The sequence below is a fragment of the Clostridium sp. CTA-1 genome, from assembly GCF_054768215.1.
This window is the reverse complement of sequence record NZ_BAAAAP010000020.1, coordinates 1-57,671: the sequence shown is the minus strand read 5'-3', so window position 1 is coordinate 57,671 and position 57,671 is coordinate 1. Positions and strand designations below refer to the sequence as shown.

Genomic DNA, 57,671 nt, shown 5'->3' with positions numbered 1-57,671 from the left:
TTACTATTTCTGCTATGCTATAATTCGGAGACAATTCTATATAATCTAATATATTAGTAGAAACTAAATTATGAGCAACTCTAACTCCCATATCTCGTTCTGGGAATACTACTCTATCTGCTCCTATTTTATATAATACTTTAGCATGTATCTCAGTATTTGCCTTAGCTATTATATATTTTACTCCCATTTCTTTTACTAGTAAGGTAGCCATAGTACTAGCCTGTATATCTGATCCTATAGTTATAACAGCCACATCAAAATTTCTTATTCCTAAAGCTCTTAAACTATTTTCATCTGTAGCATTCATTTGTACTGAGTGAGTAACACTATCTGATATACTCTGAACTATATCATCACTTGAATCGATAGCCAATACATCATTTCCTAAAGTATATAAAGTTTTCGCAACGGAAGTACCAAATCTTCCAAGACCTATGACAACAAATTGCTTTTTTCCCATAATAACACCTCTAACCTACTAATATTTTTTCTTCTGGATATTTAATAGAACTATTTTTTAGCTTTCTTGCAAAAGCTATAGCTAATGTTAATGGTCCAACTCTACCTGCATACATAGTCAATAGTATAACTACTTTTCCAATAGCGCTTAATTTAGTAGTTAAGCCTAAAGTTATCCCTACTGTACCAAAGGCTGATGTGGCTTCATACAAATAGTATTCAAAAGGAAACTTTACCTCTGTTATTGATAATATCATAGTAACTGTAATAACTAAAGTTAAACTTATAATAGTTATAGCTAAAGCCCTATATACAATTTCTTTGCTTATTCTTCTTTTATTTATTTCTGTATCTTGCTTTCCTTTAACTACACAAACTACTGTCATTATAAGTACCCCCGCAGTTGTAACTTTTATACCTCCTGCTGTGGATCCTGATGCTCCCCCTATAAACATTAAAATTATTGTTAAAAACTTTCCTGCCATAGTCATATCCGATGTAGATATTGAATTAAATCCTGCAGTTCTTGGAGTAACAGCAGCAAAAAAAGATGACAATACCTTGTTTCCAAAAGTCATATTAGCCATAGTTCCTGGATTTCTACTTTCAAATATGAACATTAATACAGTTCCTACACTTAATAATAAAGCTGTAGCAGAAAGTACTAATTTAGAATGAGTGGACAATTTTCTATGACCTTTATAATGATATATTTCATACCATACATAAAATCCTAGTCCACCTATTATTATTAAAAATGCTATAACTAAAATTATAACAGTATTATCATAAACCCCTGTTAAGCTATTAAAATTGCCAAAAAGATCAAAACCTGCATTACAAAAGGCTGATATAGAATGAAAAATACTATAATATAAACCCTTAGCTAATCCATATTTAGGAATAAATTGAGTAGATAATAAAAGTGCTCCTCCTCCTTGTATAGAAAGCGTAAATAATAATATATACCTTGCCATTTTAACTAAACCCTGTATATTAAAAGTATTTAATGCTTCTTGCATAACAAGTCTTTCTTTTAACGTTATCTTTTTTCCTACCAATAAAGCAAGTAAAGTTGCAAAGGACATAAATCCTAGTCCTCCCACCTCTATAAGAAGCATAATAACGGTTTTACCAAAATATGTCCAATGTGTTCCCGTGTCTACTACTATCAGTCCTGTAACACAAACTGCAGATGTAGATGTAAATAGGCAATCTAAAAAAGGAGTTCTTTGCCCGGTTTGTGATGAAATAGGTAAACTAAGTAGTATAGCACCTACAAATATTACTATGGCAAATCCAATAGCTAATATTTGAACTGGGGTAAATCTCCTTCTCATATGCGGTATTTTCATTTACTTTTTCTCCCTCCTACTTAAAAGATAAACTCATTATAGCACTTATGACTATTTTGTCAATTTTACAAAATATTAAAAAATACGGCTATTTAAGCCGTATTAATTCTTATAATTTAAATATTAAGCATTTAATTGTTTTTTAGCTACATCTACTAATTCAGCAAATGCTTTTGGATCATTTATAGCTATTTCTGAAAGCATTTTTCTGTTTATATCAATTCCTGCATTCTTTATTCCATTCATGAATTTTGAATATGAAAGTCCGTTCATTCTTGTAGCAGCGTTTATTCTTGCTATCCATAACTTTCTATAATCTCTTTTCTTTAATTTTCTTCCTACATAAGCATTTCTTAATGCTCTTATAACTGATTCATTTGCTGTTTTAAATAACTTGCTCTTTCCACCATAGTATCCTTTTGCAAGTTTTAATACTTTTTTATGACGTTTACGAGCATTCATTGCTCTTTTTACTCTTGCCATCCCAAACTACCTCCTTTGTGCTCCTATTATTATAGGTATGGTAATACCTTCTTCATTACTTTTTCTTGACTTTCTGAAACGTATCCAGCTTTTCTTAAATTTCTTTTAGTCTTTCTGCTTTTCTTTGTTAATATATGACTTTTAAAAGCTTTAGCTCTCTTTAACTTACCTGTTCCAGTTACTTTAAATCTTTTTGCTGCAGCCCTTTTTGTTTTCATTTTTGGCATTGTGATTTCCTCCCCTCGTTATTACGCTTTTCTTGGCGCTAATATCATTATCATATTTCTTCCTTCTAGTTTAGGTGCTTTTTCCATAACACCAAGTTCTTCTACTTTTTCATAAAAGGATTTTAATATTTTATTTCCTTTAAAGGAATAATCAGCTTCTCTACCTCTGAATCTAACAGTTACTTTAACTTTATTTCCTGCATTTAAAAATTTCCTAGCATTATTAGCTTTAATTTCTATGTCATGTGCTTCTATAGTTGGACTTAGTCTAACTTCTTTTATGTTTATAACCTTTTGATTCTTTTTAGCTTCCTTGTCTTTTTTAGTTTGTTCATATAAGAATTTACCATAATTCATTATTTTACAAACTGGTGGTTTTGCAGTTGGAGCTATAAGTACTAAGTCTAGTTCCTTTTCATCTGCAAGCTTTTGCGCCTCACTTGAAGACACTACTCCTAATTGTTCTCCCTCGCTACCTACAAGTCTTACTTCTTTTTCACGGATTTGTTCATTCATAAGATAGTTTTTGTTAATAATCTTCACCTCCAAAAATATTAGACCGAAAACACTTAACAATTTTCATGTATAATAAATAAAAGACGGCATAAGCCGTCTTTATAAACAATAATACAAATTAAATTTATATACTCCAACCTTACTAGCCATGCTGTAAGGTGAGAAACGGCCTGTTTCTACTTACATAAAATATTATTAAGTTATAGTTAACCTAAAGTTAACTAACAAATAAGATTATACTATGGATATATTAACAAGTCAATATTTTTTTATAAAAATTTAAATTCCTTTATTATTGTAGATTAATTTATTTTTAGTTAGCTTTGTCCTTAATTTCATTCTTTATTTTTTCTATAAATTCTTCTAAGGATATAGCCCCTAGATCTCCATCTTTTCTACTTCTTACAGCAACTTTTCCTGCTTCCACTTCTTTATCTCCAAGTATTAGCATATATGGAACTTTTTGAAGTTGAGCTTCTCTTATCTTGTACCCTATTTTTTCATTTCTTGTATCAATTTCTACCCTTATATTATTTTCTTTAAGAGTTTCTTCAACTTTCTTTAAATAATCATATTGAGTATCAGTTATATTCATTAATTTAACTTGTACTGGAGCTAGCCATGTTGGGAATGCACCTGCATATTGTTCTATTAATATACCTATAAATCTTTCAACACTTCCATATATAGTTCTATGAACCATAACAGGTCTGTGTTTTTCACCATCTGCACCTATATAAGATAAATCAAATCTTTCTGGCATTTGGAAATCAAGTTGAATAGTTCCACATTGCCATGTTCTGCCTATACAATCCTTTAAATGGAAATCTATCTTTGGACCATAGAAAGCACCGTCACCTTCATTTACTCTATATTCTTTTCCTATAGAATCTAAAGCTTCTCTTAAACCATTAGTTGCTATTTCCCAATCTTCGTCGCTTCCCATAGAATCTTCTGGTCTTGTTGAAAGTTCTACAAAATATTCAAATCCAAATAGTTTATAGAATTTATCTATCAATTTAATTATTCCTACTACTTCTTCTTTTATTTGTTCTTTTGTCATATATAAATGAGCATCATCTTGAGTAAAACATCTTACTCTCATAAGTCCATGTAGTGCTCCTGATAGTTCATGTCTATGGACTATTCCTAATTCTGAAAGTCTTAATGGAAGATCTCTATAGGAATGCATAGAATTTTTATAAACTAGTATTCCACCTGGACAATTCATAGGTTTTATTGCATAATCACCATCATCTATATTAGTAAAATACATATTTTCTTTATAGTGATCCCAGTGACCTGATTGATGCCATAAAGCTTCATTTAATATTAATGGTGTTCTTATTTCTTGATATCCTGCTTTTGTATGCTCTTCTCTCCAAAAACTTTCAAGAATATTTCTTACAATCATTCCCTTTGGATGAAAGAATGGGAACCCTGGTCCTTCTTCATGTATGCTAAATAAATCTAATTCTTTACCTAATTTTCTGTGATCTCTTTTTTTAGCTTCTTCAAGCATATTTAAATATTCGTCTAACTCACTTTTTTTAGTAAAGGCTGTACCATATATCCTTTGAAGCATTTTATTATTTTCATCGCCTCTCCAATAAGCTCCAGCTAGAGATAACAATTTTACTGATTTAACCTTTCCTGTAGATGGTACATGAGGTCCTGCACATAAATCTGTAAAATCTCCTTGTTTATAGAAAGATATAACTTCTCCTTCTGGTAGATCTTCTATAAGCTCTACCTTATAATCCTCATTCTTTTCTTTCATAAGCTTTATTGCTTCTTCTCTTGGTAATTCAAATCTTTCTAACTTATGATTTTCCTTTATTATTTTTTTAATTTCTGCTTCTATTTTTTCTAGCATTTCTGGTGTAAAAGTAAAATCTGCTTCAAAATCATAATAAAAACCAGTGTCTATAGCAGGCCCTATAGCTAATTTTACTTCTGGGTATAATCTTTTAACTGCTTGAGCTAACATATGTGAACCAGTATGTCTTAAAGCCCATTTACCCATTTCATCTTCAAATGTTAAAATCTCTAAACTACTATCTTTGTGTAGCTCAGTCATTAAATCCACAGTTTCTCCATCTATTTTAGCTGCTAAAGCTTTTTTATAAAGAGCTGGACTAATTTTCATAGCAATATCAGATATTTTTATTCCTTCTTCAAATTCCATTACTTTGCCATCTTTTAATGTGATTTTTATCATAAAATTGTCCTCCTTCAAATAAAAAATTACAAATAAAAAAAACCCGTCCCAACACATGGGACGAGTGTATTTTCGTGGTTCCACCCAATTTAATAGCAGTGCACTACTATTATCTCTTTATCCTTTAACGCAGGAAACGGTTATACTTACTCAATTCAGTATACAACTCTAAGGTGGTTTTCAATAGAACTTATTCAGAAAATCTTTCAGCCTATGGATTTTCTTCTCTTTGAATAGTAATCTATTTACTCTTCCTTTTCATAGTTTATAAATCTATTTTTAATTTAGATACATTATATTAGCTATAGAGATAAATGTCAATACCCTAATACTCTTTTATAGAATTTATTAAAGTTTATTATAAGTATGCTTTAATTTGATAGGCTTATCATGATTATAGATATTAACTCTCTCTTCAAAAACATTCTTTATAGTATTAATTAATTCCTTATTTGTACAATTTTCAATATTATATATATTAATTTCTTTAGGTACATTAGTTATAAGCCAACTTATAAGCATATCATCTACAGATATATTTTCTACATATTTAACATCGGAAATTTCTATATAAACTTCCTCTGTTAAATCATTTCCCTCAGAATCTTTTAATGTATATTTTCCAGTAGGATCTATTAATATATTTAGTTTGTCTAATTTACTTTCCTCTATCTCTACAAAATATTTTAATAATTTTATAAATTCATTGTATTCCTTATCTACCATATACTTCTCTACTATTTTTTCTACTATACCTTTTATATCTATAAATAATTCTCTGCATCTAAAAGTTAAAAAACCATCTATGTTTATTTCATTATTTTCGTCAATGCACTTCTTTATTTTTTTTATTATTTCATTTTTTTTATTTAAACAATAAATAGAATCTTCTATATATCTTTTATCCTTATCTTTCAAAACATCAGAAGTTTTTTCTAATAATTCTTCTGTTTCTTCCCTCTTTAAAAAGAAATATGCATCTGTTATAAATTTATTAAGTTCTACTTTGATAAATCTATCTATAGTTGTATCATACAATATATCAACTAGGTGATCATTAATCGAATTTATAACTTTTTTATCCAAAAATTTTTCTTCACAGTATATTTTTATGAAGTGAGTTTTATCTTCTATATTTTCTGACAATCCTATTACCACATCTCTTGACTGAAAATATTCCTTTAATTTTACTAATTTATCAATCAAATCTTCTCTTTCATTATTATAGATCATTGTAAATAACAACATAATCTCACTCCTTTCCTTAAAAATAGTATGTGTTTAAAATAAATTCATATACTAAACAATTATAAAAAAATATCGACATATTACTTAATATGTTGAAAATTTTTTCAAATAAAATTAATATAATATTTAGCATATATTTTAAGGAGAATTATTTATGAAAATAGCTTTAGTGGATAACAGAATTTCTAATGAAGAAAAAAACAATTTAGAAAAAAGGAATATAAAAGTGATATTGTGCCCTTCTACCCCACTTTTATATCCAGCTGTATGTGGTCATCCTGACATGTTATTGCACATAATAGATAATAAAAATATTATTTTACATAAAAATATAGATAAAGAATTTGTAGAATCATTAAAAAGTTTAGGAATTAATGTTATATTATCTAATAACTTTTTAGAAGATAAATACCCTAAAGATATAATGCTAAATGCATTAAATATTGGGAATATATTTATGCATAAATTAAATTATACAGATCCTAATCTAATTTCTTTAGTAAAACATAAAAAATTATTAAATGTTAACCAAGGATACTCTAAATGTTCTACTGCTATAGTTTCAGAAAATGCCGTAATAACCAGCGATATGAAAATAGAAAAAATACTTAAAGAGAATAATATAAATGTACTATTATTACCACCAGGAGATATAATTTTACCTGGTTTAGATTATGGATTTATCGGAGGTACCTGTGGACTTTTAGATAATAATACGCTTGCTTTTTATGGAAACTTAAATATGTATAAATATGGTGATAAAGTTCTAAACTTTTTAAAAAAACATAATGTAAAGCCTATATTTTTAAGTAGAGATAAATTAATAGATAGGGGTAGCATTTTTTGTATAGATATTAAGTAAGATTTATTCTTCTGCTTTCTCCAGCTTAATATAAGAAGCCTGCTTAACTTCATGGAAGTATTTAAACTGAATTAAGATTTAATTTTAATATAGTAAATATAAAAATACACATCATAAACATATAAATTTGTTTATAACGTGTATCTTTTGTTATCCTTATTAAAATTAAATATATTTTATTTTGAAATACTCTATTTTGTTTACTTCATTTCTATTTTTTCAAATATACCTTTAGATAATAATATTCCTACAAAACTAATAAGACAATTATATAAAATCATAGCAAAATACATAGAAACTGTTCCAAATAATCCTTTATACTTAAAAGAAAGTACTACAGATATTATTATTCCTGGTAATACTACTATTATTAATAAAATAAATTTTAATGTGGCTTCTACAACTTTACTAATATTACCACCAAAAAATCTTCTTAAAACTAAATCCACATATACAAATATTGCTCCAAAACTTACATAGGTTAATGTAGCTAACAATATAACCATAGGATTAGTTCTAAATATAACACCACAAATTAAAAATAATACAAAACCATCCACAAAATTTTTAATATGGTTAGTAAGGGTAGCATAAAAAACTTTAATTCCTGAATTTTCTGGGATTAAGTATATATAAGGTTTAGACAGTTCTTCAGCCCATTTACCTTGAAACGTAAATATTAAGAGCATATATATTGCAAAATACATTATTGTATTTATATTTCCATTTTTATTATTCATAAAAAATCCGAAAACTAAGGAGCTTAGTCCCATTATTAAGGTCACCTTATCTACAAAGAAAAATCCACTTCTTTTATACTCTAAGACTTGCCTTTCAAATATGCTTTTTGCTCCCTTTGATTTTAATATTCCCATAACATTTTTTCTCTTTATAGGTTTATTTAAATCCACATTTCCTTTACCTTTTTTTGCTCTTTCTATTTTTCTTTCATTAACCTCTGTAACTGACATAGCATCTTCATAATAATCTGTCTTTAAAATATAAACTATATATATTATGAGAGCTATGGATAAAAGTACTCCTAATAGATTTATAAAAAATGTTTTATTTATACCTTCTATAGCAGCATTAAATATATTTATATTCCATCCTATAAAAGGTATTTTAGAAAATATATCTAGCCCTAAAAAAGCTGTAAAAGCTAATTTTATAGATTTAACTTTAAATAACATCCATAAAAAACCTGCTCCAAATAATCCTAATAATAAATTAAGAATATTTTTTATAATATTTCTATATTTTTCTTCCTTAGCAGCTATAGAATATATTAATACAGCTATAGTTGAATAAGAAAACATTAACGTAAATATACCTACTACTACAGGTATAGCACCATTCTGTTTTATAGGAAATAAATTATAAAGATTAGGTATTTGAAATAAAAGCAATACTATCATCATTATACTTTTATATAATTCTTTTAAGAATCCATAAAGCAATACTCTTTGAGATGGTATAGGAGCTGTAAACAAAAAATTTACATCACTTAATCTAAAAAAACTTTTTCCCTTTTTAGTACCTGTATTAATAGCACTAAATACTGCATATAAGGTTGATATAGTAACTATGGCATTAAAAAATTCTTTACCATCTTTTATCCTCTTATTCCCGCTTGATTCTGGGGATACAATTAAAACAAAAACTAAAAGAGCTATAAAAAGAATATATAATATAGCTTTAGCCGGCTTATTCTTTAATTGTTTAAAATAATTTTTTATACTTTTTCTAACTATGTAACTAAGTGATCCCATATTAGCCCTCCGTTACTTCAAAAAATATTTCTTCTAAAGACTCATTTTTATCAATTAATTCTTGCTTAGTTCTAGCAAAAACTATATTTCCTTCTTTCATTATTAATGCCTTATCCCATATTTCTGATATACTGTCTATTATATGAGTGCTAATAATCACTGCTGTTCTCTTTTCTTTTAATTCTAAAAAAACTTTTTTTAATTCTTTTATAGCTTTAGGATCTAATCCTATCATAGGTTCATCAAATAATATAACCTTTGGATTAGTAATTAGAGCTGCACATATACTAACCTTTTGCTGCATACCCTTTGACAGCTCTGAACCTAATTTATCTTTTTTGTCCCACAAATCAAACCTTTTTAACATATGTTCTGCTTTGTCTTTATAATCCTGTATCTTGTAAGCATTAGCCATATACTCCACATGCTCATAAACAGTTAATAAATCATATAAAGCTGGCACCTCTGGTACATAGGCAAATTTAGATTTAGCTTCTAAACTTTTATTGTTTTTACCACAAATACTTATTTCCCCTTGAAATTTTAAAAGGCCTGCAATAGCTTTTATACTTGTACTTTTCCCTGCTCCATTTGGTCCTAAAAGTACTGCTATTTCCCCTTCATTAACATCAAAAGAAACATTGTTTACTGCTTTAAATTTATTATAATTTTTACATAATCCTTTTACAACAAGCATTATTTATCCCCCTCAAAATAAATTTTAACAAAAAAAATATTAATATATGTTAATTATAAAACTTTTATTTAATATGCATATTGCCAGAATACGGTTTAAAATCTATATTTCAAAATATATTATAAAATAATCTAGACTGTCAAGTGATATAACCAAAACAGTGACTAAAGTAATTTTTATTATTAACCATACTACATTCACATTCACTCATACTATATATTAATTTATACATTTAATACTGTTACCTTCAACTAAGAATTTGACTTCTTTTTTATACTTATTATAAGCATAAAAAAAAGAGATAATATTCAAATATTATCTCTCTTTGGAGGCGCCACCCAGATTTGAACTGGGGATAAAGGCTTTGCAGGCCTCTGCCTTACCACTTGGCTATAGCGCCAAAAAATTATGGAGCGGAAGACGAGATTCGAACTCGCGACGTTCACCTTGGCAAGGTGACGCTCTACCACTGAGCCACTCCCGCAATCTGGTGGCTCGACCAGGAATCGAACCAGGGACACGAGGATTTTCAGTCCTCTGCTCTACCGACTGAGCTATCGAGCCATATGGCGACCCAGAAGGGGCTCGAACCCTCGACCTCCGGCGTGACAGGCCGGCACTCTAACCAACTGAGCCACTGGGCCGTATTTGGTGGGCACAACAGGTCTCGAACCTGTGACCCCCTGCTTGTAAGGCAGATGCTCTCCCAGCTGAGCTATGCGCCCTCACCAATTACAATAATCATTATATTATAATTGGGCACTAATGTCAACTAATAATTAATCAATATTATTTTTCATTATAATAATTTTCTAAAACACTTTCAATCTCATCATGACTAAAAACATATGCTTTATTACAAAAATGACATTTTAATTCTTCCTCTTTGCCTTCATTATATATTTCTTTTAAATCCTTTTGTCCTATACTAGCCAACGCTCTTTCTACCTTTTCTCGTGAACAATCACATCTATATTCTGGTACTATGCTTTCTAATATATTTAAATCCATATCTTCAAATATGTATTCTAATATTTCCTCTATCGTCATTCCCTTTGAAATCATTTCTGTAATAGAAGGTATTTCTTCTAATCTATAACTTATTAAATCTGCTAACATTTCATCAGCTCCAGGCATCATTTGTATTATAAATCCACCAGCTGATTTTATAGATAAATCTTTATCTACTAATACTCCTAAACCTACCGCTGAAGGTGTTTGTTCTGATACTGTATAATAATAAGCTAAATCTTCTCCTATTTCTCCAGTATATATAGGAACCTGCCCTATATAAGGCTCTTTCAATCCCATATCTCTTATAACTAACAAGTTCCCATTCTTACCTATAATTCCACTTACATCTAATTTTCCCTTGCTATTTGGCTCTATATCTGCCGTAGGATTACCTATATATCCTTTAACATGCCCATCTGCATAGGATGTAACTACAACTCCTTTAGCAATACCACCACCATGAATTTGTAATGTTAAAGTGTCCTTTTCTGATTTTAATGTAGTTCCCATTAATGCTCCTGCTGTAAGCATTCTTCCTAAAGCAGCTGCTGCTGTTGGAGCACAATTATGTAATTTTACTCCTTCATTGACTAATTCTGTTGTTATTGCGCCTATTATTCTTACCTGTCCATCCTTAGCAATAGCTTTTACTAATCTATCTTTCATTTAAATTCACCTAACCTTCATAATTTTAATTTGAAAACTATTTAGTCAATATATAAACTATTCTTTCTGTTTTTTCTTCAATTTTTTTATCCTCATAATTGTCTAAAGTTCTTAATATTTTAAATCCATTATTTATTATAATTTCTTCTATTTCTTCTTCTTTATAAGCTCTTTCTTTGTGTTCTTCATCAAATCTTATATAATCATTTTCATCTTCTCTTATAAAGAATGTGATATCCATATTGGTAATATTATTTTCTGTAGAGTTTCTCCATATATATGTAATCTCTTCATCATCATAACTAAAGAGATTATTTCCTAAAATATTATTTAATTTATAGTAAGAGTTTATATCAAATATAAATAATCCATCTTCTTTCAAATGATTGTATACATTTTTAAATAGATTATTTAATGATTTTTTTTCTAATATATAATTTATACCGTCCAAACAACAGGTTATTAAATTAAATGTTTTATTTAATTTTAAATCACATATGTTTTGACATACTAATTTACCTTTTATATTATTTTCTCTAAACTTATTCTCAGCTTCAGTTAACATATCATAAGAAAGATCTACTGCCCACACATCTTTAAAATACGGTGATACTTGTAATGTTAAATTTCCAGTACCACAAGCTAAATCCAAATAATCTATTTTACATAAATTAAACTCATCACATATATTTGTTATAGTTTTAGCCCATTTTTCATAGTCTATATCCTCATTTATAAGTTCATCATATATATGAGCAAATTCTCTATAACATTCCATTTCTAAACTCTCCTTAATTTATAAAAATATACTTACCTAATAAATATTATATACTTTTATTAGGTAAGTCAATAGATTAGTGCTTCTATTGCATACTATTTTTAATTTCACTCATCATTAATATTTCTTCATTTTTAGGAAGTTTAAGCTCTTTTTTTCTTTTGGTCATTATGCCCCCTATTCTTCCAGTTTCTTCTGAGGTTAGTCCTCCCCATCCTAATTGATCTACTTTATCTTGTAGACCAAGCTCTATTGCTATTTCGTACTTCATTTTTTCTCTTAATTTTTCTTCTTTAGTAAGCTCCTTGTTAGCTTTAATTTTGGATTTTATTACTTTTTTTAAAGGAGTCTTTGTCATTTAAATCCCTCCATACAAATAATTTATTATTACTATTATTTGCCTTGCAGGGGTATTTTATACTATTATAAAAAGAGACTAAAATACTAGCTTCTTCTTTATTATATATTATTTACTTTCTCTTCTTCATTAATATTATAATTTTATTATAATTAAATTTATTTTATAAAATTATACCTTTTATATTTATACCTTGTACATTCAAACAGTTCAGACATAAATTTAAAGAGAAGTATCTCAAAATACATACAATTTTGAAATACCCCTCTTTTTAAGTTTATTGTTATCATCTATACCATATACATATTTTTTAATCAAATAAATGACAAGCTACAAAATGATCCTTTTCTATTTCTTTAAGTTTTGGTTTTTCTTTTTTACAAATTTCCTTTGCATATTTACATCTTGCTGCAAATTTACATCCCGGTTTAGGATTTATAGGACTTGGAACTTCTCCATGAAGCATAATTCTTTCTCTACCTCTTCCTACTCTAGGATCTGGAACAGGTATAGCAGACAATAAGGCTTGCGTATAGGGATGAAGTGGCTTTTCATATAATTCTTGGCTATTAGACAACTCTACCACATTCCCCAGATACATTACCCCTACTCTGTCAGATATATGCCTTACCATAGAAAGATCATGAGCTATAAACAAATAAGTAAGTCCTAACTTATTTTGAAGGTCTATAAGCAAGTTTACGACCTGTGCTTGTATAGATACATCCAAAGCTGATATAGGTTCATCGCACACTATAAACTTAGGTTCTATAGCTAAAGCTCTTGCTATTCCAATTCGCTGTCTTTGTCCACCTGAAAATTCATGTGGAAATCTAGAGGCATGTTCTTTATTTAATCCAACTAAACTCAACAGTTCATATATTTTATCTAGCCTTTCTCTTCCCGTATAAATTTCATGAATATCTATACCTTCGCCTATTATATCCGCAACTGTCATTCTTGGATTTAATGAAGCATAGGGATCTTGGAAAATTACTTGTGCTTCTTTAGTAAACTCTCTTTTTTCTTTCTTACTTAATTTGTGAATGTTTACGCCTTCAAATCTAACTTCTCCCTCCGTAGCTTCATATAAACCTAATATAGTTCTTCCACAAGTAGTTTTACCACAGCCTGATTCTCCAACAAGCCCTAAGGTTTCTCCCTTTCTTATATCAAAACTTACCCCATCTACAGCTTTTAAAATAGCACCCTTCCCAACTTTAAAATGTTTTTTTAAATTTCTAACCTCTATTAAGTTTTCATTCCCCATTATTTTTCACCTCCAGATAAAAAAGAGCTATAAACTTTAGGTGACATAGGATCCTGTAACCAGCAAGAAACTTCATGAGTTTCTGTTAGATTTGTTACTTCTGGCATCTGTTCTTTACATATTTTCATACAATGTTCACATCTTGATGCAAAAGGACATCCTTTTGGTGGTTTAATTAAATCTGGAGGAGTTCCTTCTAAGGAGTAAAGCTCTCCCTTATGCTTTGTATCCAATCTTGGTACTGATTCAAGTAATGCCCAAGTATAGGGATGCTTTGGCTCATAAAATATTTCATCTGTAATTCCTCTTTCTATAATTTGCCCTGCATACATAACCTGTATCCTATGAGCTGTATCCGCAACCACCCCTAGATCATGAGTTATCATTATAACTGCTGTATTTAATTTTTTTTGCAAATCTCCTATAAGATTCATTATCTGAGCTTGAATAGTTACATCTAATGCTGTAGTGGGCTCATCTGCTATGAGTATTTTAGGATTACAAGCTAGTGCTATAGCTATCATAGCTCTTTGTCTCATTCCACCTGAAAATTCATGGGGATATTGATTAGCCCTTTTTTCAGCATTAGGTATATTAACTAACTTCAATATATTAACGGCTTCTTTGAAAGCTTCTGATTTATTCATACCTCTATGAATAATTAAACTTTCAGCTATTTGTTTTCCAACTTTCATTGTAGGATTAAGAGATGTCATAGGATCTTGAAATATCATACTTACATCAGCCCCCCTTAACTCTCTCAATTCCTGTTCCTTCATATTTAATATATTTTTATCATTAAAAATTATTTCTGATCCTTCTTTAATTTCTCCTGGTGGTTCTTGTATTAATCTCATTATAGCCTTAGCTGTTACAGTTTTCCCACAGCCTGACTCTCCAACTATAGCAAGGGTTTCTCCTTTGTTAAGATGAAAGTTTATATTTCTAACAGATTGTACTTCACCTGCATAGGTATGATAAGAGACTCTTAAATTTCTTACCTCTAATATTCTTTCCATCATATCCCCCTCCTTTATTGACGCATCTTAGGATCAAGAGCATCCCTTAATCCATCACCTAGCAAATTAAATGATAGCATAGTCAAACTTATAAATAAAGCAGGGAAAAACAGTTGATAAGGGTAGAACATTAGGTTTGGTTGCGCCGCTGATGCCAAAGATCCCCAACTAGTATTTGGTGATTGTATACCTAGTCCTATATAGCTTAAAAAAGCTTCTCCAAATATAAATGATGGAACATCTAAAGTAATGTTAACAATTAATATACCCATAGTATTTGGTAGTAAATGTTTCTTTATTATTCTTGAAGGTTTAGCACCTAAAGCTTGAGCTGCTAACACATACTCTTGTTCTCTTATTTGTAGAATTTGTCCTCTTATTATTCTAGCCATACCGCACCAACCAGTTATAGTCATTGCTATTACTAAAGATATAACCCCTTTTCCTAATATAAGAGAAATTATAATAACAACTATTAAATAGGGAACACTTAACAATATCTCTACTATTCTCATCATTATATCATCAACCATTCCACCAAAATAACCGGATATTCCACCATATATAACTCCAATTGTCATTTCTATAATAGTTCCTAAAATTCCTATTATTATAGAAACTCTTCCACCCTTCCATACTCTAGCAAATATATCCCTACCTAACATATCTGTTCCAAACCAATGATCAGAATTAGGTTTCATATTTACAATATTAGAATCTGTAGCCCAATATTTATATGGGGTTAAATAGGGTCCTATTATTGTCATTAAAGCTATTAATATAAGTAATATCAATGACCCTATGGCCACCTTGTTTTGCTTTAGTCTTCTCCAAGCATCCTGCCAGTAAGTTATATTAGGTCTATTTATTTCATTAGATGCATTTTTGTCTATTCCTATTATTTCAAATTTATCTTTACTTATTTCAGCCATTTTTTCTCCCCCCTTATCATTTTGAGTTTGTAATCCTAATTCTTGGATCTATAATTCCATATAATATGTCTACAATTAATAAAGAGAATATATAAAGGGCAGCCATAAATACAGTAAGCCCCATAATCATAGAATAATCCATATTATTTACAGCTCCTACAAAAGAACTGCCTAATCCTGGTATACCATATATACCTTCAATAACAAAGGATCCCGTTAATATACTTGCTATTTGAGGTCCTAATATAGTTATGCTAGGCAAAATAGCATTTCTTATTATATGTTTCCAAACTAAAGAAACCTTTGATACACCCTTTGCTTTTGCTGTCAATATATAATCCTGTCCTAGAACATCTAAACATTCATTCCTCATATATCTTGCATATATAGCTAAAGGACTTAAACTTAAAGCTATAGTTGGCAGTATAGTATACTTTGCACCACCCCAACCAGTAGTTGGCAATATCATAAATTTAACTGTAAATATATATTGAAGTAGTGCTGCAAAAACGAAACTTGGTATAGAAACACCAATTAAAGCTAAAAACATCACTATATAATCTGGCCATTTGTTCCTTTTAAAGGCTGCCACAACCCCTAATATTATTCCTAATGCAAACCCTAAGAATACTGCTTGAATACCTATTCGTGCTGATGCTGGCAATCCATCTTTTATAACTGTATTTACACTTCTTCCTGCAAAAGCTAAAGAATCTCCTAAATCACCTTTTAATAAATTTTTCATATAAACTGCGTATTGCGTTGTTAATGGTTTATCTAATCCATATTTAGCATAATAATTAGCTCTTATTTGTGGTGGTAATCTTTTAGCACTAGATGCTAATGGATCTCCGGGTATAGTATGCATTAATACAAAGGTTATAGTTATTACTATCCATAAAGTAAGCAGCATATATCCTAATCTTTTTAAGATATACTTAAACATCTTTACCCCTCCCCAATATATTTTTATGTAACTTATAACAGCAGAGCCATTAAAAGGCTCTGCTGCATAAAATCATACTATTGCTCCCTACCTTCCGTATAGGCATATTTAACATCATATAAAGAACCGAATTGTGGAACCATTATTCCCTTTACATATTTTCTTTGATAAATATTTCTAGCTCTATAAACTGCTGGTGCTATTACAGCATCTTCATATAATAATATTTGTTCAGCTTCTTTAAATAGTTTCATTCTTTCTTCATTCTTTTCTTCTGGTAGCAATGCAGCTTTTTTAATTAATTCATCATATTTCGTATTTGAGTAATTTGTTGGAAGCGCTTTGGCCCCAGTCATCCACAAATCAAATTCTGTCATAGGATCATCATAATCTCCTGTCCAAGCCATACCAGATATTTCATATTCCGCATTATTTATTCTCTTCATGTATACTGGCCATTGAACATATTCTATATTTACTTTAACCCCTAAAGCTTTTTGATACATCTCTTGGAAAAATTCGCAAATTTCTTTTTGTTGATCACTTGTAGAGCCTGTTAAATAGTTTACTGTTACTTTACTTGGATCCGAATCCATTCCTAATTCTTTTAATCCTTCAATTAAAAGTTTCTTTGGATCTTTATTTTCTTCTTTTAATTTCTTAATTGGTTCTTCTCCTACTTCTTTCCTAAATTCTTTATCTCCTATCTGTAATGAAGGTGGCACAAACCCATAGGCTGGTGTAAAATCATTTTTAAATAAAGTTTTTGAAACCTCTTCTCTATTAACTGCTAAAGAAAAAGCTTTTCTTACTTTAGCATTACTGAACAATTTAACCTTTTGATTAAAGAATTCAATATTCGTTGCTGGTTCAATAACTTTTTTCACTTCAAATTTATCAGCTTTTTTGAACTTTTCTTTCCACTCTGGCTTTTGAACATTACTGAAATCTATTCCTCCATTTAGGAGCTCTTGCATTCTAGCAGATTCATTATTTATAATTTTCATATGAACATTATTTAGTTTGACAGATTTAGCATCCCAATATTTTTCATTTTTAACTAATTCCATTTTGTTTGCATGTACCCATTCCTTTATGGTAAAGGGTCCACAGAATACCATATTAGAAGCTTCTGTGCCAAATTTTTCTCCATATTTTTCAACTATATCCTGTCTTTGTGGCATCATTAATTTAAAATATGTTATCTTTAAGAAATATGCACAAGGTCCAGCTAAATTTATTTCTAAAGTTTTATCATCTAAAGCTTTTACTCCAACTTCTTCAGCTTTTGCTTTCCCTGCATTATATTCGTTCGCATTTTTTATTGGAGCTAATAAGTAAGCATACTCTGATGCAGTTTTAGGATCTAAGTTTCTTTTTATACCATATTCATAATCCTTTGCAGTAACTTTCTTTCCATCAGACCACTCATAATCTCTTAAATGGAAAGTCCATTTTAATCCATCCTCAGATACATCCCATTTTTCTGCTCCTGCTGGCTTAACTACATCTTTACCTTTTTCATCTACTTCCAATCTTGTTAATCCATCATAAACCTCAGAAATAACCTGTGAAGAATACAAGTCTGTTGATTTAGCTGGGTCTAAACTTTTAGGTTCTTCCTGCAAAATCATATTTAGATATTGTTCTTTGTCTGCACCTTTACCTCCCGCTGCATTTTCCTTTCCTCCACAGCCAGCCAGCGCTACTGAAGCCAAAACAATACAAGATACTACAGCTGCTAATAACCTTTTACTTTTCACTAAACTTCCCCCTTTTAGCTTATTTTATAAAAAACAAGTGAAAATTCACTTATTTCCAATATTTTTTTGATGCCACTCTATTTTTGATATATTTTCTTTTATTTTTATACAATATGCAAGTGAACACTTATTGATGACACTTTTTTGTAATTTTTAAAAAATTGAATGTTAATTTACATTCAAATCATACTATCCTAGTTTATTTTTATGTGAACTTATTAAATATTTGTAATAGTTCTTTATTTAAGCCATTTATATCTGTTTAATATTTTTAGAATTTTAAATAAATTGAAAGTTATTTTTCTTTTTTTATTTATTTTGCACTGTTAAATTTAAATATAAAAAATAAATAAACCGATATCTTTTTATTTATTTTTATATAACAAAAAGCCTATATATTTTTTATCTAATCAGTTATATAATATTATTAACTACAATAAATTACATGATTATTTATTATTAATTTGGGAGGTATATGTTATGAATTACAATGTAGCAGTAGTAGGAGCTACTGGAATGGTAGGAAGAAAATTTATAGAGATTTTAGAGAGTAGAAACTTTCCTATAGAAAACATCTACTTTTTTGCTTCTAAAAGGTCTGCAGGTAAAACTTTAGAGTTTAAAGCTTCTGAAATATTGGTAGAGGAATTAAAAGAAGATAATATAAAAAATAAAAAAATAGATTTCGCATTATTTTCTGCTGGTGGAGATATAAGTAAAGAATTTGCACCTGTTTTTGTTAAATATGGTGCTACAGTAATTGACAACAGCAGTGCTTGGAGAATGAACCCGGAAGTTCCTTTAGTTGTTCCTGAAGTGAATGCTGAAGATATAAAATGGAATAACGGTATAATTGCAAATCCAAATTGTTCAACTATACAAGCTTTAGTGGCTTTAAAGCCTCTTCATGATAAATATAAAATCAAAAGAATAGTATATTCAACTTATCAAGCTGTATCCGGTGCTGGTTTAAGTGGTTTTAATGATCTTAAAAATGGTTATACAGGAGAGCCACCAAAAAAATTTACTTATGCTATTGCAGGAAATATATTGCCACATATAGATGTATTCTTAGAAAACGGATATACAAAAGAAGAAATGAAAATGATTGATGAAACTAAAAAAATGCTTCATGATGACAGTCTAAAAATAACAGCAACTACAGCTAGAGTACCTGTATTCCATGGGCATAGTGAAAGTATAAATGTGGAGCTTGAAAAACCTTTTGAATTAGAAGATATATTTGAAATTTACAAGAATGCTGAAGGTATAGTACTTAAAGATGATGTAGATAACTTAGTTTATCCTATGCCTGTTGATGTAGCTGGTCATGATGAAGTTTATGTAGGAAGAATAAGAAGAGACTTTAGTCTAGATAATGGCTTAAATTTATGGGTAGTAGCAGATAATATTAGAAAAGGTGCTGCACTTAACGCAATTCAAATAGCTGAGCATATAATAAAAAGTAAATAAGTAAACTTTAGGAGGTATTTTTATGAGTATTTTTAAAGGTTCTGGAGTAGCTATAATAACTCCTTTTACTAACACAGGAGTAGATTTTGACAAGCTTTCTGAACTAATAGAATGGCATATAAAATCGAAAACTGATGCTATAATAGTTTGCGGAACTACTGGTGAGGCAACTACAATGACAGAAACTGAAAGAAAAGAAACTATAAAGTTTGTAATAGATAAAGTAAATAAAAGAGTTCCTGTTATAGCTGGTACTGGTAGTAATAATACTGCCGCCTCCATCGCTATGAGTAAATGGGCAGAAAGTATAGGAGTAGATGGATTGTTAGTAATAACTCCATATTATAATAAAACAACACAAAAAGGCTTAGTTAAGCATTTTAAAGCCGTTTCTGATGCTGTTAGCACTCCTATAATTATATATAATGTTCCTGGGAGAACAGGACTTAATATAACCCCTGGTACTTTAAAAGAGTTATGCGAAGATAAAAACATAGTAGCTGTAAAAGAAGCTAGTGGAAATATAAGTCAAATAGCTCAAATTAAAGCTTTATGTGGTGACAAATTAGATATATATTCTGGAAACGATGATCAAATAATTCCTATATTAGCTCTTGGAGGAATAGGTGTTATCTCTGTATTAGCTAATGTAATTCCAGAGGATGTTCATAATATGTGTGAATTATATTTAAACGGTAAGGTTAATGAAGCTTTAAAAATTCAATTAGATTCTTTAGCTCTTACTAATGCTTTATTTATAGAAACAAATCCTATACCAGTAAAAACAGCAATGAATCTTATGAACATGAAGGTAGGAGATCTAAGACTTCCTTTATGTGAAATGAATGAAAATAATTTAGAAGTATTAAAAAAAGAATTAAAAGCTTATAATTTAATGTAATATAATATAAAGTGTAGAGTTTATCTCTACACTTTACTGTTAAAATATCTAATAAAAAATTTAGCTTATCCGATGACTAGCCGCTCTAATACTCCCATCGCACTCTGTGAAAGCGATTCGCACCAAATCGAAGATTTGGACTCTCTGCTTTTCTTCAAAGTGGGAGTAAAGAGCGATTACGTCCCTGGATAACGATTTCTAAGCTCCAGTGGGAGTAAAAACTCCCTCTAAAGCTAAGAACTCTGTTTATATAATAATTTTAGAGGAGGACTTTCAATGGTAAGAGTTATATTAAATGGTTCTAATGGGAAAATGGGCAAGGTTATATGTAATTTAGCAGAAAATTATTCTAATTTAGAAATTGTGGCAGGCATAGATAAAGGTGAAGCAACTTCTACTTTCCCCGTTTTTACTGATATAGATAAATGTAATATAGAAGCTGATGTTATACTAGATTTTTCAAGACCTGACGCATTAAATGGTTTGCTAAACTTTGCTACTTCAAAAAATATGCCTATAATAATATGCACCACAGGCTTTTCCGAGGACCAAATAAAACTTATAGAAGAAACTTCAAAAAAAATACCTGTTTTCAGATCTGCTAATATGTCTATAGGTATTAATATAGTCAACAATATATTAAAAAATATAAGTGCTTTTATGTATAAAAACTTTGATATAGAAATAATAGAGAAACATCATAACCAAAAAGTAGATGCTCCCAGTGGAACTGCTATTCTTCTAGGGGATACTATAAGGGATTCCATAAAAGAAGATACTAAATATACTTATGGAAGAGAAGGTAGTTCAAAGAGAACTCATGATGAAATAGGTATGCATGCTATAAGAGGTGGCACTATAGTAGGTGAACATGATGTTATATTTGCTGGAGCTGGAGAAACTATAGAAATCAAGCATACAGCTTTATCTAGAGAAGTATTTGCTGTAGGCGCATTAAACGCTTGTTTATTTATGAGTGGTAAGGAAGCTGGATTATATAACATGAATAACGTAATACAAGCAGCTCTATAATAACATCTTTTAAAGGTATTAAAACAATAAATAATTTTAGTGAAAATATATATCTAGAAAAATAATTAGAATACTTTATTTGTGAACTAATATTTAAGCGTAAAGTAAACAGGACGTTTACTTAGCTCTGTTGCCACAGGACGTGGCATTAGAGCGTTAGCTTAAATATTAGAGAACAAATATTAGTATTCTTTATTTTTATAGCTATATATTGAACAAAAGTATTTATTGCTTTAATTCTCAACCTTTAAAGAATGTTAAGCCATTTTTCCATTCTGTTTAAAGCTTCATTTAATTCTTCCATGCTATAGGCATAAGATATCCTAATATGTCCTTCTCCCATTTCTCCAAATGCTGAGCCAGGAACTATAGCTACCTTAGCTTCCTTTAAGAGCCTTTCACAGAATTCTTCGCTAGTCATATTATATTTTTTTATGGAAGGAAATATATAAAAAGCACCCTTTGGAAGATAGGTATCTATACCCATATACTTTAATCTATCATATACAAAATCCCTTCTTTTTATAAATTCTTCTTTCATATAAGCTACATCTTCCATACAGTATTTTAATCCTGCATAGGCTCCCCACTGACATATAGAAGGCGCACAAGATACATTATATTGATGAACCTTTATTATGGAATTTATGAATTCATCCTTAGCACAAACATATCCTATTCTAAGACCAGTCATTGAAAACATCTTTGAAAATCCACTAACCAATATAACCTTATCTTTTATATCTTCATACTGAGCTATAGAATAATATTTATCCTCAAAACATAAGGAGCTGTATATTTCATCACTTATTACTATAATATTATTTTCTTTTATTATTTTATATAATTTATAATTATCTTCTTTAGAAAGTATAGCCCCTGTGGGATTAGATGGATAAGATAACACCATAACTTTAGGTTTTTCCTTTTGTAATATATTTTCTAAATTTGAAAAATCTACAGAAAAATCATTTTTCAATTTATAACTTAATATTTCTCCTCCTAGTAGTTTTACACAGCTTTCATAAGCTGGATATGCAGGTGACGGTATTAAAACTTTGTCTCCTTCATTTAATAATGTAGAAAACACACACATTAATCCCTCGCTGCCACCTACAGTTACACATATTTCTTCTGCATTATAATTAATATCCATAATTTTAAGATATTTTTCTATTTCTAATCTCAAATCTCTTAATCCTGCATTAGATGTATAGGTAGTTTTATCCTCTTCTATTGCATTTACTAATTCCTTTTTTATTCTGCTTGGCACTTTAAAATCTGGTTGACCTAAGGTTAATGAAATAACATCTTTATAATTTGAAACCTTATTAAAAAATCTTCTTATTCCAGAAATCTCAATTCTTTGAACCTTTTTAGAGATAACTTCTTGAGTTTTCATATAATCCATTAAAGTATTACCCTGTTACGGAAATTCAACAAACCATAACTTTTCCTTTCTTTTTATATTTTTTACTATTTTAAAACCAATATATTTTATTAAATCTCAATAATAATTTACAAGATTTAATTCCATATATTCTTAATAATTTTTCTTCTAATATTTCTACTTATTATACTATAATTTTACTATTATTTTCATATATATTAAATACCCCCTTTATTTAAACATTAATATTTATTATAATAGTGTTATTATAAAATAAGGAGGAAAGATAATGAGTTACAATTTAACAGATCCATATGAAATAGCTAAATACATAAAAGAAGCTAAAAAATCAACTCCTATCAAGGCCTACATAGAAGGAGATCTTTCAAACTGTGATTTTACAAACATAGAAAAATTTAATAGTGGTGATTTATATATATTATTTGGTGAATCAGAAGAAATATTAGTTCTTATAGAAAAAAATAAGAATAAAATAAAAAATTGTAGAATAGAACAAGATAGAAGAAAATCTGCAATCCCTCTACTTGATATGCTTAAAGTAAATGCTAGAATAGAACCTGGTGCCACAATAAGAGATAAAGTTATAATAGGCGAAAACGCTGTTATTATGATGGGTGCCGTTATAAATATAGGTGCTGAAATCGGCGAAGGAACTATGGTAGATATGAACGCCGTAGTTGGTGCTAGAGGAAAGCTTGGTAAAAATGTACATTTAGGTGCTGGTGCTGTAGTTGCTGGTGTTTTAGAACCACCTAGCAGTGACCCTTGCACTATTGAAGATAATGTTCTTATAGGAGCAAATGCTGTTATATTAGAAGGCGTAAAAATTGGTAAAGGTTCTGTAGTAGCTGCAGGTTCTATAGTTACTACTGATGTACCAGAAAATGTAGTAGTTGCTGGTGCTCCGGCTAAAATAATAAAAGAAGTAGATGTAAAGACTAAAGATAAAACTAAACTTTTAGATGATTTAAGAAAATAGATTTATAATATCTAATTTTTAAAACTATCTTTTATATTTAAACCATTCTTCTATTAATTCATTTAAAATTACTTGAAAATAGTATGTACAACTTTAAAAGTTGTACATACTATTTTTTATGCATGCTTTTCTTTTATATTGTCCATAAAATTCTTTTCTTCATAATTTTCTTCATAGCTTTCTTCATAACCATTATTATCTGCTTGTTCATCTCCTACTCTCTCCATCTTTGATATAGAAACCTCATAAGCTACTTTAGTAATGGTTTTATCCTCTGAAATTCTCTTTTGATAATATCTACTTTGTAATCTTCCCCAAACTCTTATATTATCTCCTACTTGTAAAGTTTTACAGAATCTAGCATTTCTTCCCCAAGATATATTAGGGATATAGTCTGACTTGTTATAAGGTCTATTTACTGCTAACAATAAATCAGCAATTTCCCTACCGAAGGGAGTTGTCCTATATACAGGTTCCTTACATATATATCCATCTAAAAATATTTCATTAGGATTCTTACTTCTTTCAATACAATATTCTATGTTTCTAGCAAATACAGTTAATATAAGTCTATTACTGCCATCTACAAATTTATTATAAGATCTTAGCTGGCCTTCTACTATAATGTCCATACCTACTTTTAGTTCCATATCTGCTAACAATCTTTCAGATACAGTTATATTTAATATATCTGATACATCGCTTAATCTTGAAACTTCCATTTTAAAATTATAAAATCCTTCTCCGTACATTTCGTGACTGAATTCTAAGTCCTCAACCACCGTTCCCTCTAAATAAATTTTATTGTTTAACATTAAATTGTCCATCATAACCCCTCTTTCCCTTAGTTTCAATTCATTCATACAACATATATTTATTATTTATATATCTAAAATATGCCATAAAGTTAAAATTTATTTATAGAATTAATTATTTTACTCTTTATATTAGAAATATGTACCCCTTGTATTAAAGCAATAGTTATAATAACCATATAAGCATAAAGATAATTTTCATCTTCATAATAAATGTTTAATGGTATCTCTTGTGGTTCTATTATATTTTCATTATATATGCTTATATATCTTTGAATACAATAAACAATTCCTATATTTTCTTGTTCCAAACTAGATAAAGTAATAGTGTTTTTATTTCCTAATCCATAGGTTATAACAACACCTTTTATATCCACATTTTTATTTTTAAACAAATCCATATTTATAAAACAATATTCACAATCTATTCCATCATATTCAAAATTAATATCTCTATTTATTACTATGTATTCACTATTTGCTAAAGTATTTTCCCTTGAACAATCTAAATCTAAATCTAATATTTTTATCATATTATAAATATGCCCTACAAAATTTTCATCCTCTGAATATATACATATTTTTTTCATTTTACACACCCCTGAAGAAAATAACTATTTTTAGTTATTTTCTTCAGTTTACAATATTTTATTCCCCTGTAATTTTATTATTGATTTATCATAATATTATATCTTTTGTGTGTTAATCACCCTCTTTAGTAAAAATATTACACCTATACTACATTTTCTATATTTTTTTAAATATTCCTTCATTTTATAATTTAAACTTTAATTCTTTTTTTGTACTCCTGCTGAATCTATATAATAATTTTCTTTATATATTAAATCTCCTACTTTAACAAATTCAAATCCATTTCCTTTTAATTCCTTAATTATTCTTGGTAAATTGTCTGGGGTATATTTAGCTGTGTTATGGAAAAGCAATATGGAACCAGGTTTAGTCTTTTTTATAATTCTTTCATATTCTAAGTCAGCTCCTTCCTCTTTCCAATCGATGCTATCTACATCCCATTGCACAGAATATAATCCCATTTCATTTACTGTATCTATCGCTTCAGCATTATACTCTCCTGATGGAAATCTAAATAATTTAGTACCTTCTCCAGTTATTTTTCTTATACTAGCATCATTAATATTAATATCTTTTATTATTTTTTCTTTAGATATTCTACTCATATTAGGATGACTATGCGAATGATTTCCTATTTCATGTCCTTTATCATGAATTTCTTTTACTTTTTCTGGTTTTTGCTCTATCCAATCCCCCACTAAAAAAAAGGTAGCCTTAACATCATTTTTATCTAAAATATCTAATATTTTATCTATATATTCGTCCCCTCTGCTGACATCAAAAGTTAAAGATATTTTATTTTCTTTTGTATCAACTCTATATATAGGCACCTTCTTCTTAACATTTAATGAAACATTTTGACCTCCACCATTAATAAAAAAAGACATACTTATAGCTAAAACTAAGAGTAGTAAAGAAAATACCATCCTCTTTTTAAATTTATCTTTCATTTTATTCCTCCAAACTAAATATTTCTTCATGTTTATTTATATAAAATATATTTTTTTATATGCATTAAATAATTATTTTTTATTCATTAAAGTAATTTACACTTAATTTTTATGATATAATTATATATAAATTATTTTAACTAAACTTTGGGGAGGAAATTTGATGTTTGATGATGCTTTAGAATTAGCTGAAAATAAATTGCTGATTCTTTATGTATTTAATAGATTAGACCTTTCTATCTCTAATAATAAAATAACCGAAATTATATTAGAAAATAATCTAATTAATTATTTTACTTTACAGCAATATCTATCCGAACTTACATCTTCTGGCTTTATTAGAAATACAGATCAACATAAAATAATAATTACAGAAAAAGGTAACCGTGTTCTCTCAATGTTTATAGATAGAATTAGTGAAGATAAAATTGAATCTATAAATAATTATTTAGACTCTAAATTAAATTCGATAAAAAAAGAAGTTAATATCATGGCTGATTATACCTTAGAAAACAAAGATACCTTCTTAGTAAGGTTAAAAGCCACTGAAAATAACTTCTTATTAATGGATATAAAGTTATCTGTAAATTCAAATAAAGAAGCAAAAGAAATCTGTTCTAAGTGGAAAGAAAATTCTAGTGCGATGTATTTACAAATATTAAACATTTTAAAATCAACAAATGACAATTGATATTATAATACTAAAATACCTGTAGGTTCTCCACCTATAGGTATAGATTTTTTATTGTTAGTTCTAATATTTATCTTTAAAAATAAATTTTTATAATTATCTCCCACATAAATATTATCTTTTATTTTACACACTCCTCGAGGCATACCACCAACAATTATATCTTTTACTTTTTCATAGTAATTTATATCAATCAAACTAATAGTACCATCACCAAAATTAGAAACTATACATAACTTCTCATCAACACACATATCAACTGGTGAATTTCCTACAGGAATTCTATATAAAAGTTTATAATTTTTTCTAGATATTATACTTATACTTCCTTTATAATCAGAACCTAAATTGCTTTCACATACTAATATATATTTACCATCCACTGTGAAAACAGCCTTTGTTGGATAAGATCCAACTCTTATATTTTTTACTCTATTTTCTCCTTTACAATCTATTAATGTTATACTATCTGTTCCCATATTTGATATCATTAATATTTCTTTCTGTTTATCAATAACTATGCTATGTGGTAAATCTCCACAAGGTATTTGTTTTAAAATTTTCTTTTTAACCATATCAAATACAGTTACATTGTTTAGATCACCACAAATAACATAGGCTTTATCTCCATATGCAACTACATCGTTACAATGCATTCCTATAAAATAATTTTCTACTTCTCTTCCTAATTTTCCATCTACTACAGAAAGAGAATTACTATAACTATTAGCTACTAGCAATTTATCATTATATGCACATATACCATGAGGCCCTATTCTAGTGGATGCTTCATTATTTAGGGTTATTTTGTTTTCTTCTTTAAAATTATCTATAGAAACTTTGGAAATACAATCTGTAGATGTATTGCATACATAAACATACCTCATTTTATCACCCCTCGCTCTATAATATAATATGTGAAAAATAACTAATTTGGTGATAAATCTTTTATGTTGAGCAATAAAGTTTTATATTATATAATAATATTTGTATTATTTAACATTGCAATGGAAAGGAGCTATAAATATGCACACTTATTCACCTACTGGAGTCTGTTCAAGAGAAATAACTTTTGATATAATCCAAAATAAAGTTGTAAAGGTTAACTTTCTTGGAGGATGTGATGGTAATCTTAAAGGATTATCTAGTTTAATAGAAGGAATGGATGTTGATGACGCTATAAAAAGATTACAAGGTATAACTTGTGGTTCTAAAAATACTTCCTGTCCAGATCAATTATCCAAAGCACTACAAGAAGCTAAAAAAATAAAATAAGGAAAGTGTATCACACTTTCCTTATTTTATTAATTTTCTCATATCTCCTACCATGTATAGTGACCCACAAATTAAAATCATATCTCCCTCTTCATAATAAGATTTTCCTTTATTATAGCATTCTTTATAGTCCTCTAAATATTCACAATTGTTATTATATTTTAACGCAATGTGCATTAATTCCTTTGAACTTTCCCCTCTATCATTATGGGGAGTTACTGTTAATACTCTATCTGCTAGCGGTACTAATGTTTTTATCATATCTTCTACTTGTTTATCTTTTAATATGCCTAATATTAAAATAAGCTTATTATATTTAAAATATTTATTCACATTATTTTTTAAACCTTCTATGCCCTCCATATTATGGGCTCCGTCTATTACTGTTAGAGGATTTTTATTTACTATTTCTAGTCTAGCTGGCCATTTCACTTTTTTAAGGGCTGATATTATATATATTTTTTCTATTTTTATCCCTAATTTTATTAACTTTTCTATGGCTAATATAACTACAATACAATTTTTTATTTGATGTTCTCCTAATAAGGATAAGCATATATTATAAGTATCTTCTTTAGTTTTTAATTTAAAGCTTTGCTGGCCTATATTTTTTTGTATAATTTCTCTCTTTACATTTATTAAATTATCTTCTACTTTTATAAGCTCAGATTTTTTTTCTTTACATACTTTTTCTATAATTTTTTCTGATTCTTTCTTTTGTGGATATATTATAACAGGAGCTTTTTTTATTATTCCTGCTTTTTCATAAGCTATTTTTTCTAAAGTTTCACCTAAAATGTTCATATGATCATAACTTATAGAGGTTATAATACTTAAGATAGGTTCTAACACATTAGTGGAATCTAGTCTTCCTCCTAACCCCACTTCTATCACCGCAAAATCCACTTTTTTTAAACAAAAATAGTAAAACATAGCAACGGTTATAATTTCAAATTCTGTAGGATTTCCATATCCCATATTCTCTACCTTTTCTACCACATTAGCCACCTTAGTTATAATATGGCTTAAATCATCTTTAGGTATATTATAGTTATTTATTTGAATTCTTTCTTCAAATTCCTCTATGTAAGGGGATGTGTACATTCCAACTTTATAACCGGACTCTTTTAATACTGCAGAAATCATTGCCGTAGTAGATCCTTTTCCATTTGTACCTGCTATATGTATGCATCTTAACCTCTTATGAGGGTTTTCCAATAGTTCTAAGAGCTTTTCTGTTCTTTCTAATCCTAAGTTACTACCAAACTTAGCTTTTGATTGTATATACTCTCTAGCTTCTTTATAATCCATATATAATCACTTCCTATGTATATCTTTTACACAAATCATAACTTTTTTGTTACTTTTATATTATTTCTATTTAGCCCTAAAAAATTTAACATATACTTTGTATTTTTATATAATAAATACAGGAAAGCTACAAATTATCTTCCCTGTATTTATGGTATTTCTACTATTTTATATTATATTTATAACTTAATACAAAACTTATTAATAAAGTATAAAAATATTAATATAATTAGTTTAAATTAAATCCTATTTTAATGATTCTAAACTTTCAAGTACAGATTTAAGCATTGCTTTATACTTTTCACCCTTTTCTTTTTCTTCATTAACTACAGCTTCTGGTGCTTTAGATACAAATTTTTCATTAGATAATTTTTTTTCTACTCTATCTATTTCTTTTTCTAGTTTTTCTTTTTCCTTATTTAGTCTTTCTAATTCTTTTTCTATATCTACTAATTCTAATAACGGTATAAATATTTCTGCTCCTCTTGTAACTACAGATACATTTTTATCTGATGTTTCTTTATCTTCTAAGAAGCTAACTTCTGAAGCTGAAGCTAGTTTTTGGAAATAAACTTCTCCCTCTTTAAAAGATCCTTCTGCTTTATTTTCTGTTAAGTAAATCATTAATTTAGCTTTTCTAGAAGGTGGAACATTCATTTCTGTTCTAACATTTCTTATAGATTTTATAGCTTCTATAATATATTCCATATCTTTTTCTGATTTTTCATCCTTTAGGCTTTCCTTATATTGTGGCCATTTTGATATAACTATTGATTCATATTCTGTATATAAATGAGTATATATTTCTTCTGTTATAAATGGCATTATAGGATGCAATAATTGTAGTGAAGTTTCTAATACTTTATGAAGTACATTGAAAGCTATTCCTTTTGCTTCTTCATTTTCTCCATATAATACTGGTTTTACAAGTTCTATATACCAATCACAGAATTCTCCCCATATAAAGTCATAAATCTTTTGAGAAGCTATTCCAAGTTCAAATTTTTCTATATTTTCTGTAACCTCTTTAACTACCGTATTTAATCTTGATAATATCCATTTATCAGCTATAGTATAGTTTTTATTATCTTTATATTTATTCATTAAATCCTTATCTAAGTTCATAAGAACAAATCTAGATGCATTCCATATTTTATTAGCGAAGTTTCTAGCAGCTTCTACTCTTTCAGGATAATATCTTATATCATTTCCTGGAGCATTTCCTGTTACTAGTGCAAATCTTAGTGCATCTGCGCCATATTCCTCTATTACTTCTATTGGATCTACACCATTTCCTAATGACTTAGACATTTTTCTTCCTTCTGAATCTCTAACTATGCCATGTATTAATACTGTATCAAATGGAATATCATCCATACAATAAAGTCCTGAGAATACCATTCTAGCTACCCAGAAGAATATAATATCATATCCTGTTACTAATGTATTGTTTGGATAAAAATATTTTAAATCTGGTGTTTTATCCGGCCAACCTAAAGTTGAGAAAGGCCATAGGGCTGAACTAAACCAAGTATCTAAAACATCATTATCTTGCTGTAATTTTTCACTATTACATTTTGGGCATTTTGTTGGTTCTTCAACTGCTACAATAACTTCACCACAATCTTTACAATACCAAACAGGAATTCTATGACCCCACCATAATTGTCTTGATATACACCAATCTTGAATATTTTCCATCCAGTTAAAATAGGTTTTATCAAATCTTTCCGGTACAAATTTAACCTTTTTTTCTTTTACTACTTCTATAGCTGGTTTTGCAAGTGGTTCCATCTTTACAAACCATTGTTTGGAAATTATAGGTTCTATTACTGTATTACATCTATCATGACAACTTACATTATGATTATGCTCTTTTATTTTTACTAAAAAACCTTCATTTTTTAAGTCTTCTACTATAGCTTTTCTAGCTTCATATCTATCCATTCCATGATATCTAGTTTCTTCATAATTAATTCTTCCATCATCAAACATCACATTGATTTGTGGTAAGTTATGTCTTTTTCCTACTTGATAATCATTAGGATCATGAGCTGGAGTTATTTTAACTGCTCCTGTACCAAATTCCATGTCTACATAATCATCAGCAACTATAGGAATTTCTCTATTAACTAATGGTAACATAAGAGTTTTTCCTACTAAATGAGCATATCTTTCATCCTTTGGATTAACAGCTACTGCTGTATCTCCAAGCATTGTTTCTGGTCTTGTAGTAGCTATCTCTAAATATTCATCACTACCTACTACTGGATATTTTACGTGCCAAAAATGTCCCTCATGTTCACTATATTCTATTTCTGCATCTGATAAGGCTGTTTTACATTTTGGACACCAGTTTGTTATTCTATTTCCCTGATAAATTAAGCCCTCATTATACAATTTTACAAAGAAATGCTTTACTGCTTTATCTAGCTGTTCGTCCATAGTGAATCTTTCTCTTGTAAAATCTAAAGAGCAACCTAATTTTTTAATTTGATTTCTTATTTTGCCTCTATATTCATCTGTCCATTCCCATACTTTTTCAAGGAAAGCTTCTCTTCCTATTTCTTTTTTTACTATACCTTCTTTTAATAATTCATTTTCAACTTTAACTTCTGTAGCAATACTGGCATGATCTTGTCCTGGTAACCATAGAGTACTAAAGCCCTGCATTCTTTTTGTTCTCATTAATATATCTTGTAATGTGTCATCTAAAGCATGACCTAAATGAAGTTTTCCTGTTATATTTGGTGGTGGTAATACTATAGTATATGGTGTTTTATTTTCATCCACCTCTGGTGTAAAATATGATTTTTCTTCCCAATTTTTATAAAGTCTTTCTTCAAACTCTTTAGGATCATAAGTTTTTGCCATTTCTCTTGTTTCTGACATTTAAATTCCTCCTCTTATAGTTATATATTTTTATATCTTGCCATTATATATTCATCAGCATATCTACCATTTTTAATAGCAGCATACTTTTTTGTTCCTTCAATTTTAAATCCAAATTTCTCATATAGCTTTATAGCTTTTTCGTTATCAGTAAATACTCCTAATTCTATTCTAACTAACATAAGCCAGTTATCTGCTAAATCAAGAATTTCACTCATAAGCTTTTTTCCTATGCCAGTTCCTTGGTAAGCTTTATGAACCATCATTCCTAGTGATGCTGTATGTCTTGTTCTAGGATTGCTATTTACATTTAAACCAATGACTCCAACAATCTTCTTTTCATCCTCTTCTTTTATTTCTGCAACAAGTAGATGATCATTATTGTCTAAACTTTGTATAAATCCCTTAGATTGTTCAAATCTTTCACTAATCCTGCCTAAAATATTTTCTCGAACTCCAAGCATACATCTCATTTCATTTATGTCTTTATAGTCCTCAAAACTTACAGCTCTAATAATCACAGTCATACACTTACCCCCTTTTTTATATTCTTATCTTAATCTATATTTTTACAACATTAACTAAAAAAATAAAAAGAGGCCTTTCATCCATAAAAGGACGAAAAACCTCGCGTTACCACCTTTTTTCCTGCAAAATTACAGGCTCTTGTATATTTAACGAATAAGAAATCCGTCTTTACTTACTAAACTCAGTAAAGAAGCTCCAAAGCTACCTTCAAGATAAACTGTGTATAGAAAACCTTTCAGCCTTTGGGTTTCCCTCTCTTAATACTTTTTTATCTCTACTCCTCTTTTTCAAAGCTTTATTTTATAATTTAATTTTATATAAATAATCATTTCATTCATTATATAACTGTTACCAATATAATGTCAATAACCTAATTTATATTTAACATAATTTAATTATATTACATATTATAAATAGATAAAACATTTAATATACGGTAAATATTAAAAATTAAAATTTTATAATTTTTTTATCATTCCTATAATATCGTTATAAAACCCTTCCCTTTTATTAATGTTACCTATAATGTTTCCATCCTTTAAGAATATTACTTTTTTACAATAACTAGCAATCTCAGCATCATGGGTTACAAGTATTATTGTTTTCTTCATATCTTTATTAATATTCATCAAACTATCTATTACAATCTGTGCAGATTTAGAATCTAAATTACCCGTTGGCTCATCTGCCAATATTAAATCTGGTTCATTAATCAACGCTCTACATATGGCTACTCGCTGTTTTTCTCCCCCAGATAATTCGTAAGTATTTTTATTTAACAAATGACTAATTTCAAAATGCTTGGCCAGTCTTTCCGTTGCACTTAATATTTTGTTTGTCTCTTCTCCCTCTAGAATCATTGGAAGCATAATATTTTCTTTCACAGTAAGGCTATCCATCAAATAGAAATCCTGAAACACAAAACCAATTTCTTTCCTTCGAATATCTGCAACTTCATCTTTATTAAACTGCCTTGTACTCCTCCCTTTGAAAATAATCTCACCAGATGTAGGTTTATCAATAAATCCAAGTAGTTTCATTAAGGTTGTCTTTCCACAACCGGACTTCCCCATAATCGCAATAAAATCTCCTTCTTCAACAATCAAATCTAGTCCTTTTATTACCTTTATCTCGGTCCCATCATTCAGATTACTTCCATTTAATTTATAATTACGAACCAAATTGTTTGTTTCTATCACTGCCATAATCATTCCTCCCTATTTCCAAGACAAATCATAACTCTACTTATTATAAATGCTACAATTAAATTTATAATAGTATAAACTCCTATAATCCATATTTCATATTGCCAAAATTCCTGTTGTTCTATCTTTGTGAAATAACGAACCTTTAAAGTAATAAAAATATATAAAATGCTCGCTACTATTGCCAATACCAATGGCATAATTGTCATAACATTATTTTCAAATGCCAAAATTTTTCTATCCAATCTTTCCCTCATACCTAAATATTTAAACTGCTTCATTCTATATCGTATGTCTGGCAACTCTGAAACCATCTTTACAATGAAAACATATAATATGCTAATCAACAGTAATATCATTACGAATAGATATTCCAACAATTTTAACATATGAGCTAATAAGATATTGTTTTGTAAAACTTTTTTTCCATATACAGGCTGAATAAGTGAATCGTATTCACTATATTGTATGTGATATTTTGCATAATCTGAAAATTTCACAGCTGCTTCTTCCCCTTTGTCTTTGTTTATATTAAACAATGCCAATATATTCGGCCCATCACCAGTAGAATATATTGATTTAAAATATTCATCAGAAAAAACAACAATATTCTCCTGCATTCCTCCCACCAGGTTTCCAACAATAATTCTACGTTCTTGTCCTATAACCTTATAATCTGAATCAAAAACTTTATCTCTATTTTCAGGAAAATAAGGCTCTGGCATTCCAAATCTCATTCTCGGACTACCACTTAATACTGAAAAATCTAGCAAATGCGCCTTTTCTGATTTATCCTGTTGAAAAGAAATATAAATTTCTTTGTTTTGCAGTCCTAATTTTCTCCCAGTCAATTGATTGTAACTACTCTCTGAAATACCTATATTCTGCCCCTGAAAACTTATATTCATTGTACTTCCACTATTTTTTTCACTTGCACTGGCAACTGTGACTCGTACCATCGGAAGTATTAGGCTCTTCTCAGAAAGTTTTTTCTGGAATTCTTTAAAAGTTTCTTGATCCTCTTTTTCTCCTAGACACACATAATCATAAGGAAACAACGCCTGTACTCTATCAAGAGGAAGCATTCGTGATATCCTTACAGAGAAATATCCCATTAATAAAAAATGAAGAATGTATATCATAAAAAAATTACTTCTATGTGTCTTAAATCTACTATAAAACTGCTGTAAAAATGGAAGTCTTTTATAATATCCATTTCCCTTCTTTCTATAACTTTTTAAAATCCATGCTCCTCCTGCACTAATGATCATATAACATCCAACCAGAAACATAATAATAAGATAAATAGACTCTGTCCATACGCGCTTAGAAAATGCATAGCTGGAAAACAACATCAATATTATTGCTACAACACATTTAATTTCTAACCATCTATTTGGCATTTTCTCTTTTGATACAGGTATCTGGCGTGAAGATCCTAATTCCATTTCAACATAAATTTCGTGATTTATAATAGTTGAAACTAAAAATAATAAAATAATATAAAAGCACGCCATGAAATAAGTTTTAATACTAGGAAGTTCTATTGAAATACACGTTGGATATATAGAATGTATAACACTCTGAAATCCAATTGTCAAAAGACTACCGATGAGAATTCCAATCAATAATCCTACTACTAAACTTCCTGTATACTCAGTTGCAATAAAAAATCGTAAAACCCTATATCGCATTCCTAAAGTAATCATTAAATTATAATCTTTGATTCTACTTTTTACATACATTTTTAAAGAAAGTGCTAATAAGAAAATAGATATAATCCCTATTAAAATAATTGCATCCCATAATAAGACTGATAATTCATCTCCTACTACTGGAACATTCCCTTTTTGTAAATCAAAAAACATCTCATAAACTGCAATAGTAGTAAATAAAAATGCACTGGAAATAATAGCTCCTGTAACTAACAGTATAGAATTTCTCATGTTACTTTTATAAATTTTCCAAAGAATCTTTTTAAGATATGGATTCTTTTTAATACGTTTCATATATTTAGCATCTTCTCTTTGCTTTTCCTTTTCTGCTACTCTTTCATTTTGCTCTTCTAACTTTTGCACTTTCTCGTTTTGCTTAAAATCCTGAAATGATTCATACACTCTAGGTGACACATATGCAATGAAAACAAGAACCATTCTAAGCCATACCCATATAGCAAATTCACTATTTTCTCCTATTCCACATAATAGAAGAGAAACAATTCCTATCACCATAGTCAGTAAACTTAAATATAAAATAACCCCCTCATACCTATCAGTGTTATTTCTTATAAGCAAAATCATATGTATTAAATACTGTATTGGTGTAACAAGCAATAAAACTGCTGGAACTTGAGTTGGTATTACAGGATTCATCGTTTTAACATTCCCCGCCAACAATTGGAATATGGTATAACTTTGTCCCCCATTTGTGATAACAGGTAAGAAAGAAATTAGTATAATAGAAATAGCAAATAATATTTGCATCTTTGGCTTTTTCATAATATTCATCCCCCAAAACATCATAAAGCTCTATTCTCTATTACTTTTTATCCATAAAACTTTTCTAGACACTCTTTCATAACATCCATATATTCCCTATAACAATCGAATATTACAATATTGTACATTGTTTTTAACATACCATTATTTTTGTATTTTCTCAAGTAATTCCATCAAAATATTCATAAAGTTCTATAAAAGTATTCTTCTGTATCTCTAAATCTCAGCGCTAATATATTTTACATATTTTTTGAATCAAATTTATTATATTTTTTTATTTATTAATTCTTAAATAATAAAAAAACATAGAAAATTGAAATCATATAAAAGTATTTAACATAATTAATAATAATCTCATATTATAGACTGATATAAAATTTATCTTGGAGGATATTATGAAAAATAAAAAAATTACTATAATTTCTTTAATCACAGTCTTAGTTTTCTCACTAAGTTTATTAGCTGGCTGCAATAATAAAAAAGAAGAAACTGAAAAATTAACAAAAGTAAGATTAAATGAAGTAGTTCGTTCTGTTTTCTATGCTCCTATGTACGTAGCTATAAACGAAGGTATTTTCAAAGAAGAAGGTATGGAAATAGAGCTTTCCACTGGACAAGGTGCTGATAAAACTATGCAGCAAGTTTTAAGTAAGAGCGCAGATATAGGACTTTGTGGTCCAGAACAGATAATTTATATTTATAATCAAAAAAGAGAAGACTACCCTATATTATTTGCTCAATTAACTCAATCTGATGGTTCTTTCTTAGTAGGAAAAAATAAAGAAGATAACTTTAAGTGGGAATCTTTAAAGGGTAAAAAAATAATAGGTGGAAGACCTGGTGGTATGCCTGAAATGTCTTTAGAATATGTATTAAAAAATCACGGTATAAATCCTAAATCAGATGTAGAACTTATTACAAATTTAGCTTTTACAGCTACTGCTGGTGCTTTTAAATCAGGAACTTCCGATTATGTAGCTTTATTTGAACCTACTGCCAGTATGCTTCAAAAAGAAAATGCAGGGCATATAGTAGCATCTATAGGTGAATCTGCTGGAAATATACCTTATACTTGTTATTTCAGTACAAAATCTTATATGGAAAAAAACCCAGAAACAATTCAAAAGTTCACAAATGCTATATACAAGTCACAAAAATGGATAGATAAACATACTGAAGAGGAAATAGCAAAGTCTATAATTTCCTTCTTCCCTGGTGCTAAAGAAGACATACTTGTAAATGTTATAAAAAACTATAAAAAAATAAACTCCTTTGCAAGCACTCCTACTTTAAAAGAAGAGAATTTAAATAAATTAATGGATATAATCCAAAGTTATGATAAAGAATTGATTCCTGAAAGACCTGAATTTAATAAAATAGTAAATACTAAATTTAGTAAAGAAGCTGAAAAAAACATTAAATAATAATATAAAGAGTATCTAATAAATATTTTCCTATAATATATTAAGATAATATATTTATATTAAAAAGAGGGTATCTCAAAATAAAAATAGCCTTAATTTTAATATAGTAAATATAAATAATACATGTAAATGAGCTTTAGTAGTTCTTAATTTGACGGAATTAAAAATTTTTGTAATTCCTCACAGGACGTGAGGAGCCAGTAGTGAAGCCAAGGATGGCGTCTCTACTGGGTAAAAAATTTTTAATGGAGTCAAATTTAGAACTTCTTAGCAAAATGAATTGCTTTATGAATGTATTATTTATATTTACGGTTTTAAAATTAAGGCTATTTTGAGACATCCTCTTTTATCTTTAAATTTTTAATCTCCTATAATATCATCTTTCTTAGATACTGCTATCTCTTCCTTTGCCTTTTTTACTTCTTCTAATTCTAAATTTTCAAAGGCTACAGACATCATAAGCTTAATTCTATTTAATTGATTAACCTCACTTGCCCCGGGATCATAATCTATGGCCGCTATATTAGTTCCTTTAAAATTTCTTTTTAATTCTTTTATCATACCTTTTCCTGTAACATGATTAGGTAGGCAAGCAAATGGTTGCATACAAATAATATTTTTAGTTCCACTTTCTATTAATTCAATCATTTCTGCAGTTAAAAACCAACCTTCTCCTGTTTGATTTCCTATAGAAACTATCGGTTCCGCTAATTTTGCTAGTTCTTCTATTTCTTTTGGTGGTGAAAATCTTTTACTGTTTCTTAAAACCTCTTTCATTTCTTTTCTATAAAATTCTATAGCTTTTATTCCGATATTGTTTAATACTGCTTTTCTTTTTTTACCTGATAAATATCTATATACAAAGTTCTCACTATAAGCACAGTATAAAAAGAAATCTATTAAATCTGGAACTACAGCTTCTCCACCTTCTTTTTCTATAATATTTACTACATCATTATTAGCTGTAGGATGAAATTTAACTAAAATTTCTCCAACTACTCCAATCTTAGGTTTAGTTATTTTTCTAATTTCTAAAGTATCAAAATCTCTCACAATATCATTTATGTTTTGCTTAAACTCTTTTAAATCACCATTGTAAATACTTTTCTTACACTTTTCTATCCATTTTTTATAAAGTAAGTTTGCTGAACCTGGTATTTTTTCGTAAGGTCTTACTTTATACAAAACTTTCATGAACAAATCACCATAGACTAAAGCCATCATAGACTTATTTCCTAAAGAAGGGGTTATTTTAAATCCTGGATTCTTTTCTAATCCTACTACATTTAAAGATATAACAGGTACATTAGAGTATCCAGCTTCTTTTAATGCCTTTCTTAAAAATCCAATATAATTGGTAGCTCTACAGCCTCCACCAGTTTGAGTTATTATAACAGAAGTATTATTCACATCATATTTACCTGATTTTAACGCCTCAATCATTTGTCCAACTACAATTATGCTAGGATAGCAAGCATCATTATTTACATATTTTAACCCTTCATCTATAGATTTCTTATCTACAGATGGAAGAACTTCTAAATTATACCCAGAGGCCTTAAAAGCTGTTTCTATAAATTGAAAATGTATTGGTGCCATTTGTGGGCATAATATTGTATGATTTTTTCTCATCTTTTTAGTAAAAACTGGTCTTTCAGATATATCATATTGTTTAACAGGGTTAAAGTTCTTTTTCTTTCTTTCATATATAGCTGCTTTTAAAGAACGTAGTCTAATTCTTACGGCGCCTAAATTACTTCCTTCATCTATTTTTATAAGAGTATATATTTTACCAGTTCTTTTTAAAATTTCTTGAACTTGATCTGTAGTTACCGCATCTAATCCACAACCAAAGGAATTAAGTTGAACTAACTCTAAATTATTTTCTTTAGCTACAAAACTAGCTGCTGCATATAACCTTGAATGATAAACCCATTGGTCTACTACTCTTAAAGGTCTTTCAACTCTTCCTAGATGAGCTATAGAATCCTCTGTTAAAACTGCCATATCTAAAGATGTAATTATATTAGTTATACCATGATTTATTTCTGGATCTATATGATAAGGTCTACCAGATAATACGATACCTTTTTTACCTGTTCTTTTTAAATAGTCTATAACTTCTTCTCCCTTTTTCCTTATATCTAACTTCACCTTTTGATCTTCCTCATAAGCAGCCTCTACTGCTCTTTTTATATCATAAAGACTTATATTAAAGATATCTTTAAATTCCTCATAAAGTCTTTTAGCTAACTTCTTTTTATTATCTAAAGATAGGAATGGATTCATATATTTTATACTTTTATCTCTAATTATATCCATGTTATTTTTTATAACCTCTGAATAAGAAATTACCATAGGACAATTATAGTGATTATTAGCCTCTTTTTGTTCTTTTTGCTCAAAGGTTATAGCTGGATAAAATATAAAATTTATACCCCTATCTACGAGGCTCTTAATATGTCCATGAACTATTTTAGCTGGATAACAAGCTGATTCTGAAGGAATGGTATCTATTCCTAGATCATATATTTTTTTAGTAGACCGTGGAGATAGCTCCACTCTAAAGCCTAATTTTGTAAAGAATGTAAACCAAAACGGATAATTTTCATACATGTTTAGAACTCGTGGTATACCTACTATTCCTATTTCAGCTTCTTCTTTCTTTAGTGGTACATAATTAAATATTCTTTTATATTTATATTCATATAAATCTGGAATTTTATTTTCTATTTTTTCTTTTCCTTCTCCTCTTTCACATCTATTGCCAGATACAAATTGTGTACCATCAGAAAATTTATTAATAGTCAAAAGACAATTATTTTGACATTTCCCACATCTTTTCATTTCTGTTTCTACAGAAAATTTCTCCAATTGCTCCATTGTGGCTAAGGTAGTTTTATAGCCTTCTTCGTATCTTTCTTTAGCTATAAGTGCAGCTCCAAAGGCTCCCATAAGCCCTGCTATATTAGGTCTTATTGCTTTTCTTTGTGATATAAGTTCAAAGGCTCTTAAAACCGCTTCATTATAGAAAGTTCCTCCCTGAACTATTATTTTATTTCCCATTTCCTTAGGATCTCTTATTTTTATTACTTTTAAAAGAGCATTCTTTATTACTGAATAGGAAAGACCTGCAGATATATCTCCTATAGTAGCTCCTTCCTTTTGAGCCTGTTTAACTTTAGAATTCATAAAAACAGTACATCTAGATCCTAAATCTACTGGATTTTTAGAGGTTAACGCTTCTTTAGAGAAATCTTGTACACTCATTTTTAGAGAATGTGCAAAAGTTTCTATAAAAGATCCGCACCCTGATGAACAAGCCTCATTAAGCATAATGCTTTCTATAACACCATCTTTTATAATTAAGCATTTCATATCTTGTCCACCGATATCTAAAATAAAGTCTACTCCTGGACTAAAAAATTCTGCTGCCTTATAATGCGATATGGTTTCAACTTCTCCAATATCTATATCTAATGCAGCTTTTATTAATTTTTCTCCATATCCTGTAACTACAGAATTTAAAATCTGAGCTTCTCTAGGTAACTTTGAATATAAATCTTTAAGTATATTTATTACAGATTTTAAAGGGTTACCTTCATTACTTCCATAACTTGAAAATAATAATTGTCCATTTTCATCTATAAGGGTTACCTTAGTAGTAGTAGATCCAGCATCTATTCCTAAATAACAATTTCCTTTAAAATTCTCTAAACTTTTTTCTACTGCTTTATGTTTTTCATGTCTATTTTTAAATTCAATATATTCCTGCTCATTAGCAAATAATGGTCTTAATGTTGCTACAGATTCCAACCTAGTGTTCTCTAATTCCTCTAATTTATCTAACAAATATTTTAATGTAACTATTTTGCTATCTTTCACAGTTAATGCAGCTCCCATAGCCACAAACAACTGAGAATTTTCAGGGAAAACAACCTGCTCCTTAGTTAATTTTAACGTTTCTATAAATCTTTTTCTAAGTTCAGATAAAAAATAAAGAGGTCCACCTAAGAAAGCTACATTACCTTTTATAGTTTTCCCGCAGGCAAGCCCTCCTATGGTTTGATTAACTACAGCTTGAAAAATAGAAGCAGCTATATCTTCCCTTGTAGCTCCTTCATTAATCAATGGTTGTACATCTGTTTTAGCAAAAACCCCACATCTTGCTGCTATAGGGTGTATAACTTTATAATTTTTTGCTAGCTCATTTAATCCCTTTGCATCTGTTTGTAGAAGAGATGCCATTTGATCTATAAAGGCACCAGTACCTCCAGCACAAGTTCCATTCATTCTTTGATCTATTCCATCATCAAAGAAGGTAATTTTAGCATCTTCTCCCCCTAGCTCTATAGCCACATCAGTATTTGTAGCAAATTTTTTAATAGTATTTGTACAAGCTACTACTTCCTGTATAAAAGGTATATCAAACCATTTTGATACAGAGAGGCCACCAGAACCCGTAACCATAATACTTACACTATGATCCTTAAATTTATTAAAAGTATCTTTTATTAACTTACCTATTGTGTTTTTTATATCAGAAAAGTGTCTTTCATAAACACTGTATAATATGTTGTAATACTTATCTAATATAACTATCTTTACAGTAGTTGAGCCTACATCTAAGCCCATTTTTAATATCTCTTTCATATATAATCACCTTTTTACATTAAATATTAAAACAACGAAAAACGGAATAAATTTATGCATATTTTGACTTAATAAAAAATATATTACTAAATTCATATTAACTATGCATATTATATACTTTTAATAATTATTATTCAACTAAACATTATGTGATAGAATATACCTTTTCCCAATTATTGCAAATCACTTCATTTAACATTATTTTTTCTTTTAAATGCTGACTATTAAGAGTTTATGCTTAATCCTAATTATTAATAACATTTATTACAACTTACTCATATAATAAATCAAGATAAAGCTTATTTTCTAACAATTAGGAGATGATAACATGGATAAAGTAATAGTTGAAAATATTTTTATGAACTATCACTCTTTAAAAGGAAGCACCCCTGCATTAAAAGATATATCTTTCTCCATTGAAGAGGGTGAATTTGTTAGTATAGTTGGTCCTTCTGGTTGTGGGAAATCAACTCTTCTAAATATAATAGCTGGATTAATTCCCCAATCTAGTGGTGACATATATATAGATGGCGAAAAACAAAAATCTATTTCTCCTAAAATAGGTTATATGTTTCAAAAAGATCACTTATTTAATTGGTTAACAGTCTTAGATAACATAACCCTTGGGTTAAAAATACAACATAAATTAAATAGTGAAAGAAAAGAAACTATAGAAAAACTTTTAAAAGATTATGGTTTACTGGATTTCAAAGATCATCATCCAGATGAATTATCTGGAGGCATGAGACAAAAAGTTGCTTTAATTAGAACTTTAGCTCTTAATCCTGAAGTTCTTCTTTTAGATGAGCCCTTTTCAGCTTTAGACTATCAAACTAGATTAAATATTAGCGATGAAATATACAATATAATAAAAAAAGAAGGTAAAACAGCTATAATGGTAACCCATGATATATCTGAAGCTGTAGCTATGTCAGATAGAATACTTGTATTATCTAAAAGACCTGCAAAAATAAAAGAAGATGTAGCTATTAAACTTTCAACAGAATGTAATTCCCCTTTAAAATGTAGAGAAGCTCCAGAATTTAGAGTTTATTTTAACGATATATGGAAGGAGCTGAATGACATATGATAGATGAAAAAAAAGAACAGGAACTATATATTAAAAAAGTAAGAAATAGAAAAACTAAGATAATAATAACAAGACTTATAATATTAATAGCTATTTTTGTACTATGGGAAGTAGCCGGAAACCTAGGTTGGATAGATCCTTTTTTAACTAGCACTCCATCTAGAATGTGGAAAAGCTTAGTAAAAATCTATAGTGAAGGTACATTGTTTAAGCATATATGGATAACCTGTTACGAGACTATTTTAGGTTTTATTTATGGTACCTTACTAGGAACTTTCATAGCTATACTCCTTTGGTGGTCAGATTTTGCTTGTAAAGTTTTAGATCCCTATATTGTAGTATTAAATGCATTACCTAAAGTAGCACTAGCTCCTATTATAATTTTTTGGGTTGGCAATGGTACCAATGCTATAATAATGATAGCTCTCTTAATTTCCATTGTTGTAACTATAATTTCTGTATTAAATGGATTTAAAGAAGTTGATAATGATAAAATAAGATTAATGAAAACCTTTGGAGCCACTAAATGGCAAATATTAATTCATTTAATAATCCCTGCTACAATCCCAACTTTAATATCTACCTTAAAAATTAATGTGGGTTTATCCTGGGTGGGAGTTATAATGGGAGAATTTTTAGTAGCAAAAGAAGGTTTAGGATTCTTAATTATTTATGGTGGTCAGATTTCTCAACTGGATATAGTAATGTTTAGCATAATAATATTGGCTATTTTAGCTTATTTAATGTATGCAGTAGTAGAGTTTTTAGAAAAAAGAATATCTTTAAAAATTAAGCATTAAAAATACTTTTTTATTTTAATAAATCTATTTAGAAATTTTTTTCTGAATAGATTTATTTATTTTTGCATAAAAATAACATAAATGGATATTATAATAATACAACTAAGCTTCAAGCACATCTTAGTAAACACAAGGAGGATACATATGAGTTACTTTAATAAAGCTAACAGTTATTATAATACTAAAGATTATGAAAAAGCCATAAATCTATATAAAAAAGCGGCAGAAATCAAAGAAAATGAAGCTTCATCTTTATACAACGCTTCTGTTTGCTTTATAAAATTAAAACAATATGAAAAAGCCATTCCTTTATTAAAAAGAGCTCTAATATTAAAAAAAGATAGTAAATATTTTTTTAATTTAGGTTATTGCTATGCTATGTTAAAAAATAATAAGAAAGCTTTAGTTTACTTCAATACTGCTTGGGCTCTAAATCATAAAGATGAAGATTGTGAAAAAGCTATAAATATTATAGTTAAAAATTTAAAATAATATAAATCCCCCTTAAATGTGAATATAAAATTAATTAGTTTAATGATTTTTAACTATGATATAAAAATAAATACTAACCTATATAAAATGCTAGTAACTTTTATAGTTTATATAAAAGTTACTAGCATTTTTACCATTCCCCTGCAACTTGAGATTTTCTATGATCTATATCAAATCTTTTGGTATCAAAATAGTTACCTCCTTTATAGAAAGTTGTATCTACATTGATCCATCTTCCTTCTTCCGGTATATATACTTGATTCCATGCATGACTTACCCAACTTACTCCATTAAATCCTTCACCTGTAACTAATCTTACCTTTATGTCATTTGCTCTACACATAGCTATAAATAAACAGGAATAATCAAAGCAGATCCCACTCTTACTATTAAATGTAGGAATAGCTCCAGATTTCACCTGAAAATTATCCTTAAGAACTTTCTCAGCCTTATCATGATCATAGTCTATATTAGTTCCAATCCAATCATATATTATTTTTGCCTTTCCTTTAGATGTAGCATCTTCCGCTGCTAAATGCCTTGCAAAATTATTTATTTGTTTATTAGATTTTATCCCCTCTTCTAAAGTTACCCCATTATAATAAACAATAGTTTTCTTATCTTTAAAATTGTTTTTTTGTGATGAACTTTTACCCGCCTCTTCTTTTACCACTATTTTAAAAGAATTATTTATTATATTAGGTAACTTTTTAGCTATTTTAGAGTTAGTAACTGGTATTATTGCTTGCTTACATATATTATTATAAATTTTAGATGATTGAAGATATTTATTTAAAGTATCATTTTTAATAAACATAGAAAATACATTTAACACAAAAGCTATTAATAATATATAGCATATAGATTTAGGTATATTAAATAAGGCTCCGAATATTCTTTTAAATATATTTCCTTTATCTCTTAAAATGTCTTCCAATTTATCTAGTATAAGATATATWGTTATGGAATTTAAAAGATCTAGTATTAAAAATATTATTTTATAAATTATAAATATTATTAAAGGTGTTAATACTACGTATACCATAAAGAAATTATTTTCTATATATTTTATTATATTTTTAGGTATTCTTTCATATATATCTTTATATATTCCTGCATTATGTTCTATGAATATTTTTTTACTATAATATATGCCTAAAAATAAAGAAAATACAAAAGATATAGTTTTATTTATATCTTCTATATCTAATTTTAAATTTGGAGAAGAAAACTTTGAAAGAAAGCCTTTTAAAATAGGGAAAAAAAACACTACAGCTAATATTAAAGTAACTGGATTTGTTTTCATATCTAACACCAACCTCTTATTTCTTTATTCTATTTCATATAAAATACGATTTGTACTTTTCTTTACTTCTTCAAAGCTAAATCCCCTTCTTAACAAATAATTGCTCAATCTTCTATAAATTTTATTTTTATCATCTTCTGATTTTATTATAATATCATATCTTTTTCTAGCAAGTATATCAATATTCTCTTTATAACTATTATTTTTACTGTTAAAGGATGAATTATTATGAAATTTATCTAAATTTTCGTCTTTTATCTTATTTTCTATGTTTTTATTTGATTTTATGTCTTGCTCATCTAAGCATATATTATTGTCTTTATATAAAGCTTCATTAGATTTAATCTCATTTATTATCCATTCAGCAATATTAGAATTATATCCTCTGGATATAATGTATGCCCATATTTTTTTATATATTTTAAATTTATCTTTTTCCCTTAATATCATAATTTTATATTTTTTCTCTGCTAATTTATAGGCTATTTTTTTCTCTTTTTCTTCATCTATATTATTTATCTTTTCAATTACTATGCTTTCCTTTATTCCTTTATTTAAAAGAGCATATTTTATTTTATTTCTTCCATAAATATTTAATTTTTCTCTTATATACATATCACAATATTTATTATCATCTATAAAATCATAATCCTTCAAAAATTTAATAACCCTATCTACAGTATCCTTATCATATTCCTTTGAATATAGTTTTTCTTTAACTTGGCTTTCTGTTTTTAAAGATTTCTCTATATATTTTAAAGCATAACCTTTGGCTTTTATATAGTTATCCTCTCTAATTATATCATTAAAATTATTTTCATCTATAACCTTACCCTTTTTAAGATTATGATAGTATATTAATTCTGAACTACATGCAAAATTAAATTCTTCATTTATATAAACATTTACCCTATCCTTATTTCTTTTTTGAACTTCTATCTTAGTAATAATATTTGACATATTTTTGCACTCCCAAAACAGTTATTGATTTAAAAGTATGTGTATAGTAGGTTTATTTAGTACTTTATTAGCTACATTATATATATCCTCTTCTTTTATTCCATCTAAATCTTTCATATCTTCATAGAACTGAAAAATGCTTTCCTCATCTATTATTTGATGAAAAGCATAATTTCCTATATCAGTTACATCCTCTAAAGTAAAAGCAATAGCTGTTTTTAATATCTTTTTCATAAGATTTATAGTATTACTATCAAAACCTATATTACCTTTTTTTATACTTTCTATACAATGATTTATAACCTCTAAAGTTTCATCTACATTTTCTCTTCCTACTGAGGTATATATATACAAAGTCTTTACATAAGGTGATAAATCTAAATCTGTATATACATCGTAGGCAAATCCTCTCTTTTCCCTAAGTTCTCTAAACAATACAGAATTTCCACTTTCACCCAATCTGTGGCTTAATATTGTAAGTGCTAATTCCTCTTTTTTACTTAAACCATGTAATGTAAATAAATATACTACTGTACTTTGTTCTACATTATTTTTGTAAGAAACTTTTTTTAAAAATCTATTCTTTTCTTCTAAGACTTTTTCTCTTTTAAATTCTTTCCATAACCAATCTTTAAAATACTTTTCTACAATACTTACTACGTAATTATGTGGAAAATCAGAAACTATAGATATAAAACAATTATTAGGTACATAATATCTTTCATAAAATTTTATAAGTTTGTCTCTGGTAAAAGATTTTACTATTTTCTCATTTCCTAAAGTATCATATTTTAATGGACTTTTATCAAAAGCTGTTTCATTTACTTTTTTAAAAGAATAATCCTCTAAGTCGTCCTTACTTCCTCTTATTTCAGATAAAATTACCTCTCTTTCCCTTTCTATCTCTTCCTGAGGGAATAGACAATTTTGAAACATATCCCCTAAAATTTCTATAGATTTTTCCAGTTCTTCTTCTAAAACAGTTATACTGCATACTGTAGAATTACTATCTGTATATGCATTGTATTCCCCGCCTAAATTTTCTAATTCTCTATTTAAAGTTTCATTATCTTTGTATTTAGTTCCTTTGAAAAGCATATGTTCTATAAAATGACTTATACCCTTTTCTTTTTCATTTTCATATATAGCTCCTATCTTTATTCCTGCATGAATAGCAGCTATTTGGGTATCCTTCTTTATAGTAACTAAGGTTATTCCATTTTTTAATATAGTCTTTTTCGCATCATACATTTATATCACCTTTTTAAATTATATATTTACACCATTATAGTTTATAAATATAGACCTGTACATAGTTTAAGTAAAGTATTTCAATTTAATTGACTATATTAATTAAAAGTATTAAACTATATAGATACTAGGTATATAATGAAATTTCAAAATTTATTATATACAATAATAGACAGTTCGTAACCATCCTGTCTTTAATAAAAACTATGGAGGTATTATTATGAATTTACAAAACAAAAAAATTTCTAAACTAGTGTTTTCAGCAGTTATTGCTGCTATTTACACTGTATTAACCTTACTTTTGGCTCCCATAAGTTATGGTCAAATTCAAGTAAGGGCTTCAGAATCCTTAACTTTACTACCTTTTCTCTCTTCCTATTCTATATGGGGAGTCTTTTTGGGTTGCATTATTTCTAATTTAATAGGTGGCAATGGAATTATTGATGTAGTATTTGGTTCACTAGCCACATTAATAGCTGCTATATTAACCTATTACATAGGTAAAAGCAATTTAAAATTCAAGAAATATTTAGCACCTCTACCACCAATAATTATAAATGCAGTGGTAATTGGTTTTATTTTAAATTATACTTTAAAACTTCCATTACTACTTTCAATAATTTGGGTAGGACTAGGAGAAGCAATATCTTGTTATGTATTAGGATTAATCCTTATATCTATAATAGAAAAGAATAAGAAACTTATGTCTTATTTTAAATATTAATTATTTTAAATATAAATTTTTTTAATATAAATTTACCAAGGAGAGAACATATATGGAAAAAGTAAGATTTAAAGGCAGTGCTATGTTAAATCCTGTCCCAGTAGCACTAATAACTACTAAAAATAATGAAAAAACTAATGTATTCACTGTAGGTTGGATTGGAACAGCATGCACTAAACCTCCTATAATAAGCATAGCCATAAGACCTGAAAGACTTTCTTTTCATTATCTAAAAAATAACCCTGAATTAGTGGTTAATCTCCCCTCTAATAATCTTGTTAGAGCAGTTGATTATTGTGGTGTACGTTCTGGTAAAACTAATGATAAGATAAAAGAATGTGATTTTACACTAAAAAATTCAAATGAAATAAGCGTTCCATATATAGAACAATGTCCTATAAATTTAGAATGTAAAGTTGTAGATATATTGCCCTTAGGAACTCATCATTTATTTTTATGTGAAGTACTTTGTACCAATATAAATAATGAGCTAATAGACCCAAAAGGAAAAATTCATTTTGAAAAAGCAAACCTAATTTCTTATTCTCATGGAGAATATTATGCCCTGCCACAAAAATCTTTAGGTAAATTTGGATACTCTGTACAAAAAAAGAAGAAAAAAAAGAAGTTTAATAGATAATTTTTATTATGTTATAAAAGCCTCCTGCATACATTAATATAAAGGGGGGTCTTTTTTATGTCTAATTTTAAAAAACTATTTTATACATTAATCTTTATACTTATAGTAGAAATTATTTTAATATTTTTATCTTATCATAATCAACAAAAGATGGAAACAAACCCAATGGATAACAGTAACATATGTATACTAATAGATATTACTGCAAACAACATGGATGTGTATAGAAATGGTGAAGTAATAAAAAGTTATAGTATAGCCACCGGGAAATCCTCTACCCCATCCCCAATAGGAACTTGGAAAATAATAAACAAAGGCACTTGGGGAAGTAGCTTTGGTGGTAGATGGATGGGCCTTAATGTTCCTTGGGGCAAATATGGCATACACGGAACTGATGCACCTCATTCCATAGGGTGGAATTCTTCTCATGGGTGTATAAGAATGAAAAATAAAAATGTAGCTGAACTATACAAAATTACCCCCTTGGGTACACCTGTAATAATATGGGGAGGGCCATTTGGAAATTTTGGGCAAGGTTTAAGGCCTATAGAACCTGGTATGCGAGGTTCTGACGTGTATGAGGTGCAAAAACTTCTAAAAGAAAAAAAATATTATAGCGGTGAGCCTGATGGAATATATGGTGAAAATATGAAATCAGTAATACATAAATTTCAAAGAGATAATAATATTCCACTATCAAATACTGTTAATTCTTCCTTTTATAAAAAATTAGGGGTGGAACTTATGGAATAAGCTCCCCCCTTATATAAATATATAAAAATAGTTTTAGGCAATGGCTTGTTTAGATTTGTTTTTAAATGCTGATTTTAGCATTATTGTTGCAGTATATATTACTACTGCTATAACTAGCCAACGTAATATACCCATTGGCAAGGATTTAACTAAAAATGCAGCTATTAAAACTCCAACTGTTCCTGCTAAACACATTGACACACTAGCCTTTCTATTATAAGCACCTTCTTTAACAAATTTAGCTGATGCTGGTGGCATTAAAAATGCACAAGATCCCATCATTATTGGGAAAGCAACCTTTGGTGACATTCCTAACATAAACACTAGAGCCATACATGGTGCATATAAACCTATACCTGCTGTCATTAAAGCTCCTAATATAAAGTTTATTACTATTGCTATAATTAATTTTGTACCTTGTAATCCTATAGCATCTCCACCACCTGGCATCCAATGCATTTGACCTGCAAGCATAAAGTAAGCTGTCACTAATAGTGCACATCCCATTGTAAGTTGAATCATTTTTTCTGGAAGCTTTGATACTATGCCTGCTCCTATAACAGCTCCTACAGTTGCTGCAACTAGCATAGATATTAAAGTAATAGAATCTACTTCTATAATTTTTATGAATATTATAGCCTCAATTAAAACTGGAATTGTATTTGCAGAATTTAAAGTACCAGGTAATAATCTGTCTTCTGTTTGTTTTGTCAATTTTAGTAAAGCTGTTTGAGGTGCAAATGCACCAATTCCCAAAACATCGAAAAAGTTAACTATAAAGCCTATAATTGCTGTCTTCCCCCAAGATACATTTTCTAAATTATTTTTATGTTTCACAAAATCTCTAAATAATATAATTCCAAACCACACTGCTAAGATTATTAATGCAAACCATATAGCTTTTACCATTACTATCTCCCCTTTTTATTTTCTATTTTTCCTTAGTAAAATTATTTATAAAAACATATATAAGCTGTTTGTTCTGCAAGTTTCACATTAAATTTTTCATTAGCCTCTACTATAAATGTGTCATTTTTCCCAAACTCTTTCCAAATTGTTTCCCCTGGCAATTTAACTATCATTTTTCCACTAACTATTGTCATGAATTCCTTTTTACATGTAGAAAACTCATATTCACCTACATCCATTAGCCCTATAGTAGCCTCTCCTTCTTTATTAACAAAACTCATAGATTTTACCTTACCATCGAAATACTCATTTACTTTCATCTTTATCGCTCCTCATTTCCAGAATATTTCCAATATTCTGATTATCTTTTCTACAATTTGGTAACTTATTTTATATTCTTCGTTATTCTACTCTTTAAAATAGAATAACGAAGAAATATTCACTGTATTATTTAGACATTTCTTTAGATTTTATTGCACAATCTCTCATAGCTTCTATAATAGCATTTCTAAAACCATGTTTTTCAAGAGTTGCTACTGCTTTAATTGTAGTTCCCCCTGGTGAACACACCATATCTTTTAATGCACCTGGATGCATCCCTGTTTCTAAGACCATTTTTGCTGATCCTAATACAGCTTGTGCTGCAAATTTATAAGCCTTATCTCTTGGCATACCTTCTAATACGGCTGCATCTGCCATAGCTTCTATAAACATATACACATAAGCTGGGGATGAACCACTTACTGCAGTTACTGCATCCATCAATTTCTCTTCTACTATCTCAGCTTTTCCAAAACTTTCAAAGATACTTATAACTTCTTCAGTCTCCTCTTTAGAAACTAAATCATTAGGACATATAGCAGCCATTCCTTCTCCAACTAATGCAGGAGTATTTGGCATTACTCTAACTATTTTTATTCTTTTTCCAAACATATTTTCTGTATCTTCTAATGCTTTACCTGCTGCAATAGTAACTACTATAACATCTTTTTTAACGTTATCCTTTATCCCCTTTATAACTATTGGATATAAATTTGGTTTTACAGATAAAACTAATATATCTGCTTCTTTAGCTAATTCATTACTATTTGTTGTTACTCTGACACCAAATTTTTCATTAGCAGCTTCTAATGCCTTTTCATTTAAATCTGATAATATAATATTTTCTGGAGCAACCAGTTTTGAATTAACTATTCCTCCAACCATAGCTTGTCCCATGTTTCCAGCACCAATAAATCCAATTACTTTATTCATGTATCTTTCCTCCTAATACAAATTTGTTACTAGGAGAAAGACGTAAATTATAAATCTAGTTCCTTCTCCTAGTTTTTATTTTTCTTTACAATAATATATTAAACTAATTTTTAGTTAAACTCTTGTTCTGTTCTTTCTATTATTTCATTTTGTAATACTTTATCTAAGTTGTTGAAGTAATCACTATATCCAGCAACACGAACTATTAAATCCTTATATTCATCTGGATTTTGTTGAGCTTTTAGTAAAGTTTCTTTGCTTACAATATTAAATTGGATATGGTGTCCATCCATTGTAAAATAAGCTCTTACTAAATTAGCCATATTATCTATTCCTTCTTCACCTTGAACAACTGAAGGAACAAATTTTTGATTCAATAAAGTACCACCAGTTCTTAAATGATCCATTTTAGCCGCTGACTTTATAACGCCTGTTGGTCCATTTACATCTGCACCCTTTGATGGAGAAATACCTTCTGATACTGGAATATGAGCTTTTCTTCCATCTGGAGTAGCATTTATAACTGATCCAAAGTAAACATGGCATGTTGTTGGTAGCATATCTATTCTATAGCATCCTCCTCTACCATTAGGTCTTCCATTTACCTCATTATAATAAGCATCAAATACTTCTTTCATTATTTCATCTGCATAGTCATCATCATTACCATATTTAGGGGTTTTATTCTTAACTAAGTTATATATATCTTCATGTCCTTCAAAATTAGATCTTAATGCTTCCATTAATTCTTCCATTGTTATATTCTTTTCATCGAATACTTGGTATTTGATTGCTGATAAACTATCTGTAATTGTTCCTATACCAACACCTTGAATATAACTAGTATTATATCTTGCTCCTCCTGCATTATAATCCTTTCCTTTTGCTATACAATCATCTGTAACAACTGATAAGAATGGTGCAGGCATTAATGTTGCATACAATCTTTCTATAACTCTGTTACCATTTACTTTTATATCAACAAAATACTTAAGTTGTTTTTTAAATGCATCTAATAAATCTTCATAAGTTTTTAATGTACTTACATCTCCTGTTTTTATACCTAATTGTTTGCGAGTTTGAGAATCAACACCGTTTAATAATGTTATTTCTAATATTTTTGGTAAATTAAAATATCCGGTTAATATATAAGCTTCTTTACCAAAAGCCCCAGCTTCAACACAACCACTAGTTCCTCCACATCTAGCATCTTCTATAGATTTTCCTGCTCTTACTAGTTCCTGGACTACTGAATCAGCATTAAATATTGATGGTTGACCCCATCCTTTTCTTATAACTTCGCAAGCCTTCTTTAAAAATCTTTGTGGGGTTTTTTTACTTATTTGTACATTGGAACTTGGTTGCAATAACTTCATTTCATCTATTACTTCAAGTACTAAATAGCTTACATCATTAACACCATCTGATCCATCCGCTTTCATACCACCACTATTTATGTTTGCAAAGTCAGTATATGTTCCACTTTCCTTTAAAGTTATACCAACTTTTGGTGGTGCTGGTTGATTATTAAATTTAACCCAGAAACATTGCAACAATTCTCTAGCCTGTTCTCTCTCTAATGTTCCTTCTTCTATTTCTTTTTTATAGAATGGATATAAATGTTGATCTAATCTACCAGGATTAAATGCATCCCAAGGATTTAATTCAGAAATTACGCATAAATGAACAAACCAGTACATTTGAATTGCTTCTCTAAAGGTTCTTGGAGCATGAGCTGGTACCCAACTACACACTTCAGATATTTCCATAAGTTCTCTTTTTCTTACTGAATCTGTTTCTTTTTGTGCTAATTTAGCTGCATATTCTGAATAACGTTTTCCATAAATCATTATAGCATCACACGCTATATCCATAGCATCCAATTGTTCTTTTTTATCTAATGCTTCATCATCATTTAAATAATCTAATTTACTTATAGCTTCTTTTATTTGTTCTTTAATATCTAAAAATCCCATTTTATAATATTTATCTCCACCTGCAGTATGGCCCGGTCCTCTTTGTTCCATAAATTCAGTGAATATACCTGCTTCATAACAAGCTTTCCATTCTGGAGTCATTTTTTCTAATATTTTATGTCTCATAGATCTTTTTTCCCAGAAAGGAATAATTAATTCTTCTTGTATTTTTTTATCTTCATCAGTTGTTTTAAATGATATTTTTTCACGTTTATCCATTATATCAAAGTCTTCAACTGTATGACAGCATAATTCTGGATAAGTTGGTGTAGCCGCTGCAGCTTCCCCTCTTTCACCTACTATAAGTTCTCCATCATAAATACAAAGCTCTTTTCTTTTCATTAATTCCTTTAAAACTAATGCTCTTAATACTGGGATTGATACTGTTCCTTCATATTTTTTGTAAACATCAGTAACTATTTTTGTTCTCTCCATAGAAATACGTGGTACAGCCTTTAAACTTTCTTCTCTTAATTTTTTAACTCTGTCTGTCATCATAATTAATTACCCCCCTATTTTTACTTTAATTCCAGCCTTCTTAAATTTTTCTGCTATCTTATTCATTTTCTCATCTGATGGTTTTTCCTCACCAGTTAATTTGTACTCCATTTTAAGTCTTTTATATTTATCCATACCCATTTTATGATATGGTAATAAATTTACTTGAATTAAATGTAACTTTGATATAAATTTAATTGTTTCATCTATATTTTCATTGTTATCGTTTACATCATTTATAATAGGTATTCTTAAATAGATATTATGACCATATTTAGACAACAGTTCTAAATTTTCAAGTATAATTGTGTTTTCTACTCCTGTATATTTTTTATGGATTTCATTGTTCATTGATTTTAAATCATACAAAAATAAGTCTACTTTATCTCTTACTTTCTCAAATTTGTCCCAGGATACATATCCACTGGTATCTATAGTAGTATGTATTCCTCTAACCTTACATTCTTCTAATATTCCATTTATAAAATCAGCATGAAGCATTGGTTCTCCACCTGAAAATGTAACTCCACCGCCGGATTCTTCGTAAAACACTTCATCTTTTATTATTTCTTTTATTATTTCTTGTGATGTAAGATCCTTCCCTACATATTCTCTTGCATTATTTGGACAGAAGTTTGTACACTTTCCACAAAAATTGCATTTTCCTTCATCCACTACAGGAATATTATTCTTCATTGTTATAACTTTTTGAGGACATCTCTTAACACAAATACCACAAGCTGTACATCTTTCCTCAAAAAACATTATTTCATGTTCTTTTCTTTGAGTTTCTGGATTATGACACCACCAGCAATTTAAAGGACATCCTTTAAAAAAGACAGTGGTACGTATTCCCGGTCCATCATGAACTGAGAATTTTTGAATGTTAACAATAGTGCTCTTATTCAAGTAAACCGCCCCCCAAACTATTGCTTTATTAAATCTACTTTATTAAATCTACTTTATTAAATTTTAATATTTTTCGTCTTTAAACATATTAGGAGTATGAACTGTTAACAATTTTACAGGTTTACTAGTATAATTTGCCCAATTATGATTTATACTTGAATCATAATGCGCGCTATCTCCAGGATATAATTCCTTCTCATCATCATTAATAAATAATGTAAGTATACCTTCTAATACGTACACAAATTCTTCTCCCTTATGTTGATAAGAAATAATATTCTCTTTACTATCTGTAGGAAGTATTTCTATTAATCTTGGTAAAAAACTCTTATCTTCTAAATCATTACTAAGATTATATTTTATAAATCTATTGTTTTCTACTTGCAATATTTCCTTCTCATAACTTCTAAGAACTATTTTTTTATTTTTTTTAGGTGCTTGAAAAAAATATGTTAGATTCACATCCAATTCTTTAGCTATTTTAGTTAAAGAGTCTATAGCTACAGTTGTTAAACCTCTTTCTAGCTGTGATAAAAAACCTATTGAAAGATTTGTTCTTTCACTTAATTCTTTTAAAGTTAATTTTTTATTAGTCCTTAATTTTTTTATTTTTTTACCTATATCATCTATCATAATTAATCTCCTTAATCACTAATTTTATATAATATATCATTATATCACAGAAAATTAGTAATACTTAACTTTAAATATACACATATGTCTATATTTATTTTAGTATAGGTAAAATATATTATTTTACACAAAATCCAAATTAAAAATTATATTCTCTCGAAATTTTATTTAGAATTTTTTTAATATTAATTAAATTAATATATAAGTCTTTAATAAGCTTATTTAAATGTTGATTGTTAAAATATTATTAATCTCTAC

Annotated in this window: 51 protein-coding genes, 5 tRNA genes and 3 other annotated features (1 of these 59 running past the window's edge); of the genes, 14 read left to right on the top strand and 42 right to left on the bottom strand. The window is 28.5% G+C overall.

Annotated elements, in window-relative coordinates:
* From ACYUEW_RS14625 to ytxC, 7 genes are all read right to left on the bottom strand, one after another.
* On the bottom strand, positions 1 to 463 hold the 5' portion of the coding sequence (locus ACYUEW_RS14625) for a potassium channel family protein (RefSeq protein ID WP_003357824.1). Its footprint begins 200 nt before the window's first position; only the first 463 of its 663 coding nucleotides appear in the window; the start codon lies at positions 461 to 463; its stop codon lies beyond the left edge, outside the window.
* Between the two features lie 10 nt (positions 464 to 473).
* Entirely contained in the window at positions 474 to 1,817 is a 1,344-nt protein-coding gene (locus ACYUEW_RS14620; protein ID WP_003483540.1) for a TrkH family potassium uptake protein, read from the bottom strand.
* Between the two features lie 123 nt (positions 1,818 to 1,940).
* Positions 1,941 to 2,300, bottom strand: a complete 360-nt coding sequence (rplT, locus tag ACYUEW_RS14615) for a 50S ribosomal protein L20 (protein ID WP_003386545.1) — start codon at positions 2,298 to 2,300, stop codon at positions 1,941 to 1,943.
* 29 nt (positions 2,301 to 2,329) lie between these two features.
* Positions 2,330 to 2,527, bottom strand: a complete 198-nt coding sequence (gene rpmI, locus ACYUEW_RS14610) for a 50S ribosomal protein L35 (protein WP_003357520.1) — start codon at positions 2,525 to 2,527, stop codon at positions 2,330 to 2,332.
* A 21-nt stretch (positions 2,528 to 2,548) separates the two neighbouring features.
* Positions 2,549 to 3,070, bottom strand: coding sequence for a translation initiation factor IF-3 (infC, locus tag ACYUEW_RS14605; protein WP_163200806.1), 522 nt, complete (start codon positions 3,068 to 3,070; stop codon positions 2,549 to 2,551).
* A 42-nt stretch (positions 3,071 to 3,112) separates the two neighbouring features.
* Positions 3,113 to 3,231, bottom strand: a sequence feature (ribosomal protein L20 leader region).
* Positions 3,232 to 3,356: 125 nt separating this feature from the next.
* Positions 3,357 to 5,264, bottom strand: coding sequence for a threonine--tRNA ligase (gene thrS / locus ACYUEW_RS14600; protein WP_163244108.1), 1,908 nt, complete (start codon positions 5,262 to 5,264; stop codon positions 3,357 to 3,359).
* A 53-nt stretch (positions 5,265 to 5,317) separates the two neighbouring features.
* Positions 5,318 to 5,535: a binding site (T-box leader), on the bottom strand.
* A gap of 77 nt (positions 5,536 to 5,612) precedes the next feature.
* Positions 5,613 to 6,512: a putative sporulation protein YtxC gene (gene ytxC / locus ACYUEW_RS14595; RefSeq protein ID WP_163244107.1), complete on the bottom strand. Its 900-nt coding sequence runs from the start codon at positions 6,510 to 6,512 to the stop codon at positions 5,613 to 5,615.
* Between the two features lie 154 nt (positions 6,513 to 6,666).
* Between ytxC and ACYUEW_RS14590 the strand changes: the two genes are divergently transcribed.
* Positions 6,667 to 7,374, top strand: coding sequence for a DUF6873 family GME fold protein (locus ACYUEW_RS14590; protein ID WP_265203945.1), 708 nt, complete (start codon positions 6,667 to 6,669; stop codon positions 7,372 to 7,374).
* A gap of 200 nt (positions 7,375 to 7,574) precedes the next feature.
* Here the strand turns inward: ACYUEW_RS14590 and ACYUEW_RS14585 are convergent, their stop codons facing one another.
* The 15 genes from ACYUEW_RS14585 to ACYUEW_RS14515 form a co-directional block, all read right to left on the bottom strand.
* Positions 7,575 to 9,146 carry a putative ABC exporter domain-containing protein gene (locus tag ACYUEW_RS14585; protein WP_460277046.1) on the bottom strand — a complete coding sequence of 524 codons (1,572 nt, stop codon included), beginning with the start codon at positions 9,144 to 9,146 and terminating at the stop codon, positions 7,575 to 7,577.
* A gap of 1 nt (position 9,147) precedes the next feature.
* A complete protein-coding gene (locus ACYUEW_RS14580) occupies positions 9,148 to 9,843 on the bottom strand; it encodes an ABC transporter ATP-binding protein (RefSeq protein WP_003483528.1) in 696 nt (231 codons plus the stop codon).
* Between the two features lie 326 nt (positions 9,844 to 10,169).
* Positions 10,170 to 10,243: transfer RNA gene (locus ACYUEW_RS14575), tRNA-Cys, on the bottom strand.
* A gap of 9 nt (positions 10,244 to 10,252) precedes the next feature.
* Positions 10,253 to 10,327: transfer RNA gene (locus ACYUEW_RS14570), tRNA-Gly, on the bottom strand.
* 4 nt (positions 10,328 to 10,331) lie between these two features.
* A tRNA-Phe gene (locus tag ACYUEW_RS14565) sits at positions 10,332 to 10,407 on the bottom strand.
* Positions 10,408 to 10,410: 3 nt separating this feature from the next.
* Positions 10,411 to 10,487, bottom strand: a tRNA-Asp gene (locus tag ACYUEW_RS14560).
* A 5-nt stretch (positions 10,488 to 10,492) separates the two neighbouring features.
* A tRNA-Val gene (locus ACYUEW_RS14555) sits at positions 10,493 to 10,568 on the bottom strand.
* Between the two features lie 64 nt (positions 10,569 to 10,632).
* On the bottom strand, positions 10,633 to 11,523 hold the full coding sequence (hslO, locus tag ACYUEW_RS14550) for an Hsp33 family molecular chaperone HslO (RefSeq protein WP_460277044.1): 891 nt from the start codon (positions 11,521 to 11,523) through the stop codon (positions 10,633 to 10,635).
* A gap of 37 nt (positions 11,524 to 11,560) precedes the next feature.
* Complete coding sequence (locus tag ACYUEW_RS14545) at positions 11,561 to 12,301, bottom strand: class I SAM-dependent DNA methyltransferase (protein WP_003483524.1); 741 nt, start codon at positions 12,299 to 12,301, stop codon at positions 11,561 to 11,563.
* Between the two features lie 85 nt (positions 12,302 to 12,386).
* Positions 12,387 to 12,659 carry a small, acid-soluble spore protein, alpha/beta type gene (locus ACYUEW_RS14540; RefSeq protein WP_003361573.1) on the bottom strand — a complete coding sequence of 91 codons (273 nt, stop codon included), beginning with the start codon at positions 12,657 to 12,659 and terminating at the stop codon, positions 12,387 to 12,389.
* Between the two features lie 310 nt (positions 12,660 to 12,969).
* Entirely contained in the window at positions 12,970 to 13,929 is a 960-nt protein-coding gene (locus tag ACYUEW_RS14535) for an ABC transporter ATP-binding protein (RefSeq protein WP_265203942.1), read from the bottom strand.
* Complete coding sequence (locus ACYUEW_RS14530; protein WP_265203941.1) at positions 13,929 to 14,948, bottom strand: ABC transporter ATP-binding protein; 1,020 nt, start codon at positions 14,946 to 14,948, stop codon at positions 13,929 to 13,931. The genes ACYUEW_RS14535 and ACYUEW_RS14530 overlap by 1 nt, the downstream gene beginning before the upstream one ends.
* 14 nt (positions 14,949 to 14,962) lie before the next feature.
* Positions 14,963 to 15,880, bottom strand: coding sequence for an ABC transporter permease (locus tag ACYUEW_RS14525; protein ID WP_003483518.1), 918 nt, complete (start codon positions 15,878 to 15,880; stop codon positions 14,963 to 14,965).
* 16 nt (positions 15,881 to 15,896) lie between these two features.
* The gene (locus ACYUEW_RS14520) at positions 15,897 to 16,826 is read right to left on the bottom strand and encodes an ABC transporter permease (protein WP_003483517.1); all 930 of its coding nucleotides are present in this window, start codon (positions 16,824 to 16,826) and stop codon (positions 15,897 to 15,899) included.
* A gap of 77 nt (positions 16,827 to 16,903) precedes the next feature.
* A complete protein-coding gene (locus ACYUEW_RS14515; protein WP_003483516.1) occupies positions 16,904 to 18,589 on the bottom strand; it encodes a peptide ABC transporter substrate-binding protein in 1,686 nt (561 codons plus the stop codon).
* A 480-nt stretch (positions 18,590 to 19,069) separates the two neighbouring features.
* Here ACYUEW_RS14515 and ACYUEW_RS14510 point away from each other — a divergent pair, with 480 nt between their 5' ends.
* From ACYUEW_RS14510 to dapB, 3 genes are all read left to right on the top strand, one after another.
* A complete protein-coding gene (locus ACYUEW_RS14510) occupies positions 19,070 to 20,062 on the top strand; it encodes an aspartate-semialdehyde dehydrogenase (protein WP_003483515.1) in 993 nt (330 codons plus the stop codon).
* A gap of 22 nt (positions 20,063 to 20,084) precedes the next feature.
* Complete coding sequence (gene dapA, locus ACYUEW_RS14505; protein WP_163200792.1) at positions 20,085 to 20,963, top strand: 4-hydroxy-tetrahydrodipicolinate synthase; 879 nt, start codon at positions 20,085 to 20,087, stop codon at positions 20,961 to 20,963.
* Between the two features lie 276 nt (positions 20,964 to 21,239).
* Complete coding sequence (dapB, locus tag ACYUEW_RS14500; RefSeq protein ID WP_003483513.1) at positions 21,240 to 21,995, top strand: 4-hydroxy-tetrahydrodipicolinate reductase; 756 nt, start codon at positions 21,240 to 21,242, stop codon at positions 21,993 to 21,995.
* A 247-nt stretch (positions 21,996 to 22,242) separates the two neighbouring features.
* Here the strand turns inward: dapB and ACYUEW_RS14495 are convergent, their stop codons facing one another.
* Positions 22,243 to 23,406 carry a pyridoxal phosphate-dependent aminotransferase gene (locus ACYUEW_RS14495; protein WP_003483511.1) on the bottom strand — a complete coding sequence of 388 codons (1,164 nt, stop codon included), beginning with the start codon at positions 23,404 to 23,406 and terminating at the stop codon, positions 22,243 to 22,245.
* A 268-nt stretch (positions 23,407 to 23,674) separates the two neighbouring features.
* Here ACYUEW_RS14495 and dapD point away from each other — a divergent pair, with 268 nt between their 5' ends.
* Positions 23,675 to 24,385: a 2,3,4,5-tetrahydropyridine-2,6-dicarboxylate N-acetyltransferase gene (gene dapD, locus ACYUEW_RS14490; RefSeq protein WP_003483509.1), complete on the top strand. Its 711-nt coding sequence runs from the start codon at positions 23,675 to 23,677 to the stop codon at positions 24,383 to 24,385.
* 116 nt (positions 24,386 to 24,501) lie between these two features.
* Here the strand turns inward: dapD and ACYUEW_RS14485 are convergent, their stop codons facing one another.
* The 3 genes from ACYUEW_RS14485 to pdaB form a co-directional block, all read right to left on the bottom strand.
* On the bottom strand, positions 24,502 to 25,215 hold the full coding sequence (locus ACYUEW_RS14485; protein WP_080333646.1) for a single-stranded DNA-binding protein: 714 nt from the start codon (positions 25,213 to 25,215) through the stop codon (positions 24,502 to 24,504).
* A gap of 77 nt (positions 25,216 to 25,292) precedes the next feature.
* The gene (locus tag ACYUEW_RS14480) at positions 25,293 to 25,790 is read right to left on the bottom strand and encodes a hypothetical protein (RefSeq protein WP_043032468.1); all 498 of its coding nucleotides are present in this window, start codon (positions 25,788 to 25,790) and stop codon (positions 25,293 to 25,295) included.
* 198 nt (positions 25,791 to 25,988) lie between these two features.
* Positions 25,989 to 26,741, bottom strand: coding sequence for a polysaccharide deacetylase family sporulation protein PdaB (pdaB, locus tag ACYUEW_RS14475; protein WP_042384286.1), 753 nt, complete (start codon positions 26,739 to 26,741; stop codon positions 25,989 to 25,991).
* A 163-nt stretch (positions 26,742 to 26,904) separates the two neighbouring features.
* Between pdaB and ACYUEW_RS14470 the strand changes: the two genes are divergently transcribed.
* Positions 26,905 to 27,432, top strand: a complete 528-nt coding sequence (locus ACYUEW_RS14470) for a DUF4364 family protein (RefSeq protein WP_003483501.1) — start codon at positions 26,905 to 26,907, stop codon at positions 27,430 to 27,432.
* Between the two features lie 2 nt (positions 27,433 to 27,434).
* Here ACYUEW_RS14470 and ACYUEW_RS14465 read toward each other — a convergent pair whose 3' ends face one another.
* On the bottom strand, positions 27,435 to 28,319 hold the full coding sequence (locus tag ACYUEW_RS14465) for a YncE family protein (RefSeq protein ID WP_003483499.1): 885 nt from the start codon (positions 28,317 to 28,319) through the stop codon (positions 27,435 to 27,437).
* Positions 28,320 to 28,458: 139 nt separating this feature from the next.
* Between ACYUEW_RS14465 and ACYUEW_RS14460 the strand changes: the two genes are divergently transcribed.
* Positions 28,459 to 28,707, top strand: a complete 249-nt coding sequence (locus tag ACYUEW_RS14460; RefSeq protein WP_042384283.1) for a TIGR03905 family TSCPD domain-containing protein — start codon at positions 28,459 to 28,461, stop codon at positions 28,705 to 28,707.
* A 21-nt stretch (positions 28,708 to 28,728) separates the two neighbouring features.
* On the opposite strand, the gene ACYUEW_RS14455 is transcribed toward ACYUEW_RS14460, so the two are convergent.
* The 5 genes from ACYUEW_RS14455 to ACYUEW_RS14435 form a co-directional block, all read right to left on the bottom strand.
* Positions 28,729 to 30,018 carry a bifunctional folylpolyglutamate synthase/dihydrofolate synthase gene (locus ACYUEW_RS14455; RefSeq protein WP_045516349.1) on the bottom strand — a complete coding sequence of 430 codons (1,290 nt, stop codon included), beginning with the start codon at positions 30,016 to 30,018 and terminating at the stop codon, positions 28,729 to 28,731.
* A gap of 246 nt (positions 30,019 to 30,264) precedes the next feature.
* A complete protein-coding gene (locus ACYUEW_RS14450) occupies positions 30,265 to 32,910 on the bottom strand; it encodes a valine--tRNA ligase (protein WP_085333926.1) in 2,646 nt (881 codons plus the stop codon).
* 20 nt (positions 32,911 to 32,930) lie between these two features.
* Positions 32,931 to 33,437, bottom strand: coding sequence for a GNAT family N-acetyltransferase (locus tag ACYUEW_RS14445; protein WP_085333925.1), 507 nt, complete (start codon positions 33,435 to 33,437; stop codon positions 32,931 to 32,933).
* Between the two features lie 84 nt (positions 33,438 to 33,521).
* Positions 33,522 to 33,738, bottom strand: a binding site (T-box leader).
* Between the two features lie 158 nt (positions 33,739 to 33,896).
* Complete coding sequence (locus ACYUEW_RS14440) at positions 33,897 to 34,643, bottom strand: ABC transporter ATP-binding protein (RefSeq protein ID WP_042384280.1); 747 nt, start codon at positions 34,641 to 34,643, stop codon at positions 33,897 to 33,899.
* 2 nt (positions 34,644 to 34,645) lie between these two features.
* Entirely contained in the window at positions 34,646 to 37,141 is a 2,496-nt protein-coding gene (locus tag ACYUEW_RS14435) for an ABC transporter permease (RefSeq protein ID WP_460277033.1), read from the bottom strand.
* Positions 37,142 to 37,536: 395 nt separating this feature from the next.
* Between ACYUEW_RS14435 and ACYUEW_RS14430 the strand changes: the two genes are divergently transcribed.
* Positions 37,537 to 38,565, top strand: a complete 1,029-nt coding sequence (locus ACYUEW_RS14430) for an ABC transporter substrate-binding protein (protein ID WP_460277031.1) — start codon at positions 37,537 to 37,539, stop codon at positions 38,563 to 38,565.
* A 360-nt stretch (positions 38,566 to 38,925) separates the two neighbouring features.
* Here ACYUEW_RS14430 and ACYUEW_RS14425 read toward each other — a convergent pair whose 3' ends face one another.
* Positions 38,926 to 43,218, bottom strand: a complete 4,293-nt coding sequence (locus ACYUEW_RS14425; RefSeq protein ID WP_460277029.1) for an acyl-CoA dehydratase activase-related protein — start codon at positions 43,216 to 43,218, stop codon at positions 38,926 to 38,928.
* 328 nt (positions 43,219 to 43,546) lie between these two features.
* On the opposite strand from ACYUEW_RS14425, the gene ACYUEW_RS14420 reads away from it, so the two are divergent.
* The 3 genes from ACYUEW_RS14420 (at position 43,547) to ACYUEW_RS14410 (ending at position 45,600) form a co-directional block, all read left to right on the top strand.
* The gene (locus ACYUEW_RS14420) at positions 43,547 to 44,308 is read left to right on the top strand and encodes an ABC transporter ATP-binding protein (RefSeq protein WP_003483486.1); all 762 of its coding nucleotides are present in this window, start codon (positions 43,547 to 43,549) and stop codon (positions 44,306 to 44,308) included.
* Positions 44,305 to 45,108, top strand: a complete 804-nt coding sequence (locus tag ACYUEW_RS14415; protein WP_003483485.1) for an ABC transporter permease — start codon at positions 44,305 to 44,307, stop codon at positions 45,106 to 45,108. Before ACYUEW_RS14420 ends, ACYUEW_RS14415 begins: the two co-directional genes overlap by 4 nt.
* A 144-nt stretch (positions 45,109 to 45,252) precedes the next feature.
* Positions 45,253 to 45,600 (top strand): tetratricopeptide repeat protein, encoded by a 348-nt coding sequence (locus ACYUEW_RS14410; RefSeq protein WP_003483483.1) that lies wholly within the window; start codon positions 45,253 to 45,255, stop codon positions 45,598 to 45,600.
* 130 nt (positions 45,601 to 45,730) lie between these two features.
* On the opposite strand, the gene ACYUEW_RS14405 is transcribed toward ACYUEW_RS14410, so the two are convergent.
* The 3 genes from ACYUEW_RS14405 to ACYUEW_RS14395 are packed head-to-tail and all read right to left on the bottom strand — an operon-like array spanning position 45,731 to position 49,117.
* A complete protein-coding gene (locus ACYUEW_RS14405) occupies positions 45,731 to 46,906 on the bottom strand; it encodes a transglutaminase-like domain-containing protein (protein WP_085333941.1) in 1,176 nt (391 codons plus the stop codon).
* 24 nt (positions 46,907 to 46,930) lie between these two features.
* Complete coding sequence (gene recX, locus ACYUEW_RS14400; protein WP_003483478.1) at positions 46,931 to 47,866, bottom strand: recombination regulator RecX; 936 nt, start codon at positions 47,864 to 47,866, stop codon at positions 46,931 to 46,933.
* Positions 47,867 to 47,887: 21 nt separating this feature from the next.
* Positions 47,888 to 49,117, bottom strand: a complete 1,230-nt coding sequence (locus ACYUEW_RS14395) for a M16 family metallopeptidase (RefSeq protein ID WP_003483477.1) — start codon at positions 49,115 to 49,117, stop codon at positions 47,888 to 47,890.
* 220 nt (positions 49,118 to 49,337) lie between these two features.
* Here ACYUEW_RS14395 and ACYUEW_RS14390 point away from each other — a divergent pair, with 220 nt between their 5' ends.
* Genes ACYUEW_RS14390 through ACYUEW_RS14380 form a run of 3 tightly spaced genes read left to right on the top strand, consistent with a single transcriptional unit; the run spans position 49,338 to position 51,234 of the window.
* Positions 49,338 to 49,841 (top strand): QueT transporter family protein, encoded by a 504-nt coding sequence (locus ACYUEW_RS14390; protein WP_003483475.1) that lies wholly within the window; start codon positions 49,338 to 49,340, stop codon positions 49,839 to 49,841.
* A gap of 52 nt (positions 49,842 to 49,893) precedes the next feature.
* Positions 49,894 to 50,481 carry a flavin reductase family protein gene (locus tag ACYUEW_RS14385; protein ID WP_085333922.1) on the top strand — a complete coding sequence of 196 codons (588 nt, stop codon included), beginning with the start codon at positions 49,894 to 49,896 and terminating at the stop codon, positions 50,479 to 50,481.
* Positions 50,482 to 50,538: 57 nt separating this feature from the next.
* A complete protein-coding gene (locus ACYUEW_RS14380; RefSeq protein WP_085333921.1) occupies positions 50,539 to 51,234 on the top strand; it encodes a L,D-transpeptidase family protein in 696 nt (231 codons plus the stop codon).
* A 33-nt stretch (positions 51,235 to 51,267) separates the two neighbouring features.
* Here ACYUEW_RS14380 and ACYUEW_RS14375 read toward each other — a convergent pair whose 3' ends face one another.
* From ACYUEW_RS14375 to ACYUEW_RS14350, 6 genes are all read right to left on the bottom strand, one after another.
* Positions 51,268 to 52,143 carry a sulfite exporter TauE/SafE family protein gene (locus tag ACYUEW_RS14375; RefSeq protein ID WP_003483470.1) on the bottom strand — a complete coding sequence of 292 codons (876 nt, stop codon included), beginning with the start codon at positions 52,141 to 52,143 and terminating at the stop codon, positions 51,268 to 51,270.
* Between the two features lie 41 nt (positions 52,144 to 52,184).
* A complete protein-coding gene (gene ppnP, locus ACYUEW_RS14370) occupies positions 52,185 to 52,463 on the bottom strand; it encodes a pyrimidine/purine nucleoside phosphorylase (protein ID WP_003483468.1) in 279 nt (92 codons plus the stop codon).
* Positions 52,464 to 52,590: 127 nt separating this feature from the next.
* The gene (gene proC / locus ACYUEW_RS14365) at positions 52,591 to 53,397 is read right to left on the bottom strand and encodes a pyrroline-5-carboxylate reductase (protein ID WP_030036785.1); all 807 of its coding nucleotides are present in this window, start codon (positions 53,395 to 53,397) and stop codon (positions 52,591 to 52,593) included.
* 110 nt (positions 53,398 to 53,507) lie between these two features.
* Positions 53,508 to 55,871, bottom strand: coding sequence for a trans-4-hydroxy-L-proline dehydratase (gene hypD, locus ACYUEW_RS14360; protein WP_085333920.1), 2,364 nt, complete (start codon positions 55,869 to 55,871; stop codon positions 53,508 to 53,510).
* Between the two features lie 6 nt (positions 55,872 to 55,877).
* Positions 55,878 to 56,780 carry a trans-4-hydroxy-L-proline dehydratase activase gene (locus tag ACYUEW_RS14355; RefSeq protein WP_085333919.1) on the bottom strand — a complete coding sequence of 301 codons (903 nt, stop codon included), beginning with the start codon at positions 56,778 to 56,780 and terminating at the stop codon, positions 55,878 to 55,880.
* 63 nt (positions 56,781 to 56,843) lie between these two features.
* Positions 56,844 to 57,413, bottom strand: a complete 570-nt coding sequence (locus ACYUEW_RS14350; protein ID WP_003483460.1) for a helix-turn-helix domain-containing protein — start codon at positions 57,411 to 57,413, stop codon at positions 56,844 to 56,846.
* Positions 57,414 to 57,671 lie beyond the last annotated feature (258 nt).

What these genes read in the sequence shown, in the direction of transcription:
- ACYUEW_RS14620 (WP_003483540.1), bottom strand. Translation starts at nt 1,817, where the DNA reads ATGAAAATACCGCATATGAGAAGGAGATTTACCCCAGTTCAAATATTA.
- rplT (WP_003386545.1), bottom strand. Translation starts at nt 2,300, where the DNA reads ATGGCAAGAGTAAAAAGAGCAATGAATGCTCGTAAACGTCATAAAAAA.
- rpmI (WP_003357520.1), bottom strand. Translation starts at nt 2,527, where the DNA reads ATGCCAAAAATGAAAACAAAAAGGGCTGCAGCAAAAAGATTTAAAGTA.
- thrS (WP_163244108.1), bottom strand. Translation starts at nt 5,264, where the DNA reads ATGATAAAAATCACATTAAAAGATGGCAAAGTAATGGAATTTGAAGAA.
- ytxC (WP_163244107.1), bottom strand. Translation starts at nt 6,512, where the DNA reads ATGTTGTTATTTACAATGATCTATAATAATGAAAGAGAAGATTTGATT.
- ACYUEW_RS14590 (WP_265203945.1), top strand. Translation starts at nt 6,667, where the DNA reads ATGAAAATAGCTTTAGTGGATAACAGAATTTCTAATGAAGAAAAAAAC.
- ACYUEW_RS14585 (WP_460277046.1), bottom strand. Translation starts at nt 9,146, where the DNA reads ATGGGATCACTTAGTTACATAGTTAGAAAAAGTATAAAAAATTATTTT.
- ACYUEW_RS14580 (WP_003483528.1), bottom strand. Translation starts at nt 9,843, where the DNA reads ATGCTTGTTGTAAAAGGATTATGTAAAAATTATAATAAATTTAAAGCA.
- hslO (WP_460277044.1), bottom strand. Translation starts at nt 11,523, where the DNA reads ATGAAAGATAGATTAGTAAAAGCTATTGCTAAGGATGGACAGGTAAGA.
- ACYUEW_RS14545 (WP_003483524.1), bottom strand. Translation starts at nt 12,301, where the DNA reads ATGGAATGTTATAGAGAATTTGCTCATATATATGATGAACTTATAAAT.
- ACYUEW_RS14540 (WP_003361573.1), bottom strand. Translation starts at nt 12,659, where the DNA reads ATGACAAAGACTCCTTTAAAAAAAGTAATAAAATCCAAAATTAAAGCT.
- ACYUEW_RS14535 (WP_265203942.1), bottom strand. Translation starts at nt 13,929, where the DNA reads ATGGGGAATGAAAACTTAATAGAGGTTAGAAATTTAAAAAAACATTTT.
- ACYUEW_RS14530 (WP_265203941.1), bottom strand. Translation starts at nt 14,948, where the DNA reads ATGGAAAGAATATTAGAGGTAAGAAATTTAAGAGTCTCTTATCATACC.
- ACYUEW_RS14525 (WP_003483518.1), bottom strand. Translation starts at nt 15,880, where the DNA reads ATGGCTGAAATAAGTAAAGATAAATTTGAAATAATAGGAATAGACAAA.
- ACYUEW_RS14520 (WP_003483517.1), bottom strand. Translation starts at nt 16,826, where the DNA reads ATGTTTAAGTATATCTTAAAAAGATTAGGATATATGCTGCTTACTTTA.
- ACYUEW_RS14510 (WP_003483515.1), top strand. Translation starts at nt 19,070, where the DNA reads ATGAATTACAATGTAGCAGTAGTAGGAGCTACTGGAATGGTAGGAAGA.
- dapA (WP_163200792.1), top strand. Translation starts at nt 20,085, where the DNA reads ATGAGTATTTTTAAAGGTTCTGGAGTAGCTATAATAACTCCTTTTACT.
- dapB (WP_003483513.1), top strand. Translation starts at nt 21,240, where the DNA reads ATGGTAAGAGTTATATTAAATGGTTCTAATGGGAAAATGGGCAAGGTT.
- ACYUEW_RS14495 (WP_003483511.1), bottom strand. Translation starts at nt 23,406, where the DNA reads ATGGATTATATGAAAACTCAAGAAGTTATCTCTAAAAAGGTTCAAAGA.
- dapD (WP_003483509.1), top strand. Translation starts at nt 23,675, where the DNA reads ATGAGTTACAATTTAACAGATCCATATGAAATAGCTAAATACATAAAA.
- ACYUEW_RS14485 (WP_080333646.1), bottom strand. Translation starts at nt 25,215, where the DNA reads ATGATGGACAATTTAATGTTAAACAATAAAATTTATTTAGAGGGAACG.
- ACYUEW_RS14480 (WP_043032468.1), bottom strand. Translation starts at nt 25,790, where the DNA reads ATGAAAAAAATATGTATATATTCAGAGGATGAAAATTTTGTAGGGCAT.
- pdaB (WP_042384286.1), bottom strand. Translation starts at nt 26,741, where the DNA reads ATGAAAGATAAATTTAAAAAGAGGATGGTATTTTCTTTACTACTCTTA.
- ACYUEW_RS14470 (WP_003483501.1), top strand. Translation starts at nt 26,905, where the DNA reads ATGTTTGATGATGCTTTAGAATTAGCTGAAAATAAATTGCTGATTCTT.
- ACYUEW_RS14465 (WP_003483499.1), bottom strand. Translation starts at nt 28,319, where the DNA reads ATGAGGTATGTTTATGTATGCAATACATCTACAGATTGTATTTCCAAA.
- ACYUEW_RS14460 (WP_042384283.1), top strand. Translation starts at nt 28,459, where the DNA reads ATGCACACTTATTCACCTACTGGAGTCTGTTCAAGAGAAATAACTTTT.
- ACYUEW_RS14455 (WP_045516349.1), bottom strand. Translation starts at nt 30,018, where the DNA reads ATGGATTATAAAGAAGCTAGAGAGTATATACAATCAAAAGCTAAGTTT.
- ACYUEW_RS14450 (WP_085333926.1), bottom strand. Translation starts at nt 32,910, where the DNA reads ATGTCAGAAACAAGAGAAATGGCAAAAACTTATGATCCTAAAGAGTTT.
- ACYUEW_RS14445 (WP_085333925.1), bottom strand. Translation starts at nt 33,437, where the DNA reads ATGACTGTGATTATTAGAGCTGTAAGTTTTGAGGACTATAAAGACATA.
- ACYUEW_RS14440 (WP_042384280.1), bottom strand. Translation starts at nt 34,643, where the DNA reads ATGGCAGTGATAGAAACAAACAATTTGGTTCGTAATTATAAATTAAAT.
- ACYUEW_RS14435 (WP_460277033.1), bottom strand. Translation starts at nt 37,141, where the DNA reads ATGAAAAAGCCAAAGATGCAAATATTATTTGCTATTTCTATTATACTA.
- ACYUEW_RS14430 (WP_460277031.1), top strand. Translation starts at nt 37,537, where the DNA reads ATGAAAAATAAAAAAATTACTATAATTTCTTTAATCACAGTCTTAGTT.
- ACYUEW_RS14425 (WP_460277029.1), bottom strand. Translation starts at nt 43,218, where the DNA reads ATGAAAGAGATATTAAAAATGGGCTTAGATGTAGGCTCAACTACTGTA.
- ACYUEW_RS14420 (WP_003483486.1), top strand. Translation starts at nt 43,547, where the DNA reads ATGGATAAAGTAATAGTTGAAAATATTTTTATGAACTATCACTCTTTA.
- ACYUEW_RS14415 (WP_003483485.1), top strand. Translation starts at nt 44,305, where the DNA reads ATGATAGATGAAAAAAAAGAACAGGAACTATATATTAAAAAAGTAAGA.
- ACYUEW_RS14410 (WP_003483483.1), top strand. Translation starts at nt 45,253, where the DNA reads ATGAGTTACTTTAATAAAGCTAACAGTTATTATAATACTAAAGATTAT.
- recX (WP_003483478.1), bottom strand. Translation starts at nt 47,866, where the DNA reads ATGTCAAATATTATTACTAAGATAGAAGTTCAAAAAAGAAATAAGGAT.
- ACYUEW_RS14395 (WP_003483477.1), bottom strand. Translation starts at nt 49,117, where the DNA reads ATGTATGATGCGAAAAAGACTATATTAAAAAATGGAATAACCTTAGTT.
- ACYUEW_RS14390 (WP_003483475.1), top strand. Translation starts at nt 49,338, where the DNA reads ATGAATTTACAAAACAAAAAAATTTCTAAACTAGTGTTTTCAGCAGTT.
- ACYUEW_RS14385 (WP_085333922.1), top strand. Translation starts at nt 49,894, where the DNA reads ATGGAAAAAGTAAGATTTAAAGGCAGTGCTATGTTAAATCCTGTCCCA.
- ACYUEW_RS14380 (WP_085333921.1), top strand. Translation starts at nt 50,539, where the DNA reads ATGTCTAATTTTAAAAAACTATTTTATACATTAATCTTTATACTTATA.
- ACYUEW_RS14375 (WP_003483470.1), bottom strand. Translation starts at nt 52,143, where the DNA reads ATGGTAAAAGCTATATGGTTTGCATTAATAATCTTAGCAGTGTGGTTT.
- ppnP (WP_003483468.1), bottom strand. Translation starts at nt 52,463, where the DNA reads ATGAAAGTAAATGAGTATTTCGATGGTAAGGTAAAATCTATGAGTTTT.
- proC (WP_030036785.1), bottom strand. Translation starts at nt 53,397, where the DNA reads ATGAATAAAGTAATTGGATTTATTGGTGCTGGAAACATGGGACAAGCT.
- hypD (WP_085333920.1), bottom strand. Translation starts at nt 55,871, where the DNA reads ATGATGACAGACAGAGTTAAAAAATTAAGAGAAGAAAGTTTAAAGGCT.
- ACYUEW_RS14350 (WP_003483460.1), bottom strand. Translation starts at nt 57,413, where the DNA reads ATGATAGATGATATAGGTAAAAAAATAAAAAAATTAAGGACTAATAAA.